The organism is Paraburkholderia sp. (assembly GCF_024281035.1).
Classification (GTDB): Bacteria; Pseudomonadota; Gammaproteobacteria; order Burkholderiales; family Burkholderiaceae; genus Paraburkholderia.
Window position 1 is genome coordinate 1 of the sequence record NZ_JAMXLH010000076.1, and the last position, 56,357, is coordinate 56,357.

At 65.6% G+C, this 56,357-nt stretch carries 53 protein-coding genes and 1 riboswitch (1 of these 54 running past the window's edge); of the genes, 19 read left to right on the forward strand and 34 right to left on the reverse strand.

Translation table 11 applies throughout. The features are described 5' to 3' along the window. The 3 genes from Q0L30_RS23905 to Q0L30_RS23915 all read left to right on the forward strand — a co-directional run. A partial coding sequence (locus Q0L30_RS23905; RefSeq protein ID WP_296662820.1) for a DUF3658 domain-containing protein occupies positions 1 to 386 on the forward strand: 386 nt, incomplete at its 5' end. A gap of 4 nt (positions 387 to 390) precedes the next feature. After that, positions 391 to 993 (forward strand): TetR/AcrR family transcriptional regulator, encoded by a 603-nt coding sequence (locus Q0L30_RS23910; protein WP_296662822.1) that lies wholly within the window; start codon positions 391 to 393, stop codon positions 991 to 993. Positions 994 to 1,248: 255 nt separating this feature from the next. Next, positions 1,249 to 1,914, forward strand: coding sequence for a GNAT family protein (locus Q0L30_RS23915; RefSeq protein ID WP_296662825.1), 666 nt, complete (start codon positions 1,249 to 1,251; stop codon positions 1,912 to 1,914). Between the two features lie 84 nt (positions 1,915 to 1,998). On the opposite strand, the gene Q0L30_RS23920 is transcribed toward Q0L30_RS23915, so the two are convergent. Further along, positions 1,999 to 2,511, reverse strand: a complete 513-nt coding sequence (locus Q0L30_RS23920) for an Lrp/AsnC family transcriptional regulator (RefSeq protein WP_296662829.1) — start codon at positions 2,509 to 2,511, stop codon at positions 1,999 to 2,001. A 248-nt stretch (positions 2,512 to 2,759) separates the two neighbouring features. Between Q0L30_RS23920 and hppD the strand changes: the two genes are divergently transcribed. Continuing rightward, positions 2,760 to 3,857: a 4-hydroxyphenylpyruvate dioxygenase gene (gene hppD / locus Q0L30_RS23925; RefSeq protein WP_296662832.1), complete on the forward strand. Its 1,098-nt coding sequence runs from the start codon at positions 2,760 to 2,762 to the stop codon at positions 3,855 to 3,857. Positions 3,858 to 4,046: 189 nt separating this feature from the next. Here hppD and Q0L30_RS23930 read toward each other — a convergent pair whose 3' ends face one another. Further along, a complete protein-coding gene (locus Q0L30_RS23930; RefSeq protein WP_296662835.1) occupies positions 4,047 to 4,235 on the reverse strand; it encodes a hypothetical protein in 189 nt (62 codons plus the stop codon). A gap of 405 nt (positions 4,236 to 4,640) precedes the next feature. Between Q0L30_RS23930 and Q0L30_RS23935 the strand changes: the two genes are divergently transcribed. Continuing rightward, on the forward strand, positions 4,641 to 8,237 hold the full coding sequence (locus tag Q0L30_RS23935) for an indolepyruvate ferredoxin oxidoreductase family protein (RefSeq protein ID WP_296662837.1): 3,597 nt from the start codon (positions 4,641 to 4,643) through the stop codon (positions 8,235 to 8,237). A gap of 131 nt (positions 8,238 to 8,368) precedes the next feature. Here the strand turns inward: Q0L30_RS23935 and Q0L30_RS23940 are convergent, their stop codons facing one another. Beyond that, positions 8,369 to 10,654 carry an NADP-dependent malic enzyme gene (locus tag Q0L30_RS23940; RefSeq protein WP_296662840.1) on the reverse strand — a complete coding sequence of 762 codons (2,286 nt, stop codon included), beginning with the start codon at positions 10,652 to 10,654 and terminating at the stop codon, positions 8,369 to 8,371. Between the two features lie 532 nt (positions 10,655 to 11,186). On the opposite strand from Q0L30_RS23940, the gene Q0L30_RS23945 reads away from it, so the two are divergent. The 3 genes from Q0L30_RS23945 to Q0L30_RS23955 all read left to right on the forward strand — a co-directional run bounded on the left by Q0L30_RS23945 (position 11,187) and on the right by Q0L30_RS23955 (position 14,849). Further along, positions 11,187 to 11,873: an orotate phosphoribosyltransferase gene (locus Q0L30_RS23945; RefSeq protein ID WP_296662843.1), complete on the forward strand. Its 687-nt coding sequence runs from the start codon at positions 11,187 to 11,189 to the stop codon at positions 11,871 to 11,873. 289 nt (positions 11,874 to 12,162) lie between these two features. Further along, a complete protein-coding gene (locus Q0L30_RS23950; RefSeq protein ID WP_296662845.1) occupies positions 12,163 to 12,753 on the forward strand; it encodes a YbhB/YbcL family Raf kinase inhibitor-like protein in 591 nt (196 codons plus the stop codon). Positions 12,754 to 13,124: 371 nt separating this feature from the next. Beyond that, entirely contained in the window at positions 13,125 to 14,849 is a 1,725-nt protein-coding gene (locus tag Q0L30_RS23955) for a methyl-accepting chemotaxis protein (RefSeq protein ID WP_296662848.1), read from the forward strand. On the opposite strand, the gene Q0L30_RS23960 is transcribed toward Q0L30_RS23955, so the two are convergent. Further along, on the reverse strand, positions 14,846 to 15,037 hold the full coding sequence (locus tag Q0L30_RS23960) for a hypothetical protein (protein WP_296662851.1): 192 nt from the start codon (positions 15,035 to 15,037) through the stop codon (positions 14,846 to 14,848). The genes Q0L30_RS23955 and Q0L30_RS23960 overlap by 4 nt on opposite strands. Before the next feature lie 83 nt (positions 15,038 to 15,120). Between Q0L30_RS23960 and argC the strand changes: the two genes are divergently transcribed. Then, a complete protein-coding gene (gene argC, locus Q0L30_RS23965; protein WP_296662852.1) occupies positions 15,121 to 16,068 on the forward strand; it encodes an N-acetyl-gamma-glutamyl-phosphate reductase in 948 nt (315 codons plus the stop codon). 1 nt (position 16,069) lies between these two features. On the opposite strand, the gene Q0L30_RS23970 is transcribed toward argC, so the two are convergent. The 3 genes from Q0L30_RS23970 to Q0L30_RS23980 form a co-directional block, all read right to left on the reverse strand. After that, positions 16,070 to 16,273, reverse strand: coding sequence for a hypothetical protein (locus Q0L30_RS23970; protein ID WP_296662855.1), 204 nt, complete (start codon positions 16,271 to 16,273; stop codon positions 16,070 to 16,072). Between the two features lie 92 nt (positions 16,274 to 16,365). After that, on the reverse strand, positions 16,366 to 16,731 hold the full coding sequence (locus tag Q0L30_RS23975; protein WP_296662857.1) for a response regulator: 366 nt from the start codon (positions 16,729 to 16,731) through the stop codon (positions 16,366 to 16,368). 287 nt (positions 16,732 to 17,018) lie between these two features. Then, positions 17,019 to 17,903: an NAD(P)-dependent oxidoreductase gene (locus Q0L30_RS23980; protein WP_296662860.1), complete on the reverse strand. Its 885-nt coding sequence runs from the start codon at positions 17,901 to 17,903 to the stop codon at positions 17,019 to 17,021. A gap of 101 nt (positions 17,904 to 18,004) precedes the next feature. Between Q0L30_RS23980 and Q0L30_RS23985 the strand changes: the two genes are divergently transcribed. From Q0L30_RS23985 to Q0L30_RS23995, 3 genes are all read left to right on the forward strand, one after another. Next, on the forward strand, positions 18,005 to 18,775 hold the full coding sequence (locus Q0L30_RS23985) for a Mut7-C RNAse domain-containing protein (RefSeq protein WP_296662863.1): 771 nt from the start codon (positions 18,005 to 18,007) through the stop codon (positions 18,773 to 18,775). 78 nt (positions 18,776 to 18,853) lie between these two features. Then, positions 18,854 to 19,135: a hypothetical protein gene (locus Q0L30_RS23990; RefSeq protein WP_296662866.1), complete on the forward strand. Its 282-nt coding sequence runs from the start codon at positions 18,854 to 18,856 to the stop codon at positions 19,133 to 19,135. A 289-nt stretch (positions 19,136 to 19,424) separates the two neighbouring features. Beyond that, on the forward strand, positions 19,425 to 20,372 hold the full coding sequence (locus Q0L30_RS23995) for a DMT family transporter (RefSeq protein WP_296662868.1): 948 nt from the start codon (positions 19,425 to 19,427) through the stop codon (positions 20,370 to 20,372). Positions 20,373 to 20,433: 61 nt separating this feature from the next. On the opposite strand, the gene Q0L30_RS24000 is transcribed toward Q0L30_RS23995, so the two are convergent. The 3 genes from Q0L30_RS24000 to norV form a co-directional block, all read right to left on the reverse strand. Continuing rightward, positions 20,434 to 21,147, reverse strand: coding sequence for a Sir2 family NAD-dependent protein deacetylase (locus tag Q0L30_RS24000; RefSeq protein WP_296662870.1), 714 nt, complete (start codon positions 21,145 to 21,147; stop codon positions 20,434 to 20,436). A 508-nt stretch (positions 21,148 to 21,655) separates the two neighbouring features. Continuing rightward, positions 21,656 to 22,798 (reverse strand): NADH:flavorubredoxin reductase NorW, encoded by a 1,143-nt coding sequence (gene norW / locus Q0L30_RS24005; RefSeq protein ID WP_296662873.1) that lies wholly within the window; start codon positions 22,796 to 22,798, stop codon positions 21,656 to 21,658. Continuing rightward, positions 22,795 to 24,321: an anaerobic nitric oxide reductase flavorubredoxin gene (norV, locus tag Q0L30_RS24010; protein ID WP_296662876.1), complete on the reverse strand. Its 1,527-nt coding sequence runs from the start codon at positions 24,319 to 24,321 to the stop codon at positions 22,795 to 22,797. Before norV ends, norW begins: the two co-directional genes overlap by 4 nt. 161 nt (positions 24,322 to 24,482) lie before the next feature. Between norV and norR the strand changes: the two genes are divergently transcribed. Further along, the gene (gene norR / locus Q0L30_RS24015; protein WP_296662879.1) at positions 24,483 to 26,009 is read left to right on the forward strand and encodes a nitric oxide reductase transcriptional regulator NorR; all 1,527 of its coding nucleotides are present in this window, start codon (positions 24,483 to 24,485) and stop codon (positions 26,007 to 26,009) included. Positions 26,010 to 26,042: 33 nt separating this feature from the next. Here norR and glmS read toward each other — a convergent pair whose 3' ends face one another. From glmS to Q0L30_RS24050, 7 genes are all read right to left on the reverse strand, one after another. Next, positions 26,043 to 27,860 (reverse strand): glutamine--fructose-6-phosphate transaminase (isomerizing), encoded by a 1,818-nt coding sequence (gene glmS / locus Q0L30_RS24020; protein WP_296662882.1) that lies wholly within the window; start codon positions 27,858 to 27,860, stop codon positions 26,043 to 26,045. A 39-nt stretch (positions 27,861 to 27,899) separates the two neighbouring features. Next, positions 27,900 to 29,273 (reverse strand): bifunctional UDP-N-acetylglucosamine diphosphorylase/glucosamine-1-phosphate N-acetyltransferase GlmU, encoded by a 1,374-nt coding sequence (gene glmU / locus Q0L30_RS24025; RefSeq protein ID WP_296662884.1) that lies wholly within the window; start codon positions 29,271 to 29,273, stop codon positions 27,900 to 27,902. Positions 29,274 to 29,412: 139 nt separating this feature from the next. Beyond that, positions 29,413 to 30,324 carry a tRNA 2-thiocytidine(32) synthetase TtcA gene (ttcA, locus tag Q0L30_RS24030; protein ID WP_296663082.1) on the reverse strand — a complete coding sequence of 304 codons (912 nt, stop codon included), beginning with the start codon at positions 30,322 to 30,324 and terminating at the stop codon, positions 29,413 to 29,415. A 117-nt stretch (positions 30,325 to 30,441) separates the two neighbouring features. Then, positions 30,442 to 30,837 carry a dihydroneopterin aldolase gene (locus Q0L30_RS24035; RefSeq protein ID WP_296662885.1) on the reverse strand — a complete coding sequence of 132 codons (396 nt, stop codon included), beginning with the start codon at positions 30,835 to 30,837 and terminating at the stop codon, positions 30,442 to 30,444. A 145-nt stretch (positions 30,838 to 30,982) separates the two neighbouring features. Next, positions 30,983 to 31,759, reverse strand: a complete 777-nt coding sequence (locus Q0L30_RS24040) for an SDR family oxidoreductase (protein WP_296662887.1) — start codon at positions 31,757 to 31,759, stop codon at positions 30,983 to 30,985. A 242-nt stretch (positions 31,760 to 32,001) separates the two neighbouring features. Further along, complete coding sequence (locus Q0L30_RS24045) at positions 32,002 to 32,322, reverse strand: type II toxin-antitoxin system RelE/ParE family toxin (protein WP_296662889.1); 321 nt, start codon at positions 32,320 to 32,322, stop codon at positions 32,002 to 32,004. Continuing rightward, positions 32,322 to 32,600 carry a type II toxin-antitoxin system ParD family antitoxin gene (locus Q0L30_RS24050; protein WP_296662892.1) on the reverse strand — a complete coding sequence of 93 codons (279 nt, stop codon included), beginning with the start codon at positions 32,598 to 32,600 and terminating at the stop codon, positions 32,322 to 32,324. The genes Q0L30_RS24045 and Q0L30_RS24050 overlap by 1 nt, the downstream gene beginning before the upstream one ends. A gap of 224 nt (positions 32,601 to 32,824) precedes the next feature. Between Q0L30_RS24050 and Q0L30_RS24055 the strand changes: the two genes are divergently transcribed. Continuing rightward, positions 32,825 to 34,054 carry an SAM-dependent methyltransferase gene (locus Q0L30_RS24055; RefSeq protein WP_296662896.1) on the forward strand — a complete coding sequence of 410 codons (1,230 nt, stop codon included), beginning with the start codon at positions 32,825 to 32,827 and terminating at the stop codon, positions 34,052 to 34,054. Positions 34,055 to 34,059: 5 nt separating this feature from the next. Beyond that, positions 34,060 to 34,254 carry a DUF2905 domain-containing protein gene (locus tag Q0L30_RS24060; protein ID WP_296662899.1) on the forward strand — a complete coding sequence of 65 codons (195 nt, stop codon included), beginning with the start codon at positions 34,060 to 34,062 and terminating at the stop codon, positions 34,252 to 34,254. Between the two features lie 47 nt (positions 34,255 to 34,301). Here Q0L30_RS24060 and Q0L30_RS24065 read toward each other — a convergent pair whose 3' ends face one another. From Q0L30_RS24065 to Q0L30_RS24080, 4 genes are all read right to left on the reverse strand, one after another. Then, positions 34,302 to 35,540, reverse strand: a complete 1,239-nt coding sequence (locus Q0L30_RS24065; protein WP_296662901.1) for a multifunctional CCA addition/repair protein — start codon at positions 35,538 to 35,540, stop codon at positions 34,302 to 34,304. Then, on the reverse strand, positions 35,537 to 36,184 hold the full coding sequence (locus Q0L30_RS24070; RefSeq protein ID WP_296662904.1) for a glutathione S-transferase family protein: 648 nt from the start codon (positions 36,182 to 36,184) through the stop codon (positions 35,537 to 35,539). Before Q0L30_RS24070 ends, Q0L30_RS24065 begins: the two co-directional genes overlap by 4 nt. Before the next feature lie 36 nt (positions 36,185 to 36,220). After that, positions 36,221 to 37,168 carry a complex I NDUFA9 subunit family protein gene (locus tag Q0L30_RS24075; RefSeq protein ID WP_296662907.1) on the reverse strand — a complete coding sequence of 316 codons (948 nt, stop codon included), beginning with the start codon at positions 37,166 to 37,168 and terminating at the stop codon, positions 36,221 to 36,223. Positions 37,169 to 37,298: 130 nt separating this feature from the next. After that, entirely contained in the window at positions 37,299 to 39,281 is a 1,983-nt protein-coding gene (locus tag Q0L30_RS24080) for a lytic transglycosylase domain-containing protein (RefSeq protein WP_296662909.1), read from the reverse strand. A 32-nt stretch (positions 39,282 to 39,313) separates the two neighbouring features. On the opposite strand from Q0L30_RS24080, the gene Q0L30_RS24085 reads away from it, so the two are divergent. From Q0L30_RS24085 to pxpA, 4 genes are all read left to right on the forward strand, one after another. Continuing rightward, entirely contained in the window at positions 39,314 to 39,940 is a 627-nt protein-coding gene (locus Q0L30_RS24085; protein ID WP_296663085.1) for a 5-formyltetrahydrofolate cyclo-ligase, read from the forward strand. A gap of 167 nt (positions 39,941 to 40,107) precedes the next feature. Further along, positions 40,108 to 40,767, forward strand: a complete 660-nt coding sequence (gene pxpB / locus Q0L30_RS24090) for a 5-oxoprolinase subunit PxpB (RefSeq protein ID WP_296662911.1) — start codon at positions 40,108 to 40,110, stop codon at positions 40,765 to 40,767. Beyond that, positions 40,764 to 41,891, forward strand: coding sequence for a biotin-dependent carboxyltransferase family protein (locus tag Q0L30_RS24095; RefSeq protein WP_296662914.1), 1,128 nt, complete (start codon positions 40,764 to 40,766; stop codon positions 41,889 to 41,891). The genes pxpB and Q0L30_RS24095 overlap by 4 nt, the downstream gene beginning before the upstream one ends. Before the next feature lie 85 nt (positions 41,892 to 41,976). Beyond that, positions 41,977 to 42,729, forward strand: coding sequence for a 5-oxoprolinase subunit PxpA (pxpA, locus tag Q0L30_RS24100; RefSeq protein ID WP_296663089.1), 753 nt, complete (start codon positions 41,977 to 41,979; stop codon positions 42,727 to 42,729). 157 nt (positions 42,730 to 42,886) lie between these two features. Here pxpA and Q0L30_RS24105 read toward each other — a convergent pair whose 3' ends face one another. The 13 genes from Q0L30_RS24105 to Q0L30_RS24165 all read right to left on the reverse strand — a co-directional run. After that, the gene (locus Q0L30_RS24105) at positions 42,887 to 44,107 is read right to left on the reverse strand and encodes a TraB/GumN family protein (RefSeq protein WP_296662915.1); all 1,221 of its coding nucleotides are present in this window, start codon (positions 44,105 to 44,107) and stop codon (positions 42,887 to 42,889) included. Further along, the gene (locus Q0L30_RS24110) at positions 44,100 to 45,113 is read right to left on the reverse strand and encodes a peptide ABC transporter ATP-binding protein (protein WP_296662918.1); all 1,014 of its coding nucleotides are present in this window, start codon (positions 45,111 to 45,113) and stop codon (positions 44,100 to 44,102) included. Before Q0L30_RS24110 ends, Q0L30_RS24105 begins: the two co-directional genes overlap by 8 nt. Next, positions 45,110 to 46,141: an ABC transporter ATP-binding protein gene (locus Q0L30_RS24115; protein WP_296662921.1), complete on the reverse strand. Its 1,032-nt coding sequence runs from the start codon at positions 46,139 to 46,141 to the stop codon at positions 45,110 to 45,112. The genes Q0L30_RS24110 and Q0L30_RS24115 overlap by 4 nt, the downstream gene beginning before the upstream one ends. Position 46,142: 1 nt before the next feature. Further along, complete coding sequence (locus tag Q0L30_RS24120) at positions 46,143 to 47,060, reverse strand: ABC transporter permease subunit (protein ID WP_296662923.1); 918 nt, start codon at positions 47,058 to 47,060, stop codon at positions 46,143 to 46,145. A 51-nt stretch (positions 47,061 to 47,111) separates the two neighbouring features. Further along, a complete protein-coding gene (locus tag Q0L30_RS24125; protein ID WP_296662926.1) occupies positions 47,112 to 48,125 on the reverse strand; it encodes an ABC transporter permease subunit in 1,014 nt (337 codons plus the stop codon). A 138-nt stretch (positions 48,126 to 48,263) separates the two neighbouring features. Next, positions 48,264 to 49,895, reverse strand: a complete 1,632-nt coding sequence (locus Q0L30_RS24130) for an ABC transporter substrate-binding protein (protein ID WP_296662928.1) — start codon at positions 49,893 to 49,895, stop codon at positions 48,264 to 48,266. A 513-nt stretch (positions 49,896 to 50,408) separates the two neighbouring features. Next, positions 50,409 to 51,239 (reverse strand): methylenetetrahydrofolate reductase [NAD(P)H], encoded by an 831-nt coding sequence (gene metF / locus Q0L30_RS24135; RefSeq protein ID WP_296662931.1) that lies wholly within the window; start codon positions 51,237 to 51,239, stop codon positions 50,409 to 50,411. A 21-nt stretch (positions 51,240 to 51,260) separates the two neighbouring features. Beyond that, positions 51,261 to 51,614, reverse strand: a complete 354-nt coding sequence (locus Q0L30_RS24140) for a phage holin family protein (protein WP_293034345.1) — start codon at positions 51,612 to 51,614, stop codon at positions 51,261 to 51,263. A gap of 126 nt (positions 51,615 to 51,740) precedes the next feature. After that, entirely contained in the window at positions 51,741 to 53,159 is a 1,419-nt protein-coding gene (gene ahcY, locus Q0L30_RS24145; RefSeq protein WP_296662935.1) for an adenosylhomocysteinase, read from the reverse strand. Between the two features lie 30 nt (positions 53,160 to 53,189). Then, positions 53,190 to 53,307: riboswitch (S-adenosyl-L-homocysteine riboswitch) on the reverse strand. Positions 53,308 to 53,575: 268 nt separating this feature from the next. Continuing rightward, on the reverse strand, positions 53,576 to 54,388 hold the full coding sequence (locus Q0L30_RS24150; RefSeq protein ID WP_296662938.1) for a glycosyltransferase family A protein: 813 nt from the start codon (positions 54,386 to 54,388) through the stop codon (positions 53,576 to 53,578). 243 nt (positions 54,389 to 54,631) lie between these two features. Then, positions 54,632 to 55,063 carry a DUF29 domain-containing protein gene (locus Q0L30_RS24155; RefSeq protein ID WP_296662940.1) on the reverse strand — a complete coding sequence of 144 codons (432 nt, stop codon included), beginning with the start codon at positions 55,061 to 55,063 and terminating at the stop codon, positions 54,632 to 54,634. 129 nt (positions 55,064 to 55,192) lie between these two features. Beyond that, positions 55,193 to 55,915 carry an LrgB family protein gene (locus Q0L30_RS24160; protein ID WP_296662943.1) on the reverse strand — a complete coding sequence of 241 codons (723 nt, stop codon included), beginning with the start codon at positions 55,913 to 55,915 and terminating at the stop codon, positions 55,193 to 55,195. Positions 55,916 to 55,968: 53 nt separating this feature from the next. Further along, on the reverse strand, positions 55,969 to 56,357 hold the 3' portion of the coding sequence (locus tag Q0L30_RS24165) for a CidA/LrgA family protein (protein ID WP_296662946.1). Its footprint extends 79 nt past the window's final position; only the last 389 of its 468 coding nucleotides appear in the window; its start codon lies beyond the right edge, outside the window; its stop codon occupies positions 55,969 to 55,971.

Sequence of the window (56,357 nt, forward strand, 5' to 3'; positions counted from 1 at the left end):
CCGACGCCGCGCCGATCTCGGTGCTGCGCATCACACGGCTCGCGCTGGAGTGGCAAGAGACGAAGTTCGCGAACGGCGAGACGCGTCACTGGCACGACAATACGTTCACGAGCGGCACCTGGGCCGACCTCGATCAGTCGATCGTCGCGATCCTGGGCGCGGCGCACGAGCCCTGGCTCGCGCCGACCGCCATCATGGCTGCCCTGCGTTCCTGCGATGCAGACGCACCGGTGAGCGAGCGGGTCGTGCTGTGGCGCCTCCACGAACTCGCGGCTGCCGGTGAACTGGGCCTGCGCGACGACATGTCCGCCGCGTGCGCACTGACCCAGCCACCGGCGTCGATGGCCGCCGCGCACGTGCCTGCGCCCCCCTCTCTTCCCCGCTGACACCATGGCCCGCACCCGAGCGCCCGACCACGAAGCGCAACGCGAGCAGATTCTCGACCTCGCCGCCGCGAAGTTCGCGCAGACGAGCTATCCGAGCACGTCCATGTCCGATCTCGCGGCCGCGAGCGGCACGTCGAAGGCCCGGCTCTACCACTATTACGAGAGCAAGGAAGCGATCCTCTTCGATCTGCTCGACCGCTATACGAAGCGGCTGATGCTGATCATCGCGGAGGTGGAAGGCGCGAGCCAGCGGCGGGGCCTCGACGAACGCGAGACGTTTGCCGAGCTGATTCGCGCGTTCCTTGCCGAATACGAGACGTCGCACAGCCGCCACGTCGCGCTGCTCAACGACGTGAAGTACCTCGTGGACGCACAGCGCGAGATCATCCTGAACCGCCAGCGCGACGTGGTCGCCGCGTTCGCGCGCCAGCTCGCGCGCGCCTACCCCGGGCGCGTCAGCACCGACAACCAGACGGCGCTGACCATGATGGTGTTCGGCATGATCAACTGGACGTTCACGTGGCTCAAACCGGGGGGCCGGATGGGCTACGGCGACTTCGCCGAACAGGTGATCGGCGTGATCGATCACGGGATGCAAACCGCATGAAACCGGTGCTGAGCACGGGCTTGAGCCAGTTTTTTGCTGCAATGCAGCATGACGTTTCAGTGACAGCGCGAGCATCCAGGATTTCCCTTCAAAAGAATTAAATCCGTGAAATCAATGGACTGCGACAATTCGTCTGTGAATTAGTATCAACATTCGGGTCGGAAATCGGGGTTTTCCCTAGATCGACCCCAGGGTTTCCGCTAGAATCTGTTTTTGCGGCGCATCATGCGCGCGCATACCAAGGAGAACCCGCCCATGAACACGATTTCGACGCACGCGAACGAGCCGATCCTGCCGTCCGGCCATACGCTGTCGTCCGGTCATTCGACTGTCATGGTGCGCGTCCTCACCTCGGCCGACCGCGAGCGCCTGCTCGGCCACTTCCTCGCACTCGCCACCGACGACCGCCTGCTGCGCTTCGGCCAGGCCGCACCGGACCACGTGATCGAGAAGTACGTCGGGTCGATGGACTTCACGCGCGACACCGTGTTCGGCGTGTTCAACGGTCAACTGGAACTGGTCGGCGTCGGCCACCTCGCCTATCTGCCGGCGGACGGCAATGGCCGCACCGCGGAGTTCGGCGTCTCCGTGCTCGAAAGCGTGCGCGGCGAGGGCATCGGTTCGAAGCTGTTCGAGCGCGCGGCGATCCGCAGCCGCAACACCCACGTAACGACGCTCTACATGCATTGCCTGTCGCGCAATTCGAAGATGATGCACATCGCCAGGAAGTCGGGCATGAAGATCGAATATGCCTACGGCGAAGCCGATGCGTATCTGTCGCTGGAACCGGCCGACCAGAGCAGCATCATTTCGGAAATGCTCCAGGAGCAAGCCGCGGCGTTCGACTACGCGATCAAGCGTCAGGCTCGCCAGGCTTCGAAGCTGATCGAAGCGATCCTGCCGCAAACCATCGCGGCCTAAGCGCCCCTCCATTAGCGAAAAAAGCGGCTTCGGCCGCTTTTTTTACGCCAGTCCGGTTTGTGGCAAACGCAGTGCCACCCGCGCTCAGAGGATCGGCAGAGCGGTCGTTTCCTTGATCGCCTCCAGCGAGAAACTCGTCTTCACGTCGATCACCGACGGATGGTGCAGCAACTGCTCCTGCACGAAGCGGGAGAAGTGCGCCATATCCTCCACCTGCACGCGCAGCAGGTAGTCCATGTCGCCCGTCATCGCGTGGCACGCCACGACTTCCGGCCACGCCTGCACCGCCGCGCGGAACAGCTCGGCGTGCGTCGCGCCGGTGCGGCCCACGAGTCCCTCACGCGTCACAGCCGGGCCGCCCCGCTTTTCAAGCCGCACGTTCACGTAGGCCAGCAAATCGAGCCCCAGCTTCTGCGGATCGAGCAGCGCCACGTAACCGCGAATCACGCCGCTTTCCTCCAGCCGGCGGATGCGGCGCAAGCACGGGCTCGGCGACAGGTTCACGCGCTCCGCGATGTCCTGATTCGAGAGCCGCCCATTCTCCTGAAGGATCGCGAGAATCCGGCGGTCGATTGCGTCCAGTTCGATGTTCGCCATGTTCTGTCTTCTATGGGTTATTTGATGGCAGTTTATAGCGCAATCTCTAACCCATCCGGTCAAGTTCGCAAGTTTTCACCCGAATCGCGCCGCTAGCATTGGACCAGAACAAGTGCTCAAGCGCTAACTCTGGCCGACCGCTGTGCTTGGGACCAGAGTAAGCACTGAAGCGCTAACTCTGGTCGGCGCTTTGCGTGAGACCGGAGTAAGTGCTGAAGCACTAACTCCGGTCGACACAGGAGACAAACATGCAGATTTCCACCTGGGACAACCCCGTCGGCACCGACGGATTCGAGTTCATCGAATACACCGCACCCGATCCGAAAGCGCTCGGCAAGCTGTTCGAGCAAATGGGCTTCACCGCCATCGCGCGTCATCGCCACAAGAACGTCACGCTGTATCGTCAGGGCGGCATCAACTTCATCGTCAACGCCGAACCCGATTCGTTCGCCCAGCGCTTCGCCCGCCTGCATGGTCCGTCGATCTGCGCCATCGCCTTTCGGGTGCGCGACGCCGCGAAGGCTTACGCGCACGCGCTCGAATGCGGCGCCTGGGGCTTCGACAACAAAACCGGCCCGATGGAGCTGAATATCCCCGCGATCAAGGGCGTGGGCGACTCGCTGATCTATTTCGTCGACCGCTGGCGCGGCAAGAACGGCGCCGCCCCGGGCAGCATCGGCGATATCGACATCTACGATGTCGACTTCGAACCGATCCCCCGCGCCAACCAGCATCCGGCCGGCCACGGCCTCACCTATATCGACCACCTGACGCACAACGTTCACCGCGGCCGCATGAACGAGTGGGCCGAGTTCTACGAACGCCTGTTCAACTTCCGCGAAGTCCGCTACTTCGACATCGAAGGCAAGGTGACGGGCGTGAAGTCGAAGGCCATGACCTCGCCGTGCGGCAAGATCCGCATTCCGATCAACGAAGAAGGGTCGGAAACGCCGGGCCAGATCCAGGAATACCTCGAGGCCTATCACGGCGAAGGCATCCAGCACATCGCGCTCGGCACCGGCGATATCTACCGGACCGTCGACGGCGTGCGCGCAGCGAATATCGCGCTGCTCGACACCATCGACACCTATTACGAACTCGTGGACCGCCGCATCCCGAACCACGGCGAGCCGCTCGCGGAACTGAAAAAGCGCAAGATCCTGATCGACGGCGCACCCGGCGATCTGCTGCTGCAGATCTTCACCGCCAACCAGATCGGCCCCATTTTCTTCGAGATCATTCAGCGCAAGGGCAATCAGGGCTTCGGCGAGGGCAATTTCAAGGCACTGTTCGAGTCGATCGAGCTCGACCAGATTCGTCGCGGCGTCGTGCACGACAAGACTTGACTGCGGACATAACGGCGGACTTAACTGCGGAATTAACTGCGGCCAACACACAAGCAAAAAGGGCGAAGATCTGCCGATCTTCGCCCTTTTTGTCTTTCTGGAACCAGCCGCCGCACACCCGGCGGCAGGCTCTCGTGGGTGGGACGCCGCGCGGATCAGCGCAGCGTCATGAATAAGTCGCGGAAAGCGTCAGGATTTCCGGCCGGCGATCATCGCGGTCATTGCCGTCGTGACCCTGACATCGGCCTGCGCACACTGTGCGGGACGGGTCGTTGCACCGGCGCCGCTTTGGCTGCGCGCGTTCGCCAGCAGCGGCGTGTTCATCGCGAAGAAAGCGGCCGAGACCGTCAGGAAGGTCTGGATGTGTCGGTTGTTCATGCTGTACTCCTTTTTGAGGCTGCCTGTGGCGTCTGTTGCGCCTGTTGCGGTCGTACCCCATTGACTGCCTGGGGCGCTGCGCGAAATGCACAGGTGATTCCGTTAGACAGAAATATCAAGACCAGTTCTGTCAGAGTGCAGGTTTTACACGCTGTTACGCGACGCGGCATTCCGATACAGCCATTGTTACAACACCTGGGCGGCGCCTCGAAGGCGCATGAATCACACGAAATCGCCGTGGCACAAGGGTTTCAGCCGATTTCCGGCGCCAGCGGCGGGTTTGCCCCAGTGCTACCATCGGCAAAAACACGCCAATATGGCGCGCCAGCGTCAAAACATTCACAAGATGTCGAGGCACTGAGTTCTGGCGATCCCAAAACGATGGTGGATGGAGGAGTACACATAATGAATGCCCCGCTCGACGCTGGTCAGCGCGCTTCGCTCGAAGCCGCGCTCGCTTCCGTCACGCTCGACGACAAATACACGCTCGATCGCGGCCGCGCGTACATGAGCGGCATCCAGGCGCTGGTCCGCCTGCCGATGCTGCAACAGGAACGCGACAAAGCAGCAGGTCTCAATACGGCGGGGTTCATCTCCGGCTATCGCGGCTCACCGCTCGGCGGTCTCGACCAGTCGCTCTGGAAAGCCAAACAGCACCTCGCCGGTCACGGAATCGTCTTCCAGCCCGGCGTCAACGAAGACCTCGCCGCCACCGCCGTCTGGGGGTCGCAGCAGGTCAATCTGTACCCGTCGGCGAAATACGACGGCGTATTTTCGATGTGGTACGGCAAGGGCCCCGGCGTCGACCGCTGCGGCGACGTGTTCAAGCACGGCAATTCGGCGGGTTCCTCGCGTCACGGCGGCGTCCTCGTGCTCGCGGGCGACGACCACGCCGCGAAGTCGTCGACGCTCGCGCACCAGTCCGAGCACATCTTCAAGGCCTGCGGCCTGCCGGTGCTGTTCCCGTCGAACGTCCAGGAATACCTCGACTTCGGCCTGCACGGCTGGGCCATGAGCCGCTATTCCGGCCTCTGGGTCGCCATGAAGTGCGTGACCGACGTGGTCGAATCGTCGGCTTCGGTCGAGATCGACCCGCATCGCACCAACATCATCCTGCCGGGCGACTTCGCCCTGCCCGAAGGCGGGCTCAACATCCGCTGGCCCGATCCGCCGCTCGTCCAGGAAGCGCGTCTGCTCGACTACAAGTGGTATGCGGCCCTCGCCTACGTCCGCGCGAACAAGCTCGACCGCGTCGAAATCGATTCGCCGCATGCGCGCTTCGGCATCATGACCGGCGGCAAAGCCTATCTCGACGTGCGCCAGGCGCTGACCGATCTCGGTCTCGACGACGAAACCTGCTCGCGCATCGGCGTGCGGCTCTACAAGGTCGGTTGCGTATGGCCGCTCGAAGCGCAAGGCGCCCAGGCGTTCGCGCGCGGCCTCGAAGAGATTCTCGTGGTCGAGGAAAAGCGTCAGATCCTCGAATACGCGATCAAGGAAGAGCTGTACAACTGGCCCGACGCCCAGCGTCCGCGCGTGTACGGCAAGTTCGACGAGAAGGACGGCGCCGGCGGCGAATGGTCGGTGCCGATGGGCAACTGGCTCCTGCCCGCGCACTACGAACTCTCGCCCGCGATCATCGCGAAGGCTATTGCCACGCGCCTCGACAAGTTCGATCTGCCCTCCGACGTGCGCGCGCGCATTGCCTCACGCATCGCCGTGATCGAGGCGAAAGAAAGGGCGCTCGCGAAGCCGCGCGTACAGGCCGAGCGCAAGCCGTGGTTCTGCTCGGGCTGCCCGCACAACACGTCGACGAACGTGCCGGAAGGCTCGCGCGCGATGGCCGGCATCGGCTGCCACTACATGACCACCTGGATGGACCGCAGCACCAGCACCTTCAGCCAGATGGGCGGCGAAGGCGTGGCATGGGTCGGCCAGGCGCCGTTCACGAACGACAAGCACGTGTTCGCGAACCTCGGCGACGGCACGTATTTCCACTCGGGTCTGCTCGCGATTCGCGCGGCCATCGCGTCGAAGGCGAACATCACCTACAAGATCCTCTACAACGACGCAGTCGCGATGACGGGCGGCCAGCCCGTGGACGGCGTGCTCACCGTGCCGCAGATCACGCACCAGCTCGCCTCGGAAGGCGCCGCGAAGATCGTGATCGTCACCGACGAGCCCGAGAAGTACGAAGGCGTGACCTCGCTCGCGCCGGGCGTCACGATCCATCACCGCGACCAGCTCGACACGATCCAGCGCGAACTGCGCGAGATTGCCGGCACGACGATTCTGATCTACGACCAGACCTGCGCCACTGAAAAGCGTCGCCGCCGCAAGCGCGGCACGTATCCGGATCCGGCGAAGCGCGTCGTGATCAACGAGGCTGTCTGCGAAGGCTGCGGCGACTGCTCGGTGCAGTCGAACTGCCTGTCGGTCGAGCCGGTCGATACCGAGTACGGCACGAAGCGTCAGATCAATCAGTCGAGCTGCAACAAGGACTATTCCTGCGTGAAGGGCTTCTGCCCGAGCTTCGTGACCGTCGTCGGCGGACAGCTTCGCAAGCCGGGCGCGAGCAGCGTCGCGAACGACGCGATGGCGGCCGTGCCGACGCCCGATATCCCCGCGCTCGCGCGGCCCTATGGCGTGCTCGTGACGGGCGTGGGCGGCACCGGCGTCGTCACGATCGGCGCGCTGCTCGGCATGGCCGCGCACCTGGAGAGCAAGGGCGTGACCGTGCTCGACGTGACCGGCCTCGCGCAAAAGGGCGGCGCGGTGATGAGCCACGTGCAGATCGCGAACCGGCCCGACGACATCCACGCGACCCGCATCGCCATGGGCGAGGCGAAGCTCGTGATCGGCTGCGACGCCATCGTGACCGCCAGCGACGACTGCGTCTCGCGCATGCAGGTCGGCCAGACCAGCGTCGTGCTCAACAGCGCGCCGACGCCGACCGCGGAGTTCATCAAGAACCCGAAGTGGCAGTTCCCGGGCACGAACACCGAAGCCGATGTGCGCGCCGCGGCAGGCACGGACAACGTCGTCGCCATCGACGCGAATCGCTACGCGGTCGCGCTGCTCGGCGACGCGATCTACACGAACCCGTTCGTGCTCGGCTACGCGTGGCAGCGCGGCTGGCTGCCGCTCGGGCATGCGTCGCTCACGCGCGCGATCGAGCTGAACGGCGTGCAGGTGGAGAAGAACCTCGCGGCGTTCGAGTGGGGCCGCCGCACGGCGCACGACCGCGCCGCCGTCGACGCGCTCGTGAAGCAACCCGCGGCGCAGCAGGCGATGGACGGCACGGGCGCGAAGATCGTCTCGCTGCACACGCCGAAGGCGCTCGACGCACTGATCGAGAAGCGCGCGCAGTATCTCGCCGCCTACCAGAACGACGCCTACGCAACGCGTTATCGCGCGCTGGTCGCGGACGTGCGCGCGGCGGAAGGCAAGCTCGACCGGGCAGATGGCCAGTTCGCGCTGACCGAAGCCGTCGCGAAGAACCTGCACAAGCTGATGGCGTACAAGGACGAGTACGAAGTCGCGCGCCTGTATACCGATCCCGCGTTCATCGAGAAGCTGAAGGCGAGCTTCGAAGGCGACTGGAAGCTCAACTTCCACCTCGCGCCGCCGTCCTTCGCGAAGCACGACGACAAGGGCCATCTGCTGAAGAAGCAGTACGGCCCGCGCATGCTCACCGCGATGCGCGTGCTCGCGAAGCTGAAGTTCCTGCGCGGCACGGCGCTCGATCCGTTCGGCCGCACCGAGGAACGGCGTCACGAACGCGCGCTGATCGGCGAGTACGAAGCGCTCGTACGCGAATTGATCAAGGGCGTCGACAGCGGCAATCTCGCGCTCGCGGAAGAACTGGCGAATCTTCCGGACGGCATTCGCGGCTACGGCCACGTGAAGGAGAACAACCTGAAAGCCGTGCGCGCGAAGTGGGCGGCGCTGCTCGACAAGTGGCGCTCGCCGCAGGGCGGCGCGGCGCGTCATGCTGCGTGATGGGTTGACGTCGGCTTAGAACGCTGACGTTGCCGTAAAAACAAAGGGCGCTCCGTGAAAACGGAGCGCCCTTTTCATTGAGCGCATCGAACGGCTGCGCTCAATCCACCATCAGTCCAGCTCGTTTGCGCTTAGCGTGCCGCTGCCTTGCGCACCGCCGCGTTCGCCGAAGCGACCGCCGTCATATTGATGATGCGTCGCACGGTCGCCGCCGGCGTCAGGATATGCACCGGCTTCGACGCGCCGAGCAGGAACGGTCCCACCGTCACGCCTTCGCCGCCGATCACCTTCAGCAGGTTATAGACGATGTTCGCGGCTTCCACGTTCGGCATGATGAGCAGGTTCGCTTCGCCCGCGAGCGTCGTGCCGGGGAACGCCTGCTTGCGGATCACCTCCGAAAGCGCTGCGTCGCCGTGCATTTCGCCGTCCACTTCGAGTTGCGGCGCACGCTGCGCCAGCAACTCGCGCGCCGCCTGCATGCGCTGCGACGTGGACGAGCGCACGCTGCCGAAGTTCGAGCTGGAGAGAAGCGCGACCTTCGGCGTGATGCCGAACTTCTCGATCTCGCGCGCCGCGAGAATCGTCATGTCGGCGAGTTGCTCGGCGCTCGGCACTTCGTTCACGTAGGTGTCGCTGATGAAGAGGTTGCGGCCCGGCAGCATCAGCAGATTCATCGCCGCGTAGTTCCCGGCGCCATCAGCCTTGCCGAGCACCTGCTCGACGAAATTCAGGTGGAAGTCGAAGCTGTTCACGAGGCCGCAGATCATGCCGTCCGCGTCGCCCAGATGCACGAGGATCGCGCCGATCAGCGTGTTGAACTTGCGCACCGCCGCCTTCGCGACTTCGGGCGTGACGCCCCGGCGCGCACCGATCTGGTGGTACGCCTGCCAGCTCTTCTGGAAGCGCGGATCGTCTTCCGGATCGACGATCTCGAAGTCGGTGCCCGCGCGCAGCTTCGAGCCCATCTTCTTCAGGCGCATTTCCACCACGGACGGGCGGCCCACGATGATCGGCTTCGCGATCTTTTCATTGAGCACGAACTGCGCGGCGCGCAGCACGCGCTCGTCTTCGCCCTCGGCGAACACGATACGCGCCTGGCTCGCCTTCGCAGCCGCGAACACCGGGCGCATCACCATGCCCGAGCGGTAGACCGTCGCGCCAAGCTGCTCGCGGTAGGCGTCCATGTCGGCGATCGGGCGCGTCGCGACGCCCGATTCCATTGCCGCCTGCGCAACCGCCGGGGCGATCTTGATGATGAGGCGCGGATCGAACGGCTTCGGAATCAGGTATTCCGGGCCGAATTCGAGCGTGTGGCCTTCATACGCCTTCGCCACTTCGTCGCCCTGATCGGTTTCTTCGGCGAGTTCGGCGATCGCGCGCACGCACGCGAGCTTCATCTCTTCCGTAATCGTCGTCGCGCCGACGTCGAGCGCGCCGCGGAAGATGAACGGGAAGCACAGCACGTTGTTGACCTGGTTCGGATAGTCCGAACGGCCCGTCGCGATGATCGCATCCGGGCGCACGGCTTTCGCCTCTTCCGGGCGGATTTCCGGGTCCGGGTTCGCCAGCGCGAGGATCAGCGGCTTGACGCCCATGTCCTTCACCATCTCGGGCTTGAGCACGCCCGCGCTCGAGCAGCCGAGGAACACGTCGGCTTGCTTGATCGCGTCGGCGAGCGTGCGCGCCTGCGTGTTGGCCGCGTAGCGCTGCTTCGACGGATCGAGATTGCCGCGGCCTTCGTAGATCACGCCCTTCGAGTCGGCGACGAGGATGTTCTCCTTCTTCAGGCCGAGCTTCACGAGCAGGTCGAGGCAGGCGATCGCTGCGGCGCCCGCGCCGGAACACACGAACTTCACGCTGCCGAGATCCTTGCCGACGACCTTCAGGCCGTTGAGGATCGCCGCGGAGGCGATGATCGCCGTGCCGTGCTGGTCGTCGTGGAAGACGGGGATCTTCATGCGCTCGCGCAGCTTCTGCTCGATGTAGAAGCACTCGGGCGCCTTGATGTCTTCGAGGTTGATGCCGCCGAGCGTCGGCTCGAGCATGGCGATCGCTTCGACGAGCTTGTCCGGATCCGATTCGCTGAGCTCGATGTCGAAGACGTCGATGCCCGCGAATTTCTTGAAGAGACAGCCCTTGCCTTCCATCACCGGCTTCGCGGCGAGCGGGCCGATGTTGCCGAGGCCGAGCACGGCGGTGCCGTTCGTCACGACGCCGACGAGGTTGCCGCGCGACGTGTACTTCTGCGCGTCGAGCGGTTCGTCGTAGATCGCCATGCACGCGGCGGCAACGCCGGGCGAATACGCGAGCGAGAGGTCGAGCTGGTTCGACAGCGGCTTGGTCGGGGTGACCGAAATCTTGCCGGGTTTCGGATTCTGGTGGTACGCGAGCGCGCTTTGCTTCAGTTGTTCATCCATTTTCAGGCCTGCCTGGACGTGAGCGACGTGAATCGTCTTGTGGTCGTGAATTCGTCGCTTCGCTCGACGCGCTCAAAGGGTCGACAGCGCAGCCCCGTGCGCAGGACATGCGGCGACGGGAAACCCCGGTGCGGAGAACGAAACGGCGAGTGCTAATTGGCGGGGGCGATTAGTGTACACCCGAGGCAACGCGCGTGAATCAGTGCGTGAGTCCGCGCATGAGTCCGCGTGTGTATCCGCGCGTGAATCCAGTTCATCGAGCGCTCCCCGCCGTACGCGCGGCTCGTCGCCGTATCTCAAGTCGGGTAAAATACGCGGCTACGCGCGCAAGAAAAGCCGTCCGGACCGTGCGGGCCGCACCAAAACGAACCCCCGAAGAACCTCGGGCAACGTCAGGCAGCCAACGCCATCCGGGCCGCGCATCGCGGGTTCCGGTGTGCAACGCATCCGGATTCGCCGTGCCAGCGCCACAGGGCCAGCCCCCCAGGGCCTCGCGCCCGCCCTCCCCGCTTTCATATCCAAGGATTCGCCCATGACAGGCTACGATCGCCAGACGATCTCGGACACGACCGCCAAAATGCTGCTCGAAGTGAAGGCCGTGCACTTCAACGCCGAAAAGCCCTTCATCTTCACTTCCGGCTGGGCGAGCCCGGTCTACATCGACTGCCGCAAGCTGATCTCGTACCCGCGCGTGCGCCGTGGCCTGATGGAAATGGCCGAAGCGACCATCCTGCGCGACGTCGGCTACGAGCAGATCGACGCCGTCGCGGGCGGCGAAACCGCGGGCATTCCGTTCGCCGCATGGCTCTCGGACCGTCTGATGGTGCCCATGCAGTACGTGCGCAAGAAGCCGAAGGGCTTTGGCCGCAACGCGCAGATCGAGGGGCTGCTCACCGAAGGCCAGCGCGTGCTGCTCGTCGAAGACCTGACCACCGACAGCCGCAGCAAGATCAACTTCATCAACGCGCTGCGCACGGCAGGCGCGACGGTGAACCACTGCTTCGTGCTGTTCCACTACAACATCTTCAAGGAAAGCGTGTCGGTGCTGAAAGACATCGACGTCGACCTGCACGCGCTTGCAACGTGGTGGGATGTGCTGCGCGTCGCGAAGGAATCGGGCTACTTCGAAACGAAGACGCTCGACGAAGTCGAGAAATTCCTGCATGCACCGGCCGAATGGTCGGCAGCGCACGGCGGCGCGACGGCGGCACCGCAGTAAGCAGCACAGCTGGCGCGGCGGCTTCACGTCGCACCGCGGCAAAACGAAAAACCCACTGTCTTGCAGGACAGTGGGTTTTTTTGTGCACTTCCTGTCGCGACCAGGCACTGCCAGGCGCCCCCGCGCGCACCCGCCGATAACGATTTCCGCCCACGCGCCATACTCTGCAAAGCGAGACGGCACTTCGGGAAAGCGCTCTACCGAAGCGGTCCCGATCTGGAACACAATTCGAAACGTCACCTCGGCGGATCGTGGGCGGCATTCGATGAACACACGGGAGAACGGGTCAATGGATCGCGCCCACGCCAGCACGCCACTTTCACGCTGCCTTCGGCTCGTACTCGGTTGCGCGCCGCTCGCACTCGTCGCTCATGTGGATAGTGCGGCTCAGGCAGGCGAGGCGTTCTCGGTTTCGAGCACGACGATGCATGATGGCGGGCGTGTCGCCACAGCGCAGGTCTTCAACAAGGGCGGCTGCGACGGCGGCAACCGCTCGCCGCAGCTGACGTGGCACAACGCCCCGGCCGGTACGCGCAGCTTCGCCATCACGATGTTCGATCCCGACGCGCCCGGCCCCGGCTGGTGGCACTGGGCCGTCGCGGACATACCGGCGCGCGTGACGGCGCTGCCGGAGAACGCGAGCGCGTCGGGCGAACTGAAGACGCTCGGCGCCGTCGAGGCGCGCAACGACTTCGATGCCGACGGTTACGGCGGCCCCTGTCCGCCGCCGGGCAAACCGCATCGCTACGTGATCACGGTGTACGCGCTCGGCATCGACCGGCTCGGCGTTCCGCAAGGCCGCCCCGCCGCCCTGTTCGATCACGAAATCTCGGGGTCCAGGCTCGGCAGCGCGCAGCTCACGGTTACGTACGGACGCTGAAGGACGCTTAAGGACGCTTAGGGCCACCGAATAGGGGACGTGCGCGACCCGCGTTCCTCCACGAACGAAACACCACTTCCAACGCCGGTCGATTCGGCTCAGACCCCTTCACCATCCACGCAACGTTGCGTCACACGGCCAGCGCTTTCTAATTCGGGGCCGCATAAAGATTTTCCCTGGCTAGCCGAAATGCATATGCCGTCTTGATCCAGATCAAGACGGCATATGCAGCGCTACCGCTCCCGTTACGTGGAACACCACCGGCATGCCGCGTCACTGCGGCAAGTCGGGGTTGGGCGATGCATTCCGGGGGAGCCGGTGCGCGCCGGCCTCTCACCGTCCCGCTAAACGACATATGCAAGAGGTTTTCGTTGGGTAAATTCTTTTCGACGGTCAGGGCCAGGATCATTCTCGTGCTCGCGACCAGCATGGCGATTACGCTGATCGTCGGCGGCTTCGGTCTGCGCGGCATCTCGGTCTTGCGCAGCGCGTTACACAACACCTACACCGCCATCGTCATCCCGACCGGCTATCTGAGCGCGACCCAGACCGATACGCTCAATTCGCGTCTTGCGCTCTGGCGCATGGTCGCGCAGAAGGACAAGTCTTCCATCGCGAAGGCTCGCGACTTTTCGGCGCAGACGGAAAAGGACTGGAAGGACTACTACCCGAATGGTGTGACGGGCCATGAAGAGCGCGTGCTGGCAGACAAGATCGACGGCCAGCTCACGCAGTACCGCGCAGCGGTCGACAAGGAACTGTCGCTCATCGAGCAGGGCGACTTCGACGGCGCGCTCGCGTGGCAGGTGAGCAACGTTCTGCCGATCGGCGACAGCGTGACGGCACTGCTCAAGCAGGACGTGCAGCTTGACGCCGATGTGGCGAAACAGACCGATAGCGACGGTACGGCCGAGGCCGCGCGGTTGAAGTGGATTTCCATCGCACTGCTGTTCGCCGGTATCGCGATGTCGATCGGTGCGGCGCTCTATCTGATCCGTGCCATCACGCGCCCGTTGAACAAGACGGTGAGTATCGCCAGCGAGATCGCGCAGGGCCGGCTCGACGCCGGGATCGTCGTGGACGCGACGGGCGAATTCGGGCAATTGCTCGACGCCATGAAGACGATGAGCCGGCAACTGGCCGCCACCATCCGGGGGATTCGCGACAGCAGCGAGTCGGTGACGGTTGCATCCGGGCAGATCGCGGCGGGCAACCAGGATCTCTCGGCGCGCACGGAAGAGCAGGCGGCATCGCTCGAACAGACGGCCGCGAGCATGACGCAACTCACCGAAACCGTGAAGCAGAACGCCGATAACGCACGCCAGGCCAACTCGCTCGCAGCCAACGCACGCGCGCTGACCGATGCGGGAAGCACGGCGGTGGGCACGATGGTGGCGACGATGCAGGCGATTCGCACGGACTCCGCCAGGATCGCCGAGATCACCGGGATGATCGAGGGCATCGCCTTCCAGACGAATATCCTCGCGCTGAATGCTGCCGTCGAAGCCGCGCGCGCCGGGGAACAGGGCCGCGGATTTGCCGTGGTGGCCGGTGAGGTGCGCACGCTGGCGCAACGCGCGTCGGCAGCGGCCAAGGAAATCAAGGTGCTGATCGAAGCGTCCTCGGGCAAGGTGCAGCAAGGCGCCGAGCAGGCGGGCGACGTCGGCGCGACGATGGACAAAGTGATCCAGGCGATTAGCCAGGTGTCCGATATCGTCGGCGAGATCTCGGCGGCCTCCGACGAGCAGAGCAAGGGCATCCTGCAGGTCCATCAGGCAATCAACCAGATCGACGAGGTGACCCAGCAGAACGCCGCGCTGGTGGAAGAGGCGGCGGCGGCGGCCCAGTCGCTGCAGGAGCAGGCCACGAAGATGAAATCCGACGTGACGTTCTTCCGGCTCGGAGACGAGTCGTCGCACCAGCGGCCCACACGGGCGCAACCGGCGCAGAAGCGGACGGCCGCGCAACCCAATCGACCGATGCGGCCGATGCGGCCGGCGACGGCAACGATGGCAACGGCGGCGGCGGCCGGTCTTCGTGCACCGGCTACAGGCGCCGTGGCGGACAGCCGCGCCGACGACTGGGAGACTTTCTAGGCGCCGTGATTCGTCGTCATCGCGAAGTCGGGCAGATGCGACGGGTATCCGTCCGCTTCCAGACCCGAGGCGAACAACGAACTCGGCGAGCCGCATGTTTCAAAGGGGTCGGTACGCACCGTACCTTCCCCGAAAATCCGTGGCGCACCATTTTTTTCCGGCACGGCCCGCACCTCGATACGCATCAAGTCTTAAAATACCGTTCCGGCGCCCGACGGGCCAGCACCCGTTGCGCGAGCGCCCCGAACCACCCGCGTTCAGAGAGACTGCAATGAGCACGAAAGTTTTTGTCGACGGACAGGAAGGCACGACCGGCCTGAAGATTTTCGAGTACCTGTCAGCGCGCGCCGACGTCGAGATCCTGCGTATCGACGAAGCGAAGCGCAAGGATGTCGAGGAACGTCGCCGTCTCATCAACGCTTCGGACGTGACGTTCCTCTGCCTGCCCGATGCCGCCTCGCGCGAATCGGCTTCGCTGGTCGAAAACGGCCGCACCGTGCTGATCGACGCGAGCACCGCATTTCGCACGAGCGCCGACTGGGCCTACGGCCTGCCCGAACTCACGCGCCAGCAGCGCGAGCGCGTGCGCAACGCGAAGCGCATCGCCGTGCCGGGCTGCCACGCTTCGGCGTTCGTGCTCGCCATGCGCCCGCTCGTCGAGGCCGGTCTTGTCGGCGCCGACTTCGCAGCCCACGCGTACTCGCTGACCGGGTACAGCGGCGGCGGCAAGAAAATGATCGCGGAGTACGAAGCAGGCGGCAACGCGAAGCTGATGAGCCCGCGTCCTTATGCGCTCGGCCTCACGCACAAGCACCTGCCGGAGATGGCCGCGCACGGCGGCCTGAAGCTCACGCCAGTGTTCACGCCCGTCGTCGGCCCGTTCTACAAAGGTCTTGCCGTCACGACCTTCTTCTCGCCGCAGCAGCTCACGCGCCGCGCGAAGCCGCAGGACATTCAGGCGCTGTTCGCCGAGTACTACGCGGGCGAGGCATTCGTGCGCGTGGCGCCGTACAACGCCGACGAGAACCTCGATAACGGCGCCTTCGATGTCCAGGCGAACAACGACACGAATCGCGTCGATCTGTTCGTGTTCGGCAACGACGAGCAGTTCGTGACCGTCGCGCGCCTCGACAATCTGGGCAAGGGTGCGTCGGGCGCGGCGATCCAGTGCATGAACCTCGCCATCGGCGCGGCGGAAAACACCGGACTCAAAGGCTGATTTAACGCACGCGTACCGGCATCGGCAGCACAACGCAAAACCGGCTCTGCAAAGAGCCGGTTTTTTTATGTGCGCTCAATTGCGCGGCGACGGTGGCGCGAATGCGGGACGAAAGCTGCACAAACGCCGCACGATGGCGGCAAAAAGCGCGCAGAAAAAAAAAGCCCGCCAAGTCGGCGGGCTTAATCCATATCAGAGGAGACATGGAGGAGACGAAATCAGTATAGCCATATTCGTGGTGCAACGCAACATGTAAAGTAGCACGGACCCCAATGTTGTAATTTAACAACATCGAGCCTACTGGCCGATCATCGAGAGAATAAACATCAGTTGATCGAGCCCCACCGGGCGCACCAGATGAACATCGAAGCCCGCCGCCAGCGCTTCGTCGCGGTGGCGCGAGTCGCCCCAGCCGGTCAGCGCAATGAGCAGCCGCATGCGCGTGCCGCTCGCCTGCCGCAATCGGTGGACGATGGTTGCCGGATCCTCCGCCTGCAACGACAACCCGATGATCGCGACATCCGGCGCAAAGCGCGCAGCCGCTTCGACCGCATCGTCGAGCGTGCGCGCCACGGCAATCGCATAACCGAGGTCCGTGAGCAACGTGCCGAGCCCCGTTAGCGACTTCTCGTCGGTATCGGCGATCAGAATGCGCGTTTCCACCCGCCGTCTCCTGCCATTGTGGTTGTCATTCGGCCACTGCCCAGCACGATTCCTTCCGGCACGCCGCAAGGCCCGCTCCAGCGCACCTCGCAATGTGGTCCGACGCGACGGCTGCCATTGTCCTCGTCTGCTTTAACCCGCATTGTGCGACACCGAGCGCTCGTATGAAGATTGCGCCGCGTCTGCTCCGTTGGCAACCCGTGCCCGGGCGGGCGGGCGAATCGAATCGAATCGACCAGACGAGTCGGCCAAATGAAGCGATCCCATCCAGGAGACACACCGCACCATCAAGCTTCACGCGGCGTCTGCCCGGCGCGCCGCGCAGCAACCTCGCCGAGCACCGCGAAATCGCGCTCGCCGTCGCCGTGCGCGATGGCGTCGAGCAGGCTGTCGCGCACGACGCTCGCCACCGGCATCGGCGCCGACACTTCATCTGCCGCCGCCAGCGCAAGCCGCACGTCCTTGAGACCGAGCCGCGCCTTGAAGAGCGCGGGTTCGTAACGCCGTTCCGCGATCATCGCACCGTAGCCCGCGTACACGGGGCCGGGAAACGGCCCGCCTGCCACCACGTCGAGAAAGTCGCGCATCGCAACGCCGTGCCCGGACAGCAGCGCCGACGCCTCGCCGAGCGTCTCCACCGCCGACGCCAGCATGAAATTCGCCGCCAGCTTCATCACGTTCGCCTGCTGCGGCCGCGCGCCGATACGCCAGGTTTTCTGCCCGATCACGTCGAATAGCGGCTGCACGCGGTCGATCGCTTCGGCGGCGCCCGCCGCGACGATCGTCAGTTTCGCGGCCCGCGCGGCGTCCGGGCGGCCCAGCACGGGCGCGGCCACATATTGCAGGCCGCGCTCGGCATGCGCGCGCGCAAGCTCTCCGGCGAGCGCAACCGAAATCGTCGCCATGTTCACATGGACGAAGCCGCGCGGCGCCTGGTCGAGCAACGCGGCGTCGACCACGTCGCGCAGCGCCGCGTCGTCGGCGAGCATCGAAATGACGGCATCACCCGCGAAGGCGGCAGCGGGCGTGGCGACCACCTGCGCTCCGGCTGCGGCGAGCGGCTGCGTGCGCTCCGGCGTCCGGTTCCACACGCGCACCCGATGCCCCGCCTTCAGCAGATTGGCGGCAATCGCGCCCCCCATTTCGCCGAGGCCGATAAAACCGATGTCCATCTCAAGCTCCTTCATGGTGAGAACCGGCAGTAGAGCACAGCCACGCGCGCACTGCAGTCAAACGCGCGCCGGCGGCCCCCGTCCGGTGCCATACTGGCCGCATGGTTACCGCCACTTTCCGCTTCTACGAGGAGCTGAACGACTTCCTCGCGCGGCCGCTGCGCCGCCGTGCATTCAGTTGCGCGTGCGCGCGCAATGCCACCGCGAAGCACATGATCGAAGCGCTCGGCGTGCCGCACACCGAAGTCGAACTGATCCTCGTGAACGGCGAATCGGTCGGGTTCGAGCATCCGCTCGCGGACGGCGACCGCGTCGCCGTCTATCCGAAGTTCGAAGCGCTCGACATCCGCCCGCTGCTGCGCGTGCGCGCCGCGCCGCTGCGCGAGTTGCGCTTCGTCGCCGATGCGCATCTCGGCGGCCTCGCGCAACTGCTGCGGCTCGCAGGCTTCGATACGCTCTACGACAACAATTTCCCCGACCCGGAAATCGAAGCGCTCGCCGCCGCCGAGCACCGCGTGGTGCTCACGCGCGATCGCGAACTGCTCAAGCGCCGCACCATTACGCACGGCTGCTACGTGCGCGCGCTGAAGCCGAGCGCGCAACTCTACGAGATCTTCGAGCGGCTCGACCTGGCCGCCAGCGCACGGCCCTTCCGGCTCTGCCTGACGTGCAACGCGCCGCTGCGTCCGATCGAACGCGGCGAAGCGCGTGCACGCGTGCCGGAGGGCGTTTTCGAGCGTCAGACGCGCTTTGTCACCTGCGATGTCTGCCAGCGCGTGTTCTGGGAAGGCTCACACTGGCAGCGCATGCGCGCGCTGATGGACCACGTCACACGCACTGCGCCGCATATTCGAACGCAGACGCAGACATGAAGCGAAACATCTCGGCGATGGACGCCCCCGGTCGAATGCGTACAATGCGCGCCACTGCCCAACATCGGAGCCAACAGCATGGCCATGAAGAAAACCGACCTTGAGAAGAACAAGGCACTCAAACTGATGCAAGCGACGAACCAGGCCGGGCCCGAGCGCTTCGGCAAGGGGTCGACCGCGACGCTGGATCGCCGCGAGCGCCGCAAGCTCGACCAGGCGCAGGGGCTCGTGCCGTTCGCCTGCAAGCTCAACGCCGACCTGGTCGCGCAGTTGAAGTCGCGTGCCGAGCAGCATCCCGGCGGTCTGAACGGTCTACTGACCGAATTGCTCGAGCAGGGCCTCGCGCACGACGCGTCGTAACACGCGCGGCCAGCGCGCCGCGCACACGAAAAAGCCAGAGCACGCTCTGGCTTTTTTTTCGCTTCCGCCTTTTCGGCTCCGGCACGCGAAACGCTGCAAAAGACGCATCTGGCAGCGGATGGCGCGGGTCGTCCGCAAATGGTGCGGATCTTGTATCGATACTCCTGACAGACAACCGCCTTTCAATTCGGATACGATCGAGGTCTGCGCGCACCACGCAGGCGTTCCATACGAACGCCACCACCTTGAAAACGGTGCCGCGACAGTCCTCGAACAAAGAGAAATCCGCTTGAAATCCGCCTCCCGCCAACACCTGCGCGCCAATCTGATGATGCTCGCGGCCGCCATGATCTGGGGCTCGGCCTTCGTCGCCCAGCGATTGAGCCTCGACGCCATCGGTCCGTTCCTCTTCACGGGTTTGCGTTTCCTGCTTGGCGCCGCCGTCGTCTCGACGTTCGTGTTCGTCCTGCGCCGGCCCGCGCGCCGCGCCGCGGACGTCGCGCCGCCGCGCCTCTTCGACGCCGCCCTGCTGCGCGCGGGCGTCCTGCTCGGCCTGTTGCTCGCCGTTGCGATTTCGCTGCAGCAGATCGGCCTTCGCTACACGTTGATCGCCAATGCGGGCTTCATCAGCTCGCTCTACGTGGTCATCGTGCCCCTGATCGGCGTATTGCTGCGTCATCGCACGGGTCCAGGCACGTGGCTCGGCGCCGTGCTGGCCGCAGTCGGGCTCTATCTGCTGAGCATCAACGAGCATTTTTCGATCATGTACGGCGACTGGTACCAGCTCGCCTGTGCGATCGTGATCTCGATCCAGGTGATGCTCGTGGGCCGCTACGCGCCGCGCCACGATCCGCTTGCCCTGTCCATCGTGCAGTTCGTCACGTGCGGGGTGACCTGTCTCGCGATCGGCCTCGCGCGCGAGCCGCTGCAGCTCGCGAGCCTCGTGCGCGCCGCGCCCACGATCCTGTACGGCGGCGGGCTGTCGGTGGGCGTCGCCTACACGATTCAGGTGGTCGCCCAACGCCACGCGGCGCCCGCGCACGCCGCCGTGATCTTCAGCATGGAAGGCGTGTTCGCCGCGCTGGCCGGTTGGGCCGTGCTCGGCGAAACGATGACGGCGCGCGCGCTCACGGGCTGCGCGTTGATGCTCGCAGGCCTGCTCGCGTGCCAGTTGCTTCCCGCAGGACGCATGCTCACCGAACCGGAGTCGCAGCGGCAACCGGCCGAACCGGCCTGATTTCGCGAAGTTTCTCTAAACGAGCGCGCATTCGCGTGCTTGCGCCGGTGACCCCACGGCGTTAGCCGCCGGTCATCATCCGGGTGACTGTATCGGCGAGGTTATGCAGGCCGACCGTCGCCGCTTTGGCCTCCACGACACCGAAGCATTCGGTGCGCTTCGGCGCCGGATCGACGACGAAATTGCGGCTGTGCTTCCCAAGGCGTTCCGGCGGCAGCAGCCGCTCGGGCGGAATCACCTCGAACGCCGTGCCGATGGCGATGAACAGATCGTCCGCCGTCATCGACTGCTGAACGCGCCAGAGCGTCTCGTATTCGGGCGCTGCCTCGTTGAAGAACACCACGCCGGGCTTCACGCTGTCCGCCTGGCCGCACGACGGACACGCCGCCTGCGGATCGAGCGCCTCGCCGGTCATCGGAAAGCGGTAGTCGCAGTCGGTGCACAGGAGCGAAACCATGTCGCCGTGCAGGTGCGTGACCTGACGCGCGCCGGCCTGCTCCAGCAGATCGTCGATGTTCTGCGTGATCAGATGCACGCGCTGCGTGCCCCACGTCTCCTGCCATTGCGCCAGCAGCCGGTGGGCGTCGTTGGGGCGCGCGTCCGCGCATTCGGCGAGGCGCCGGTTGTAGAAGCGGAACACGGCCGGCCGGTTGCGACGCCAGGTCAGGTAGTTGCACACCTCGTCCATATTCTCGTGCGTCCAGATGCCATCGCCCGTGCGAAACGTCGAGATGCCGCTTTCCGCCGAGAGGCCCGCCCCCGAAAACACGTACATGTGGGGCTTTCGCCGTTGTTGCAGTTCGACCAATTTCGTCTCCTGGTGGGATCGGCGCCATTATGACGCCGCGCCGCGCGTCGGACAGCACGGCACGCAGCGCTTTTGACTGCGCGTGCCAATGCACTTTGCGGGGACGGTTCGAAGGAGATCGGCTAAAGCTCGCACAGGGCCACGCCTGGCACGCTTTAACGCAAGAAAAGCGGGGAAGAAAAGCGGGACAGAAAATCGGGAAAGACAGCCGATCGGACGATCAGCAAAAAGCAGGGGAAAAAAGGATCGGGCGCAACGCAATGTCACCGCTCCGGGGAAAAAGCAGCAACAGCTCGTATTAACGCGAGCCAGATTTGTCCGATACGCGCTGTCGCGGCCCAGGGGAAAACAGCGACAGCGCGTATCGACGCAAACCGGACTCGGGCGCCCGATCAAAGTGGAGAACCGGAAGCAGCCCGGCGCGGATATCGTCAGCTCCACGCCCGGCTGCCTTGCTTACCGGCGTCTTTCCCGCTCACATGGTGGGTCGGGGAAGTTCGCGAAACACAGCAAAAGCCTGGCTGATGCGGTCGCCGCCCGCGACGAAGCCGCACAGCTTGCCGGCCGCATCGAACGCTCGGGCGAGCATGCCGCTCGCATTCCATTCGGACTGCCACGACAGACCTTCGCCGTTCGTGCGGCCAGCCAGTTGCAGCGGATAGACCGGGGTCTTCACGCGCACCATCATGTGCGGCAGCACGAGCGGCGTCGGCTTGCCGAGCAGCGTAGCCGCGAGTGCGGTCGCGCCGAGCAAGGCGGGCTGCAGGAAAGGCATGAGCTTGCCCTGCTTTTCCGCGCCGTCGCCGAGCGCGTAGATATCGGGCACGCTGGTGCGCAGGTGGTCGTCGACGACAATACCGCGCCCGATTTCGATCCCCGCCGCGCGGGCGAGCGACACTTCCGGCGCGAGTCCGACCGCGGCGAGGACGAGGTCATGCCGGCTCGTCGTGCCGTCGGTCAGGCTGACGTCGAAACCGTCGTCGGCCGCCGCGATGGCCTGCACGCCGCGACCCAGTTGCAGCCGCACACCCGCGGTCTTCAGCGCTTCGATCAGCGGCTGGCTCAAGGCAGCGGGCAGCAGCGCGGAGAGCGGGCTCGCCGCGTTGTCGACGAGCGTCACCTCACGGCCGGTCGTGGCGATGTCCATGGCGAGTTCCGTGCCGATCAGGCCCGCGCCCAGCACGAACACGCTGCGCGCCGTCGCCAGTTGCGGCTCCAGCTTCGCGAATTCGTCGAGGCTGTTGAGCGTGTACATCAGATCCGATCCGGCAAATCCTGGCCGCACCGCGCGCGCGCCGGTGGCGAGCACGAGCTGCTCGTAGGCGCTCTCGCCCTCCGACGTCACCAGGACCTGGCGCGCCGTGTCGATGGACTCGACCCGGCACCGCGCCTGCAGCGTGACGTTCAGTTCGGCGGCGAACGCCTCGCCCGAGCGCGACGGCAAGCCGGTAGCCGTGGTGGCGCGGCTCGCCACGTGGCTCAGGTCCGGCTTGTTGTATTCGTGGCCGTGGTCGGCGGTGATGATGCGTACCGGCACCTCGGCGTCGTGCTTGCGAATGTTGCGAACGAGTTGCTGGGCAGCAAAGCCGCTGCCGACGATCGTAATTGCGCGTTTCATGCTGCAGCCTTCTCCAGAACGGGTTCAAACACGGCTTTACCGATACCGCAGCCGGGGCAGAGGAACGTATCGGGCACATCCTCCCAGGGCGTGCCGGGCGCGACCAGTTGATCGGGCTCGCCCAGCGCGGGGTCGTAGATCCACTGGCACACGGTGCACACCATGCAGCCGCCGCAGGACGAAGCAGCAGCGCCGGTGGTGGCGGGGGCCGCGGGGGCCGCAGGGGCAGCGGCGGCGGCGGCTGCAACTGCGGCGGCTTCGACCTTGCTGCCGTTGGCGTCGTTTGCCGCAACGGCCGTTTCCCGGCGACGGGCCGGCTCGATCGGATGCAGCGCCCACTGGCGGGCGATCTGGCGGCCATGCTCACGGCACAGTTCGATCGTCGCGGCATCCGGGCGCCACTTGGCCTTCAGCGAAAGCGCGATGTCGAAACCGGCGTCCATGAGACGGGTCTGGATGCGATCGACCGCGCCGCCCGACCACCCGAAGCTGCCGAACGCGGAAGCCTTCTTGCCGCGAAAACGCAGCCCGGTGATCTCCTCGAGCATGCCGGCGACCTTGGGCATCATGACGTTGTTCATCGTCGAGGAACCGACCAGCACGCCCTTCGAACGGAACACGTTCGAGAGGATTTCGTTCTTGTCGTGGCGGGCGACGTTGAAAATCTTCACGGCGACCGTGGGGTCGGTTTCGTGGATGCCCTGGGCAATGGCGTCGGCCATCATCCGCGTGTTGTTCGACATCGAGTCGTAGAACAGCGTGATGCGGTCTTCCTGGTAGTTGTTCGCCCATTCGAGGTACTTCAGGATGATCTGCGTGGGGTTGTCGCGCCAGACCACGCCGTGCGAGGTGGCCACCATGTCGACCGGCAGGCCGAACCCGAGCACTTCATTGATCTTGGCGGTTACGAGCGCGCTGAACGGCGTGAGGATGTTCGCGTAGTAGCGCAGGCACTGCTCCATCAGTTCGCCCTGGTCGACCTCGTCGTTGAACAGGTGCTCGTCGCAGTAGTGCTGGCCGAAGGCGTCGTTGCTGAACAGCACGGCGTCGCCGGTGAGGTAGGTCATCATGCTGTCGGGCCAGTGCAGCATCGGCGTTTCGATGAAGACGAGCTGCTTGCCGTTGCCGATGTCGAGCTTGTCGCCCGTGCGCACGGTGTGGAAATTCCACTCCGGGTGGTGATGGTGGCCGACGATCGAATCGAGCGCGTTGTTCGTGCAGTAGATCGGCGTGCCCGGAATCAGCGCCATCAGGTCGGCCAGCGCGCCCGCGTGGTCTTCCTCGGCGTGGTTGATGATCACGTAGTCGATCGTGCCGAGGTCGACCTCGGCTGCCAGATCGCGGATGTATTCGCGGCTGAACCGGTGATCCACCGTGTCGATGAGAACCGTCTTTTCCTCACGAATCAGATAGCTGTTGTAGCTGCTGCCCCGCAGCGTCCCATATTCGGTGCCGTGGAAGCTGCGGACTTCCCAATCGCGCTGGCCGACCCAATGGACGTTGTTTTTGAGCAGAATGGACATGGAATTTCCTTAAGTGGGTGAACGGTTGCGGGGAACATCTACTGCAAACTGCGTGCCAGCCCGTCACCCACTGATAAACATACAACTTTTATCCATCAATTGTTCAAAAGACAATTCTCCGGTATTGTTTCGCCGACAAATCCATCGTCAATTCGACAATCATGCTCAGCGCCGACACTCTCACCCGCATCGCACTCGATCTTCAGCGGGGCAATTCGCACCGCGAGCGCTTCGAGCAGCTGATCCAGAGCGTGCGGCAGCTCTTTCGTTCCGACGCCTCCGCGCTGCTTCGCTACAACCGCGGCACTTTCATTCCGCTTGCCATCGACGGCCTGTCGCCCGACGTCATGGGGCGGCGCTTTCTCGTGAGCGAGCACCCGCGCCTGGAAGCGATTGCGCGCGCGGGCGACGTCGTGCGCTTTCCGCCGGACAGCGACCTGCCCGACCCGTACGACAGCCTGATTGCCCGGCTGGACCATCTGCATGTGCATGCCTGCATGGGCATTCCGCTGCTCAGCGAAGAGGTGCTGATCGGCGCGCTGACCATCGACGGCCTGAATCCCTCGCAGTTCGACGGCTTCGACGATCAGGATCTCGGCGTGATCGGGGCGCTCGCCTCGGCGGCGCTCGCCAACGCGCTGCTGCTCGAACAGATGGCGAGCGATCCGCACGGCACCGCCAATCCCCCGGTGCGCCAGATTGCCGCAGCGACGGGCGAAGGCGAGATGATCGGCACCTCCGCCGCCATGCAGCAGTTGCGCAGCGAGATCGGCGTGGTGGCAGGAACGGATCTGAACGTGCTGATCCTCGGTGAGACCGGCACGGGAAAGGAATTGATTGCGCGGGCCGTTCACGCCGGTTCGGCGCGGCGCGCGAGCCCGCTCGTTTATCTGAATTGCGCGGCGCTGCCCGAGAGCGTCGCCGAGAGCGAGCTGTTCGGTCACGTGAAGGGCGCCTTCACCGGCGCCATCCACAATCGCACCGGCAAGTTCGAGCTGGCTCACCAGGGCACGCTGTTTCTCGACGAGATCGGCGAACTGCCGCTGTCGTTGCAGGCCAAGCTGCTGCGGGTGCTGCAATACGGCGACCTGCAGCGTATCGGCGACGACAGCCAGCGCAAGGTCGACGTCCGCGTGATCGCCGCGACCAACAAGGACCTCAAGGCCGAAACCGTCACCGGGCAGTTCCGCCCCGATCTTTATCACCGCCTGAGCGTCTTTCCGCTACACGCGCCGTCGCTGCGCGAGCATTGCGAGGACATTCCGCTCCTGACCGGTTTCTTCCTCGAACGCTGGCGCGGCACGATGGGTCTGAATACGCTGTCCATCGACCAGGACACGCTGGATGCGCTGGCGGCGCGTCCGTGGCACGGCAACGTGCGCGAACTCGAACACGTGCTGCGCCGTGCGGCGGTGCTTGCGCGTGCCGAGCAGGGGGAAAAGGCCGTGATCCACGAGCATCACATCTGCCCGGGCGATCGCCAGCCTGTCGCGGGGCACACGCCGTTGGCGGCGCAGCCCGAGAACCTGCGCGAGATGAGTCTGAAGGACGCCACCGACGCGTTTCAGCGCTCGATGATCAGCAAGGCAGTCGACGACTGTGACGGCAACTGGGCCGGGGCCGCGCGAAGGCTCGCGCTCAACCCGGGCAACCTGCATCGACTGGCGCTGCGGCTCGGGTTGAAGTAGTGCGGCCGGGCAAACCGCCCCGCCGCCCCACCCTCACTCCACCGTGACCGATTTCGCGAGATTACGCGGCTTATCGACATCCGTACCACGCACACAGGCCGTGTGATACGCGAGCAGTTGCAGCGGCACGACGTGCAGGATCGGCGAAAGCAGCCCGTAGTGCTCCGGCATGCGAATGACGTGAATGCCGTCGCCGCTCGTGATGTGCGTATCGGCATCGGCGAACACATAAAGCCGGCCGCCGCGCGCGCGCACTTCCTGCATGTTCGACTTGAGCTTTTCGAGCAGCGCGTCGTTCGGCGCGACCGTCACGACCGGCATCGCCTCGGTCACGAGCGCCAGCGGGCCGTGCTTCAGTTCACCGGCCGGATAGGCTTCCGCGTGGATGTACGAGATTTCCTTGAGCTTGAGCGCGCCTTCGAGCGCGATCGGATAGTGCAGCCCGCGGCCGAGGAAAAGCGCATTCTCCTTGCGCGCGAACTCCTCCGACCACGCGATGATCTGCGGCTCCAGCGCCAGCACGCCGTTGAGCGCGGCAGGCAGGTGGCGCAGCAGCTTCACGTATTGCGCTTCCTGCTCGGCGCTCACGTGGCCGCGCAGCTTGCCCAGCGTCGCCGCAAGAATGAAGAGGCCGACCAGCTGCGTCGTGAACGCCTTCGTCGACGCCACACCGATCTCGCGGCCCGCGTGCGTGAGGAACTTCAGTTCGGTGAGCTGGACCATCGCACTCGTCGCGACGTTGCACACCGCGAGCGTGTGCGTCATGCCGAGCGACTGCGCATGCTTGAGCGCCGCGAGCGTATCCGCCGTTTCGCCCGACTGCGAAATCGTGACGACGAGCGCGCGCGGATTCGGCACCGACTCGCGATAGCGGTATTCGCTCGCGATCTCGACGTCGGTGCGGATCTTCGCCACCGATTCGAGCCAGTACTTCGCCGTGAGGCCCGCGTAGTAGCTCGTGCCGCACGCGAGAATCAGGATGCTGTCGATGTCCCCGAACACTGCGCGCGCGTTGTCGCCGAAGAGACCCGGCTCGAGCGCGTCCCCGGAGGGAATCGTGTCGCTGATCGCGCGCGGCTGCTCGAAGATTTCCTTCTGCATGTAGTGACGATACGGGCCGAGATCGACGGTGCCGCCGTAGGCCTGCACTTCGCGCGCTTCGCGCTGGACTTCGTGGCCGCTGTGATCGGCGATGCGCACACGTTCGAGCGTCAATTCGCAGACGTCGCCTTCTTCCAGGAAGATCATGTGGCTCGCGCTGCCCGCGACGGCGAGCGCATCCGAGGCGAGGAAGTTCTCGCCGTTGCCGAGGCCAACCACGAGCGGCGAGCCCGCGCGCGCGCCCACGACCGTGTGCGGCTGATCCTTGTGAACGACGGCGATCGCATACGCGCCGCTCAGTTGCTGGACGGCTTCGCGCACGGCGGCGAACAGGTCGCCGCGATAGAGGCTGTGCACGAGGTGCGCGATGACTTCCGTATCGGTCTGCGAAACGAATTCGTAGCCCTTCGCGCGCAGGGCCTCGCGCAGCGATTCGTAGTTTTCGATAATGCCGTTGTGAACGATGGCAAGCGCATCGTGCGAGAAGAGCGGATGCGCGTTGCTCACGGTCGGCGCGCCGTGCGTCGCCCAGCGCGTGTGCGAGATGCCGGTCACGCCTTCGAAGTGCGCCTCGCGCACCTGCTCGTCGAGTTCGGCCACGCGCGAGACGCTGCGCACGCGCTCGGCGCCCGCGCTCGTGACGACGGCGACGCCGCACGAATCGTAACCGCGATATTCGAGTCGCCGCAGTCCTTCGATCAGGACGGGCACGATATTACGAAGCGCCACCGCGCCAACAATGCCGCACATAGCTTTCGATCCTTTGCAATAAAAAGTCCGGGGGCTGCGTTATTTCTTTTTCTTGACCGGTCGCACGTAGCCGGACTTCGAGACCTGCGATTTTTCGTTGAGCACGAGCATGTCGTCGGCGACGTCCTTCCACACCGTCGTGCCCGCCGCGATCGTGACGCCGCGGCCCACGCGCACCGGCGCGACCAGTTGCGTATCCGAGCCGACGAACACGTTGTCCCCGATCACCGTGCGGTGCTTGTTGGCGCCGTCGTAGTTGCAGGTGATGGTGCCCGCGCCGATGTTTACGCCCGCGCCGACATCGGCGTCGCCGACGTAGCTCAGGTGATTCGCCTTCGAACCGTGACCGATGTTCGCGTTCTTGATCTCGACGAAATTGCCGACGTGGACCTCGTCAGCAAGCTGCGTTCCCGGGCGCAGACGCGCGTACGGTCCGAGCACGGCCTGCGCGCCGACGCGCGCGTTCTCGATGTGCGTGTAGGCGTCGACGCGCGTGCCCGCGCCGATCTCGGCCTGGCGGATCACGCAGTTCGGGCCGATGGCGACGTTGTCCGCCAGCGTCACGTCGCCCTCGAACACGCAGTTCACGTCGATAAATACGTCGCGCCCGCAGGTGAGCGTGCCGCGCACGTCGATGCGCGCGGGGTCCGCGAGCGTCACGCCCGCGACGAGCAGCGACTCCGCGACGTTACGCTGATAGACGCGCTCGAGTTCGGCGAGCTGCTGCTTGCTGTTGACGCCGAGCGTTTCCGCTTCGTCGTCGGGCTGCGCCGTGACGACCGGATGGCCCGCGGCGATGGCGTGCTCGACCACGTCGGTGAGATAGAACTCGCCCTGCGCGTTGTCGTTCTTCAGCGCGGCGAGCCAGCCCGCGAGCGGCGCGCTCGGCGTGACGACGATGCCCGTGTTGATCTCGTCGATCCGGCGCTCCGCCTCGCTCGCGTCTTTCTGCTCGACGATGCGCACCACCTTGCCCGCCGCGTCGCGCACGATGCGCCCGTATCCGGTCGGGTCGTCGAGCGTGACGGTCAGGATGCCGTAACCGCCCTTCTCCCCCGCCACGCGCGCGGCGTCGGTGAGACGCTTGAGCGTCGAGGCGCGCGTGAGCGGTACGTCGCCGTAAAGCACGAGCGTCGGCACGCTCGTATCGAGCAACGGCAGCGCCTGCGCGAGTGCGTGGCCCGTGCCGCGCTGCTCGTGCTGCACGGCGAACTGGACGTCGGGCGCGGCGACCGCTTCGCGCACCGCATCGGCGCCGTGGCCGATCACGACGACGAGCCGGGTCGGTTCGAGCGTGCGGGCGGTATCGAGAACGTGCGAGAGAAGCGGCCGGCCGGCCAGCGGATGCAGCACTTTGGGCAGCGCCGAATGCATGCGCTTGCCCATGCCTGCCGCGAGAATCACGATGTTCATTGCATCGGTGAAGGGGAATTTGAAGCCGCCGATTCTAGCATGCAGGCCTACCCGCAAGAGGCGCGCTCACAGGGCCGGATGAGCGTATCCGGCCCCGCGGGCATCAAACGTGGAATCAAACGCAAAATCAAACGCAGAATCAGAGATCGTCGAGCTTCGCGAACGAAATCGGCGTGCCAACTGCTGCCAGCGACGGCGTGTCGGCCGAGCACGGATCGTCGTCGAAGGCGATGTCGCCGAGCGGGTCGACCACGCCCGTCGTGCGCAGGTCCTTGAAGCTGAACAGCGACGCATCCATCAGGTGCGACGGCACGACATTGCCGAGCGCGTTGAACATGTTTTCGACGCGGCCCGGGAAGCGCTTGTCCCACTCGCGGATCAGCGCCTTCATTTCGGCGCGCTTGAGGTTGGGCTGGCTGCCGCAGAGGTTGCACGGAATCAGCGGGAATTCGCGCAGTTCCGCGAATTTCTCCAGATCCGTTTCCTTCACGTACGCGAGCGGCCGGATCACGATGTTCTTGCCGTCGTCGGACTGCAGCTTGGGCGGCATGCCCTTCAGCTTGCCGCCGTAGAACAGGTTCAGCAGCAGCGTCTGGAGAATGTCGTCGCGATGGTGGCCGAGTGCGATCTTGGTCGCGCCCAGTTCGCCCGCCACGCGGTACAGAATGCCGCGGCGCAGCCGCGAGCACAGCGAGCACGTCGTCTTGCCCTCGGGCACGAGGCGCTTGACGATGCCGTAGGTGTCCTGGTTCTCGATGTGGAACGGCACGCCGACTTTGGTCAGGTACTCGGGCAGCACATGCTCGGGAAAGCCGGGCTGCTTCTGGTCGAGGTTCACGGCCACGATCTCGAAGTCGATCGGCGCGCGCTCGCGCAGGCGCATGAGAATGTCGAGCAGCGCGTAGCTGTCCTTGCCGCCCGAGAGGCACACCATCACCTTGTCGCCGTTCTCGATCATGTTGTAGTCGCCGATTGCCTGGCCGACCTGACGCATGAGCCGCTTGAAGAGCTTGTTGTTCTCGTAGGCGTCCTTCTGCTCGCGGCGCGTCATCGCGGGGCGGCCGCTGCCTTGCGCACCTTGCCCATCAGGTGCGGTCACGGGTGCGGCGGCGCTGCCGTCCTGCGTGGCGTGCGCATCGACGGGAAGGGTTTGGGGGGCGTTCATGAATCAGTCCTCTTTGATGCGAAAGACTTCGACGCCCACCGCGTCGCAGTCCGGATAAACGTCGGGCTTCTCGGTCGAGAGGCGCACGGCGCGCACGAGCGGGTGCGCGAGCAGCGCGGTCGCAAGATCGTCGCAGAGCGTTTCCTGCAGATGGATATGGCCCTGGCTCACGCGCGCGGCCACGGTCGCGCGCATGTAGTCATAGTCGACCACTTCGCGCAACTTGTCCTCGTGCGGCGTGGTCTGCGCGAGCGGCACGAAGAGATCGACGTTGATCACGACGCGCTGTTCGCCGCGTTTTTCGAAGTCGTGCACGCCGATGTTGATGTTGACTTCGTAGTTGCGCAAAAAGAGCCGGCGGCAATCGGCGAGCCGGGGGTGCAGCAAGACGGCGGACATAGTCGTTCCAGTCGATAAAAAAGCGTGCCTTCGCGGCACGCGCGCGGACGCAGGGCGCCCGGCGGTTCATACGGTATTCCTTCGTGCGCACGCGCAATGTTTCGCGCTGCGTCATGTTCCGGCGGATCGTTTTACGTGCCGCCGCTCACGCTCCCGTCAAATACATCACGTCGCGCGGCAGCGGCACGAGGTGCTGTCCGCCGTCGACCACGAGCGTTGTTCCGGTTACGCCCGATGCGCCCGCGAGATACAGCGCGGCCTCGACCAGATCGGCCGGCCGCGACGCGCGGCCGAGCGGCGTCAGCTTGTGCGCGGCCACGAAGCCTTCCGGCGTCTGGTCGGCCGACTGCAGCGTGAGACCCGGCGCAAGCCCGACCACGCGCACCTTCGGCGCGAGCGCCTGGGCGAGCGCGACGGTGGCGTTCGCGAGCGCGGCCTTCGTCAGCGTGTACGAGAGGTAATCCGGGTTCATGTTGTACAGCTTCTGGTCCAGCACGTTGATCACGCAGGTGCGCTGCGACTCGTCGGCCACGGCGGCATCGGGTGTCGCCTCGTACAGCGTGCGCGCCAGCACGAGCGGCGCGCCCACGTTGATCGCCATGAGGTTGAGCAGCTTCTCGTAGCCGATGTCGCGCGCCGTGTCTTCATCGAAGGACGACGCGTTGTTCAGCACGCACGCGGGCCGCCCGAGCGCCGCCGTGCAGGCGGGCACGAGCCGCGCGACGTCGGCCTCGCTCGCGAGGTCGGCGTGCAGCGCCACCGCGCGCCGCCCGAGCGCCTCGATCTGCGCGACGAGTTCGTCAGCCGCGTCCCCTGAGCCGCCGAAATGCACCGCCACGTCCCAGCCGCGCGCCGCAAAGCCCAGCGACAGCTCGCGCCCGATCCGGCGCGCGCCGCCCGTGACCAGCACCACGCGCGACAAAGCGCCCGCGGACGAACCGGGGCCAAAATCGGGGCCGGGTGTACCTGACGGGCCGGAGGGTCGGGATAAGCCGGAGGCCTCGGCGGAACCGCTAGACGGGCGGGAACCGGTAGGTGCGCTCATTTACAGTGAAGCCTGCAGAGACAGACAAATTTATAACAATCAAAAGGTTGCATTCCCACTGTCCCCTGGCGGGACGCCTCACGCTCGCGCGGCCGTCCGGAACGCCGCAACACAAGGTGCTATCTGCGGTCGGCGAACACGGACAGCACAGCATTGTAGTCCTGGCCACCGCAGAACACGCCGAGGATATAGACGGTTGCATCGATCACAGCGAACGCAATAATCGCGCTCCCGCGATAATGGGTGATCCGCAAGCCCGGTCGGACGTCGTCGCGCGGCACGCCCCGCTGCGGAAACGATCTCAGGCTCTCGCAATACTCTACGATCGAGTCGATATAGGTAGCAGCAACTTGCGGGGAGCCCTGGCCGGCAATGTAGTCCTCAAGCGCTTCAAGCTGCTGCACGGCCTCGGGAGCAAATTCGACATTGAACGCCGTCATCAAGCCTTCGGCGTGCGCGTCTGACGTTTGGCGGCAAGACGCTCGCGAACTTGCCCGGTAGTCAGCGCCCGCGACGGATCAGCCTTCAATGCTTCGTATGCCGGTGCGACTGTGTTCAGGAGCCACGATTCGACGGCCCGGTCGCGAGCGGCAAGCGTTCGCAATCCATCCCTGATTACTTCGCTGTCGGATGCGTATTCACCGCTCTCGACCTTGGCGCGCACCAGCGCCGCCAACTCGGCGGGCAGCGTAATGCTGAACTGTTGGGTCGTTCGCATGTGAGGCCTCTCTAGATTTCGATAGGATTTAATCCTGCATGATACGCGCAACGCGGTGGGCAGACGCACGATGAGGCGGGCCGCAGAAAGCCAGAAGCGGAGGCGAAATCAAGGCGGCAACGGCCAAATGACTTTGAAAATCCGGTGACTTTGAAAATCCGGTCGAAAGTCGGCAACCCTCCTCTATCCCCGAAAATCACGAAAGAGCCATTTACAATGGCGGGATGAATCCGAAAGCTCACGAACCCGATAGTTTACCTGTTCCCGAACCGGCCGCGCTCGCGCAGTCCGAGGCACTTGCCGCAAGCTTGCGCGCCGAGATCGCCGCGGCGGGCGGCTGGCTGCCATTCGAGCGCTATATGGAGCGCGCGCTCTACGCGCCGGGACTGGGCTACTACAGCGGCGGCGCACGCAAGTTCGGCCTGTTCGCCGCCGACGGCAGCGACTTCGTGACCGCGCCCGAACTCTCGCCCCTCTTCGCTTCGACACTCGCGCGCGCGCTCGCCGAAGCGCTCGCGGCGAGCGGCACGCGCGCGCTGATGGAGTTCGGCGCGGGCACGGGCAAGCTCGCGGCGGGCATCCTGCTCGCGCTCGACGCACTCGGCGTCGCGTTCGATTCATATGCCATCGTCGATCTTTCGGGCGAATTGCGCGCGCGCCAGCGCGAAACCCTCGAAGCGAGTGCGCCGCATCTCGTGGCCCGCGTGACGTGGCTCGACGCCCTGCCCGCGCAGTTCGAGGGCGTGGTGATCGGCAATGAAGTGCTCGACGCGATGCCGGTGCGGCTTTTTGCCCGCAAGGACGCCGTGTGGCACGAGCGCGGCGTGGCAGTGAACGCGCAGGGCGCGTTCGTGTTCTCGGATCGGCCGGCGGTAAGCGGCGGCAGCGAAGGCTGCGGATGCAGTGAACCCGGCGCACACTGGCCCGAAGGCGTGCTCGCCGGCATCGAGGGCCGCGACGACTACGTGGCCGAAACGCACGACGCGGCGCTCGCGTTCACGCGCACCGTCTGTACGATGCTCGTGCGCGGCGCCGCGTTCTTCATCGACTACGGGTTCCCGAACCGCGAGTTCTATCATCCGCAGCGCGTCCAGGGCACGCTGATGTGCCACTACCGTCATCGCGCGCATGACGATCCGTTTCTCTATCCGGGCTTGCAGGACATCACGGCGCACGTCGAATTCACGGGCATCGCGCAAGCCGGCATCGACGCGGGCGCGGATCTGCTCGGCTACACCTCGCAGGCGCGCTTTCTGATGAACGCGGGCATTACGGACGTGCTTTCGGAAATCGATCCGGGCGATGTCGCGCGCTTCCTGCCCGCCGCGAATGCGGTGCAAAAACTCGTCTCCGAATCGGAGATGGGCGAGCTCTTCAAGGTGATCGCGTTCTCGCGCGGCATCGACGGAACACTCGCCGCATTCGCACGCGGCGATCGCAGCCACACACTCTAGACGCCATGATCCGCTGGTTCCTCACCACGTTCATCGCCGTGGCGATCCTCTCGGGTGCGCAGCCGTGGCTGCGCAAGCTCGGCATCGGCAGACTGCCCGGCGACGTCACGCTGCGCCTCTTCGGCCGCGAATACCCGCTGCCGTTCATGTCGACGCTCGTGCTTTCGCTGTTGCTTTCGCTGCTCGTGCGCGCGCTCTGAGCGACGTGCGCTGCGGGCGCAAGCCACCCGCAGCGCCCAGACCGCGCTCACACCTTTACCAGCGCGTCCTCCACGGCCTTCACGCGCGCGCCGTGCACCGCTTCCTTGATCTTCTCCGCACCGCCATCGCAATCGCGCGCGATCGCGCCTGCGTCGACGCCACGCGCCGCCGCCAGCGCCGCACGCAGCCGTTCGACCTGCGGATAGGGCGCCTGCTCCCAGCCGAGCCGCCCGTGCAGATCCGCTTCGCAGGCCTGTAGCGCCTCGGCGAAGCGCGCGGGCTTGCGCAGCGCGTCGCTGCGTTCGAGCAGGCGCACGAGCGCGGCTCCGCCCATCTCCGTCACGCGATGCACGTTGCTGTGCTCGCGTGCGACCAGCACGGCCAGATCGCGGCATTCGTTGGGTACGCGCAAACGCTCGCACAACGGCTTCAATAGATCCACGCTGCGGCCTTCGTGGCCGATGTGGCGCGGCAGCAGGTCCGCGGGCGTGGTCGCCTTGCCGAGATCGTGCGTGAGCGCGGCGAAGCGCACCGGCAGCGTGTAGCCCTGTGCAGCCGCGTGGTCGATCACCATCATCACGTGCACGCCGGTATCGATTTCGGGGTGATAGTCCGCGCGCTGCGGCACGCCAAAGAGGCTTTCGACTTCCGGCAGCACGCGCGCGAGCGCACCGCATTCGCGCAGCACCGCGAACATGCGCGACGGCTTGTTCTCCATGAGTCCGCGCGCCACTTCCTGCCATACGCGCTCGGGCACGAGCGCATCGACTTCGCCCGCTTCGACCATGCGCCGCATCAGCGTCATCGTTGCGGGGGCAACGGTAAAGTCGGCAAAGCGCGCCGCGAAGCGTGCGATGCGCAAAATGCGCACGGGGTCTTCGAGAAACGCGTCGCTCACATGCCGGAACACGCGCGCCTTGAGATCGCCCGCACCATCGAACGGATCGACCACCTCGGCGCCCATGACATCGCCCGGGAGCACTTCGCGCGCCATCGCGTTGATCGTGAGGTCGCGCCGCGCGAGATCTTCTTCGAGCGTCACGTCGGGCGCGTAGAAGAACTGGAAGCCGTGGTAGCCCGCGGCGGTCTTGCGCTCGGTGCGCGCAAGCGCGTATTCCTCGTGCGTGTGCGGATGCAGAAACACCGGAAAGTCCTTGCCCACCGGACGATATCCCTGCGCCGCCATCTGCTCGGGCGTGGCGCCCACCACCACATAGTCGCGGTCGCGCACGGGCAGCCCGAGCATTTCGTCGCGGATCGCACCGCCTACAACGTAGATTTTCATGCGTCGAGTTCGTCGTCGGCCACAATGTGCGTTTCGTTGCGCGCTGCCGCAATCCACGCGGCAACGGCGGGCAGCGCCGTGACGCGCCGCGCGTACGCGCCCGCTTCCGGCGAGAGCTTCGGCTGAAAGCTGTTGAAGCGCATCACGACCGGCGCGTACATCGCGTCGGCAATGCTGAATTCGCCGAACAGGAACGGCCCGCCGCTGGCGGCGAGGCACTCGCGCCAGATCGCGTCGATGCGCGCGATATCGCTGAGCACGTCCGGCGCCGTGCCCACGCCGGGGCGCGTCAGGCGGATATTCATCGGCATGGCGTTGCGCAGCGCGAAGAAACCCGAATGCATTTCGGCGCTCACGCTGCGCGCGCGGGCGCGCGCGTTCGCGTCGCGCGGCCACAGCGCATGCTTCGGGAAACGCTCGGCGAGCGTCTCCGCAATCGCGAGCGAATCCCACACGGGGAAGCCGTCGTCGGGCATGAGGCACGGCACCTTGCCCGAGGCCGAGTACTGCAGGATCGCAGCCTTCGTGCCCGGCTCGTCGAGTTCGATCAGCACTTCGTCAAACGGAATGCCGAAATGCGTGAGCAGCAACCACGGACGCATCGACCACGACGAATAGTTCTTGTCTCCAATAGCGAGTTTCATCACGACCATCAGGTTAAGAGTGGAAGGAAGCGCAGGCTAGCTCGTGTGGAACACCTTGGGCCGCGAGCGCTGCGCCGCGTCGCCCAGATACAGCGGCGCCATCGTTTCGAGGCTCGCGGGCTCGATGCCGAGTTCCGGTGCAAGCGGCCCGGAGAGCACGCTGTCGACTTTCATCGAATCGAGATTGTCGCGCGTGAGCACCGGCACGCCGGGCGCCATTTCGAACGAGAACGCCTGCAACCGCGCAAGCGTGTTGGGCAGCCGCACGATGCGCGCATGCCGTCCAACTATTTCACCGCAATACGCGAGCAACTGTTCGAGCGTATAGACGCTCGGCCCGCCGAGTTCGTAAGTGTGCCCGCTTGCGGCGTCGAGATCGAGCACATTGACGATCGCCGCCGATACGTCGGCGAGATAGACCGGCTGGAATTTCGCGTCGGGCATCGCGAGCGGAATCACCGGAAAGAGCTTTTGCAGGAACACGAAGCGGTTGAGGAACGTGTCGCCGGGGCCGAACACCACCGACGGCCGGAAGATCGTCGTGGCGAGCGACGCCGATGCGTGCACGGCCTTTTCGCCATCGCCCTTCGAGCGCAGGTACATGCTCGGCCCGCGTGGATCGGCGCCAATCGCGCTCACATGAATGAGCCGGTGGACGCCCTTGCCTTCGCACGCGGCGACGATCTTCGTCGGCAGGTCGACGTGCAGCCGGGCGAAACCCGGGCCGTAAGGATCGCCGCGCCCGCCGTCGAGCGTGCCGACGAGATTGATGACGGCATCGGCGTTTTCGACGAAGCTCGCGAGCGCAACGGGATCGAACACATCGGTTTCGATCACATCGATGGGAAGCAGGGTGAGATGGCGGGCGTTGGTGCGTCGTCGGGTCGCGATGCGCACGTCCTTGCCCGCCTCGACGAGCGCGTTGACGAGATGGCTGCCGATGAACCCCGAACCGCCGATAACCGCGATGGCTTGATGTCGCATCTCCGACCTCCCTTGTGCAAGCGGCACGAGAAATCGAGAACCGGATTCGCCCGGCCGGCGCGCGCAAAGCGGGGGGCGGCGCGCGCCGTCGTGAGCCGCCGGCGCCCTGGCAGGCGCGGCGGCGCTGCGCTTAAGGTGCGATATAGCCGAGACGCGCCTTCAGCGATTGCGGGCGGCCCTCGAACAGCGCCGCGTAGTAGACCGTGTTCGACAACACATTTTTCACGTAGTCGCGGGTTTCCGGGAACGGAATGGTTTCCGCGAAGATAGCGCCCTCGACAGGCTGCTGCAACGACTGCCGCCACGCGCGGGGGCGGCCCGGTCCGGCGTTGTAGCCCGCGGTGGCGAGCACGGCGGAACCGTCGAACTGATTGTAGATCATCGACAAATAGTTGGTGCCGAGCAGAATATTCGTGTCGATGTTGTCGAGTTGCGCGCGCGAAAGCGGACCGAGGCCGATCTTTCTCGCAACCATCTGCGCCGTGGCCGGCATGATCTGCATGAGACCGCTCGCCCCGACGCCCGAGCGCGCGTTCAGGATGAAGCGCGACTCCTGGCGGATGAGCCCGTAGGCCCATTCGACATCGAGACCGTTCGACTGCGCGTCGCGCTCGACGATGTCGCGAAACGGCGAGAGAAAGCGCAGCGAGAAGTCATGTTCGGATTTCGTGCGGTCCGCCGTGTTGACGGTGCGGTCGAGCAGATCGATACGACGCGCGTATTCGGCGACCGCGAGCAGTTGGCGATCCGTCATGCCGCGCAGCGGCCAGTTCCATTCGCGATTGCCTTCGAAGCGCAGATTCATCGCATAGAAACGCTGCGCGAGCGCGAAGCCCGGCGTCCGCCCGGCCCGGGCGATTTCGTCGTCGGTGACGGTGACTTTCGGCGGAATCGTGATCTTCTGGCCGAGTTCTTCGAGCGCGAGCTGGCCGTAGAAGTTATAGCCCTGCGAAATCTGCATGAACTCCTGGTTGGCCTGCGCCACGTCGGCATTCTGGCCGCTCTGCTTGAGCGCGCGCGCGTGCCAGTAGACCCACGCGGGCTGCGCGCGCAGCGCGGCGGGCATCTGCTCGATCGACCAGCGCACCATGGTCCAGTCGCCGCCGAGCAGCGCCGCGCGCGTGCGCCATTCGTAGGCGGCATTCGAAAGCGGCGCGTTCGCCGAGAGGCGATACCAGTCGAGCGCGCCCGGCAGGCGCTTGAGCGTGGCCTGATAGCCGATCGTGCCCCAACCGATGGCGCGCTCGGGCGACGACATCGAAGGCGCGACGGCGGCCCAGGTCGCGGCGGCCATGGCCGGATCGTTGCGCGCCATCACGGTGACGGCGAGGAGCGCCAACTGGTGCGACTGCGGATCGGCGCTCACGCCGCGTGCGAGCGTGAGCGGCGGCGCGCTCGTCGCCTGCGCGGCGGCGGCCGGGTCGGGCTGCTGCGCGAGGCCGCCGAACAGCCGGTCGCCCGTGGTGGTCTGGTTCTGTTCGTAGGCGAGGCGGATCTGCTGCCACACGTCGTCGCTCGTGAACTGGCCTTTGATGGCCAGCGCCGTTACGAGGTCGACGCAACCGTCGCCGTAATAACGCGGCTCGGTGAGCAGTGCGCGCGCATCGTTCGCGACGTTCTCGCCGTGCGCCGCGCGCGATTCGAGCGCGTAGCACTTCACCTGCGTGTCGTCGTTGAGGACGAAGCGCGGATACTGCTGATCGAAGTTCGCCCAGTCGTGGCGCGCGCCGAGCACGAGCAGATAGTCGTTGCGCAGACGGTCGGCAATCGCCTCGCCATCGTGGCGCTGCAGGAACGAGAGCACGGGCGCGTCCGGCGCGTCGATGCGCGCGTGGCCCTGCGAGTCGAACAACTGCGGCTTGATCTGGAAGTACTCCACATACGACTGTGCCGGATAGTCCGGAATCATTGCCGCCAGTTGCGCGGCGCGCGCGGGATCGTTGTTGCGCGCCGCTTCGCGAAGCTGAATGAACGTCTGGTCGTCGGGAGAAAGTTGAGCGCCCTGGGAAACGGCGACGGGCCGCACGGCGGACGCCGTGCTGCAGGCGACGAGTGCCGCAGCGGCCAGCGCGAAACCGGCCGCGCGATATACTCGGATAATGCGTTTGGACATCATTGTTTCTGGAGCACGAGGTGGACCCAAGGATAGCATGCAACCCTCGCCCGGAATCCAAAAAGACCTACCGTACGCGACTCCTCGCAACACGTCTGGAAGCCGCATCTGACGGGGCTCTGAACGCCGCACTCGAAACCCGGCTCGCGGCACTCGTCGAACACCTCGCGCCACGATCGATCGGCTTTTACTGGCCGTTGCGCGGCGAGTTCGATGCGCGCGCCTGGATCGCGTCCTGGCTCGCAGCCGATCCATCGCGGCGCGCCTCGCTGCCCGCGATTCGCGAACGTCATGCGCCGCTCGCCTTTCACCTCTGGACACCCGATGCGCCGATGCGCGAAGGCCATCACGGCATTCCCGAACCGGCCTCGCAGGTGAGCGCAACGCCCGATCTGCTGCTCGTGCCCTGCGTGGGCTTCGATGCCGACGGTTATCGACTCGGTTATGGCGGCGGCTATTACGACCGCACGCTGGCCGAGTGGCCCGGCGATGGGCTGCCCGTCACGGTCGGGATTGCGTACGAAGCATGCCGCATCGAGACCGGCCTGCTCGAACGCGAAGCGCACGACCTGCCGCTCGACGCCGTCGTCACCGATGTCCACACGCACCTCACCGCCCGCATCAAAGCCCGCATCAAGTCCCGCATCAAGTCCTGTTGATGACCGGTTGATGGCCGGTTTATGGCCCGGTGACTGCGCATTGACTGCGGGCCGACGTCGCACGCGGGCGCACTCGTTGCGCCAGACACGAGCCACGCTCACACCAAGCCGACACTTTGCGTGCGCGAAGGGCACAATCCGGGTACGACCCGTCCCTTTGCAACGCCATGTCGAATCTTGCTCCACGCATCTTTGCGCTCGGCGACGAAGCACTCGTCTGCGAAGTGCCGCCGCCCGCCACGCTCGAAGTCCAGCGCCGGGTCTGGGCCGTCGCCGCGCTGGCACGCGCCTGGGCGCCCGTGCGCGAAGTCGTGCCCGGCATGAACAACCTGACGATCACGTTCGATCCGCTCGCCGCGGACACCGCCGCGCTCGCACGCGCGCTCGAAACGGCCTGGTGCGACGCCGATATCGCGCCGCGCGCGGGCCGCGATATCGAAATCCCGGTCGCATACGGCGGCGACAACGGCCCCGACCTCAAAACCGTTGCGCATTACACGGGCCTCAATGCCGCCGAGGTCGCCGCGCGCCACGCCGCCGGCATCTACACCGTGTTCTTTCTCGGCTTCCAGCCGGGCTTCGCCTATCTCGGCGGACTCGACGCCGCGCTCCACACGCCCCGCCGCCGCGAGCCGCGCCTCGCCGTACCGGCCGGATCGGTCGGCATCGGCGGCGAGCAGACGGGCATCTATCCCGCGAAATCGCCGGGCGGCTGGCAACTGATCGGCCGCACCGCGCTGACGCTCTTCGACCCCGCGCGCAACCCGCCCACGCTGCTGCTGCCCGGCGACCGCGTGCACTTCACCGTCGCGGAGCTGTGCACATGATCGAAGTCCTGCGCGCGGGCGCGCTCACCACGGTCCAGGATCCCGGCCGGCACGGCTACCGGCACCTCGGCGTCGCGACGGCCGGCGCGCTCGATGCGCTCGCGCTCGAAGTCGGCAACCGCCTCGTCGGCAACCGTCCCGATGCGGCGGGCATCGAAGTGACGCTCGGCCCCGTCGTGCTGCGCTTCGCGCGCGCAACGCGCATCGCCGTTACGGGCGCCGATTACGGCGCAACGCTCGGTACGAACGCAGGTACAAGCGCGGGCACAAACGTGGACACGAGCGCGGTGTGGCCCTGGTGGAGCCTGCCCGTCGCGGCGGGCGAAGAACTCGTGCTGAACAACGCGCAACGCGGCATGCGCGCGTATGTATGCGTTGCGGGCGGCATCGACGTCCTGCCGATCCTCGGCTCGCGCAGCACCGATCTCACGGCGGGCTTCGGCGGGCTCGCGGGCCGCGCGCTCAAGGACGGCGACCGCCTCGCCACGGGCGCAAGCGCCGCGCCCGGGCCCGAGCGCGTGTCGCTATCGCCGGATGCACCGCCATTCGGCGTGAAATCCCCCTCGTTGTGCGACTTCGGCTACGTGCACGAGCCGCACCGCCAGCGTGGCCGCCGCACGAACGCAAACGCAGACGCATGGACCGTGGTGCGGGTGCGCGTGCTGCGCGGCCCGGAATACGACAGCTTCACGCCCGAAGCGCAGGACGCATTCTGGTCCGAGGAATGGCGCGTCACGCCGAACAGCAACCGCATGGGCTACCGGCTGTCGGGCACGGCGCTCGCGCGCGAAAGCGGCGCGGACCTGCTCTCGCACGCGGTGCTGCCGGGCACGGTCCAGGTGCCGCCCAACGGTCAGCCGATCGTCCTGATGAGCGACGCGCAGACCACGGGCGGCTATCCGAAGATCGGCTCGGTGATCCGCGCCGATTTGTGGAAGCTCGCGCAGGTGCGTCTGATGGGCGGCGTGTGCTTCGTGCCGACCACGCCCGCACTCGCGCGCAAGGCGCTCGAAGACGAGCTGGCGTATTTGCGGCAGATCGACGCCGCAATCGCCATGCACGACGAGCATTACGCGCGGCGCTGCGGGATGGCACAACCGGCACAACGCGCGCAACGGGCGTAGCGCGCGTGATAATCAGCAGCGAATCAACTGCAAATCAGCAGCGAAAAGGAAAAAAGCGGCAGGCAGTACGGAGAAACACACCATGATCACCATCGACCTGAACGCCGATCTTGGCGAAGGCTGCGGCTCGGACGAGGCGCTGCTCGACCTCGTCAGCTCCGCGAACATCGCGTGCGGCTGGCACGCGGGCAGCGCCCACGCGATGCGCGAATGCGTGCGCTGGGCCGTCGAAAAAGGCGTGTCGATCGGCGCCCATCCGGGTTTCAACGACCCGGAGAACTTCGGCCGCAAGGAGATGGATCTCCCGGTCACCGAGCTTTATGCGGGCGTGCTCTACCAGTTGGGCGCGCTATCCGCGATTGCGCAGGCCGAGGGCGGGCGCATCGCACACGTGAAGCCGCACGGCGCGCTCTACAACCAGGCGGCGCACGATGCGCGGATCGCGGACACGATCGTTTCCGCCGTGCACGACTTCGATCCTACGGTCGCCGTGTTCGCGCTCGCGGGCAGCGCGCTTGCGGCAGCGGCGCGCGCGGCCGGGCTCGTCGCCGTGGAAGAAGTGTTCGCCGACCGCGGCTATCGCGCGGACGGCTCGCTCGTGCCGCGCGGCGAGCCGGGCGCCCTCCTCGACGACGAAGACGCCGTGCTGGCGCGCACGCTCGCGATGATCCTCGAACAGCGCGTGCAGGCAGTCGACGGAACGTGGGTGCCGCTCAATGCGCAAACCGTCTGCCTGCACGGCGACGGGCCGCATGCGCTGGCGTTCGCGCGGCGCATCCGCGCGGCGCTGGCCGACGCGGGCATCGGCGTGCGCGCCGCGGGACCGGCCAGGGACTGAGCAGGCGCGGCGGCGGATTGAAGCGCGTGAAAGCACATGAAGGCGGCGAAACGCGCCGCTCAACCTGATTCAAACTGACTCAAGTTGATTCAGTCCGACTCAGCCCGATTAGCCCGATTAGCCCGATTCAGCCCAACTCAGCCCAACTCAGCCCAACTCAGCCCGGCTCGACCGTGAAGCCGCGCTGGCGCAGCAACGCCAGTACGCCCTTGCGTCCGCCGAGGTGCAGCGCGCCGATTGCGACGAACACCGGCTTGTTGGGCGCCGCGATCTGCAGCATGCGCGAGACGAAGCGCCGGTTGCGCTCGTAGACGATGCGGTTGTCGACCGAATCCGAAATGCGCTTGTCGTGCGCGAGCTTCTCCGAACGCGCGATCTCCCACGCGGCAATCGCATCCGCATCGCCGAGGCGCCACAGGTGCAGCAGCGTGTTCACGTCGGCGACGTTCTGCGCCGGGGTCTGCGCGAGATCCTGCGCCAGCATCTCACGCTGCTGCGCGAGTGAGAGGTTCGTGAACGAGCGCATCTGCTCCTGAAGCGTCTCGAGCCCGACGACGCGCCGCCCCTTCAGCTTCAGGAACACGTTCTGCAACTGCGCCTCGGTGCCGTACTCGGTTTGCAGGCCCGCGCTCAGCGAATCGTAGGTTTCCACGAGGAGCGAGGCGAGCCACGGCCGCATCCGGCGGATGCCGGCGAGCGCCTCGGGATTGCCGCGCAGGCGCCCTTCAAGCTTCTGCCACAGCGGCTCGGGAAGGAGCCCCGGCAGGCAGGGCCGTGCGCACACGCCGTACTTCGAGACGTCGTCCTGCGAGACGAGCAGATCGTCGGGCGAGAGTTCGAGCGCGAGCGTCGGCGACGCGTTGAGCGCCGCGAGGATCGGCTGACGAAAGGGCTGGTTCGGGGGATAGTCGACGGGGTCGCCCACGTGCAGCGTCCCGAGCAGGTAGAGGGTGACCGTGCCGCGCGTGGCGACGTAGAACGGCATGCGCGCGGGCCGCCCGCGCACGGGGCCGCCGGCGGTCGTGCCCGAGGCGTAGCTCGGCACGGCGGGCGGCGAGTGAAAGCCCGGCAGGCCCGACCCGCCCGGCATCGAGACGGACGGACGGGCACCAGGCGTATTGGCTGCGGATTCCGCCGCGAGCGCGGCGGGGATGAAGCCGCGCGATTGCGACGCGGCATGCACCCCGCCCACCTGAAACGCATCGCCTGCAGCAAACGCGAGCCGCAGCGGCCGGTCGAGCGACGGCCCGAAGGCGATGGCCAGTGCGAGCAATGCGCCAGTGGCGGCACGCATGGCATCACGCAATGTGAAAACGGCGCGACGGCCGCTTTCACCCCAGCGGCGCGTAAAACGACGCGCCGCCGTCGCTTCAGGCATCCTTTTCCCCTACCTCCTCTGCACGATGGCAGGATACCTGACGCCCATCAACTTCGCGAAGTACCGGAACCTCTTTACGACACCGCTCGATCGCATACGGGCAGCGCTGGTGGAACGTGCAGCCCGACGGCGGGTTCAGCGGCGACGGCAGTTCGCCTTCGAGCTTGATCTTCACGCGGCGGTCCGCCTCGAAGATCGCGGGCGTCGCCGACAGCAGCGAGCGCGTGTACGGATGGCGCGGCCGCTCGATCACGGTCTTCTTGTCGCCCAGTTCGGCCACCCCGCCGAGATACATGACCATCACGTCGTCGGCAACGTGCTCCACCACCGAGAGGTTATGCGAGATAAAGATGTAGCTCGTGCGGAACTGATCCTGCAGGTCCATGAAGAGGTTCAGGATCTGCGCCTGGATCGACACGTCGAGCGCCGAGACCGGTTCGTCGGCCACGACGATCTGCGGATCGAGGATCATCGCGCGGGCGATCGCCACACGCTGGCGCTGCCCGCCCGAGAACATGTGCGGATAGCGCTTCGCGTGCTCGGGCCGCAGGCCGACGATGCGCATCATGTGCGCGATGCGGTCCGCGCGCTCGGCGGCCGTGAGCTGCGTGTTGATCGCGAGCGGCTCGCCCAGCGTCTGCTCGACCGTCTTGCGCGGATTGAGCGAGGCGAACGGGTTCTGGAACACCATCTGCACGCGGCGGCGCAGCTCGGCGATCTTCTCCCGGTTCGCATGCGCGACGTCCTCGCCGTCGATGACGAGACGGCCCGCCGTGGGCGGCTCGATCATCGTGAGCTGACGCGCGAGCGTGGACTTGCCGCAGCCCGATTCGCCGACCACCGCCAGCGTGCGGCCGCGCACGAGCGAGAACGACACGCCGTTGAGCGCCTTCACGGTTGCCGTGCCGAACATGCCGCGCTTGACGGTGTAGTGCTTCTTCAGATCCTCGGCGACGAGGACGCGGTCTTCATCGCCGTGCGGCGCGTGTTGCGGGACTGCGTTCATTGCGCGCCTCCGTGAGTCGGGTTCGCCGTTTGATTGCGCATATCGCGCAGATTGAGCGGCTTGATGCAGCGGACCTGCGTAATACCGCCGGCACCGAGCCCCGGCACCGGTTCGAGCGCGGGTCGCGCCTTCTTGCAGTCGTCCACCACGTACTTGCAGCGCGGCGCGAAGAGGCAGCCGCCCGGACGGTCGTCGCGTCCCGGCACCATGCCCGGCAGCGCGGCGAGGCGCACGGCGCCTTTGTTGTGCTCCGGAATCGCGGCGAGCAGCGCCTCGGTGTACGGATGATGCGGCTTCGCGAAGATCTCGGGAACGGCGTTCGTCTCGATGATCTCGCCCGCGTACATCACGGCCACGCGCTGCGCGACTTCGGACACCACGGCCAGATCGTGCGAGATCAGCACGAGCGCCATGCCGCGCTCCTTTTGCAGGCGCACGAGCAGTTCCATGATCTGCGCCTGGATCGTGACGTCGAGCGCCGTGGTGGGCTCGTCGGCGATCAGGAGCTTCGGGTTGCACGCGACGGCCATCGCGATCATCACGCGCTGGTTCATGCCGCCCGACATCTGGTGCGGGAAGTTGTCGATGCGGTTCTTCGCGTCGGGAATGCCCACCTGGTCGAGCAGTTCGAGCGCGCGCGCGTTGAGCGCCGCGCCGCGCAGGCCCTCGTGCAGCTTGAGCACTTCCTTGATCTGGTAGCCGACGGTGTAGCTCGGGTTCAGGCTCGTGAGCGCGTCCTGGAACACCATCGCGATGTCCTTGCCGACGATGCGGCGGCGCTCCTTGCCCGTCGCATTGAGCAGGTCGCGGCCGTCGAACGTGATCGAATCGGCGCTCACCTTGCCGGGCGCGTCGATGAGGCCCATCAGCGCCATCATCGTCACGCTCTTGCCGGAGCCGGATTCGCCCACGATGCCGAGCACCTCGCCCGGCGCGACCGAGAGATTCACGCGGTCCACGGCGGGCAGGCCGTTGAAGTTCACCGCCAGGTTGCGGATGGTCAGCAGGTCTTTCTTTTGCGTGTTCATGTCAGGCCATCCGTTTCAGCTTGGGATCGAGCGCGTCGCGCAGCCCGTCGCCGAGCAGGTTGATCGCGAGCACCGAAATCAGGATGGAAAGGCCCGGCATCGTGACGATCCACCAGGCGCTGTCGATATAGTCGCGCGCCGAGGCGAGCATCGCGCCCCACTCGGCGGCGGGCGGCTGCACACCGAGGCCGAGGAAGCCGAGCGCGGCGGCGTCGAGAATCGCCGACGAAAAGCCGAGCGTGGCCTGCACGATGAGCGGCGCCGTGCAGTTGGGCAGCACCTGCGAGAACATCAGGCGCGCCGTGCCGGCACCGGCCACGCGCGACGCCGTCACGTACTCCTTGTGCAGTTCGCCGAGCGCCGAGCCGCGCGTGAGACGCACGTAACCCGGCAGCGCGACGATCGCGATGGCGAACATCGTGTTCGTGAGACCCGGGCCGATGATCGCGACCACGGCCACGGCGAGCAGCAGCGAGGGCAGCGCGAGCAGCACGTCCATCAGACGCATGATCGGCGTATCGGCCCACTTCTCGAAGAACGCGGCGACGAGGCCGAGCACGATGCCCGGAATCAGCGCGAGCACCACCGAGACGCAGCCGATCCACAGCGACAGCCGTGCGCCGTACATCAGGCGCGAGAGGATGTCACGGCCCGCTTCGTCGGTGCCGAGCACGAACTTCCAGTTGCCGCCGTCGAGCCAGGCGGGCGGAATCTTCACGTAGTCGCGGTACTGCTCGATCGGGCTGTGCGGCGCGATCAGCGGCGCGAAGATCGCGACGAAGATCAGCACGAGCACGATGACCCCGGCGGAGACGGCGCCCTTGTTGTGCGAGAAATTCGCCCAGAATTCGCGCAGCATGAGCGTGCGGCCCGAGGGCGGCGTGACCGCTTGCGGGGCGGCGTTCTGAATGTCAGCCATCACGCCTCCAGATTGCGTTGAGTGTATTGCGGGAAACGGTTCATGGCGGGCTTACCTCGTGTGACGGATGCGCGGATTCAGTACGCCGTACAGCAGGTCGACGACCAGATTCACGACGATCACGAGTGTCGCGATCATGAGGATGCCGCCCTGCACCACCGGATAGTCGCGGCGGCTGATCGCATCGATCAGCCACTTGCCGACGCCGGGCCAGGAAAACAGCGTTTCGGTCAGCACCGCGCCCGCGAGCAGCGTGCCGACCTGCAGGCCGATCACGGTGACGACGGGAATCAGCGCGTTGCGCAGCGCATGCACGACGATCACGCGCAGGGGCGAAAGGCCCTTCGCGCGCGCGGTGCGGATATAGTCCTCGCGCAGCACTTCGAGCATCGACGAGCGCGTCATGCGCGCGACCACGGCGAGCGGAATCGTGCCGAGCACGATGGCGGGCAGGATCAGGTGGCTCACGGCGGAGCGGAACGAGCCTTCGTCGGTGCCCGGCAGCAGCGAGTCGATCAGCATGAAGCCGGTCACGTGCGGGATGTCGAATTCGACGGCGATGCGGCCCGACACGGGCGTCCAGCCGAGATACGACGAGAACACCATGATGAGGATGAGCCCCCACCAGAAGATCGGCATCGAATAGCCGGTCAGTGCGGTGCCCATCACGCCGTGGTCGACGAGACGTCCGCGCTTGAGCGCCGCGATCACGCCCGCGGGCAGGCCGATGGCGAGCGCGAAGACCAGTGCGCACAACGAGAGTTCGACGGTGGCCGGAAAGCGCGCAAGAAACTCGCCCATCACGCTCGTGTTGGTGATGATCGAGGTGCCGAGATTGCCCTTCAGCGCGTGACCGACGTAGTGGAGATACTGCGTCGGCAGCGGTTCGTCGAGGCCGAGGCGATGCATCGCGTCGGCGTGCATCTGCGGATCGACGCCGCGCTCGCCCATCATCACTTCGATGGGGTCGCCCGGAATCAGGTGGATAAGCGCAAACGCGAGGATGGTGATGCCGATGAATGTGGGTATCACCATGCCGATACGGCGCAGTACGAAGCGGAACATGGTTTGTTCCCCCGAAAGCTTGAAAATGAAATGCAACCGGCGACGGAGGCTTGTGACCCCGGTCGCCGGACCCGATTCGGCCAGTTTTCCAAATCCGGTCCTGACCGGACAAAAGCCCGGTCAGGACGCGGCGCAACATTACTGCATGCTGACGCCGTCGAAGCGCGCATAGCCGAGCGGCTCGATGCGCATGTCGATCACCTTCTTGCTGACCGGCTGATAGACGGTCGAGTGGGCGATCGGCGAGAACGGCAGTTGCTTTGCGAAGATCTGCTGCGCCTGCTCGTAAAGCTTGGTGCGCGCCGCCTGATCGGACGTCGTGCGGCCCTTCTGGATCAGCTCGTCGAACGGCTTGTAGCACCACTTGCCGAAGTTGTTGCCGTTCACGGCCTCGCAGCCGAGCAGCGTGCCGAGCCAGTTGTCGGGGTCGCCGTTGTCGCCCGTCCAGCCGATCAGCATCGTGTCGTCTTCGCCCGCGTGTGCGCGCTTGATGTACTCGCCCCACTCATACGTGACGATCTTCGCCTTCACGCCGATCTTCGCCCAGTCGGCCTGGATCATCTCGGCCATCAGACGCGCGTTCGGGTTGTACGCGCGCTGCACCGGCATGGCCCAGAGCGTGATCTCGAGACCGTTGGCCACACCCGCCTTCGTGAGCAGCGCCTTGGCCTTGGCCGGATCGTATGCGTTCGCCGGCAGGTTCTTGTAGTAGGACCATTGCGTCGGCGGCATCGGGTTCGTCGCGAGCTGGCCCGCGCCCTGGTACACCGAGTCGATGATGGCTTTCTTGTTGATCGCCATGTCGAGCGCGTGACGCACGTCGGCGTTGTCGAGCGGCTTGTGCTCGACGTTGTACGACAGGTAGCCGAGGTTGAAGCCCGGCTGCGACGGCATCGCGATGTTCGGCTCGGCCTTCAGCGGGGCGATGTCGGCGGGACGCGGATAGCTCATCACCTGGCACTCGTCGCGCTTGAGCTTTTGCACGCGCACGCTCGCATCCGGCGTGATCGAGAAGATCAGCTTCGAGAGCTTCACTGCGCCCGGCTTCCAGTAGTCAGGATTGCCGTCGAAGCGGATCGTCGCATCCTTCGTGTAGCTCTTGAAGATGAACGGGCCCGTGCCGACCGGATACTGGTTCAGGTCGGCGGCCTTGCCGGCCTTCATCAGCTTGTCGGCGTATTCAGCCGAAAGAATCGACGCGAATTCCATCGCCATGTTCTGGATGAACGGCGCGTTCGGCTCGTTCAGCGTGAACTTGACGGTGTACGGATCGACCTTCTCGACCTTGGCGATCAGCTTGTCGAGGCCCATGTCCGTGAAGTACGGGAACGACACCGGATACGCCTTGCGGAACGGCTGGTTCGGATCGAGCATGCGATCGAACGTGAAGACGACGTCGTCGGCGTTGAATTCGCGCGACGGCTTGAAGAACGCCGTGGTCTGGAACTTCACGCCATGACGCAGATGGAACGTGTAGGTCTTGCCGTCGGCGGAAACATCCCACGATTGCGCGAGGCCCGGTTCGACCTTCGTGCTGCCGCGCTCGAATTCGACGAGGCGGTTGTAGACGGTGAAGGTGTCCGCGGTGAAGTCGGTGCCGGTCGTATATTGCGCCGGATCGAAGCCTGCGGGGCTGCCTTCCGAACAGTAAACCAGCGTCTTGTTCGGGATGCCCGCGGCGTGCGCTACGGTGGCGCCCGCAATCGATGCCGCTGCGAGCGCGGCGAGCGACGTGAGCCGCGCAGCTCGCAACAGGTTGTTTCCTTTCATATTTCCTCCAGTTCGGTGCCGGACTCTGCCGGCGTAGCGCGATCTTACAAGACCTGTAGCACCCGTCACAACAGATAACGGGGTCCGGTGGACCATGGAAAACGCCGGGTTGACAGACCGGTTGCACCTCGAACGTGACGCCGGGTTACCCGGCTGGCGCGGGTTGCGCCTGTTGCGCGAAGCGAACTTCACTGTTTCGATATATTGAACCGTCACGCGCGCCACCGCCCTGGCTCGCCAATATTTCTCGTGTAATTTCGCGTGCGCTCATCCGCTGTCATGAATGACGGCTGCGGGGGTGGCTGCGGGGGTGGCTGCGGGGGTGGCTACGGGGGCGGCTGTGGCTCAATGCCACGCCGTGGCGCGACTCGCGGCCCGTGCGCACGGGCGGAGAAATGAGAACGGCCCGCTTCGCCGCCCGCGAATCAAACATGAAACGCGGGGACGAGCGGGCCGTGCAGGCCATGCAGGCCATGCAGGTTGGATACTCGCGGCTGGAGCCTTACAGAAACCTCAGAGCCCGAGCCGCTCGCAGATCGACTTCGTCGCTGCAGCGCCGTTGAGCGTGTAGAAGTGCAGTCCGGGCGCGCCGGCATCGGTGAGACGGCGGCACAGATCCGTCACGACGTCGAGGCCGAACGCGCGGATCGCCTCGCGGTCGTCGCCGAAGCTCTCAAGGCGTTTCGCGACCCAGCGCGGCACTTCGGCCCCGCACATTTCGGAAAAGCGCATGAGCTGCGAGTAGTTCGTGATCGGCATGATGCCGGGCACGATCGGCACGTCCACGCCCAGCTTGCGGACATCGTCGACGAAGCGGAAGTACGCGTCCGCATTGAAGAAGTACTGAGTGATCGCCGAGTTCGCACCCGCCTTCACCTTGCGCGCGAACGCTTCGATGTCGTGACGCGGCGAGCGCGCCTGCGGGTGATATTCGGGATACGCGGCCACTTCGATGTGGAACGTGTCGCCGGTTTCCTGGCGGATGAACGCAACGAGTTCCGACGCATAGCGCAGCTCGCCCACTTCGCCCATGCCCGAGGGCAGGTCGCCGCGCAGCGCGACGATGTGGCGGATGCCGTGCGAGCGGTACTGCTCGAGGATTTCACGCAGCTTCTCTTTGGACGAGCCGATGCACGAGAGGTGCGGCGCGGCTTCGATGCCGTCCTTCGCAATCTCGATGACGGTGTCGAGCGTGCCTTGTTGAGTCGAGCCGCCCGCGCCGAACGTCACCGAGACGAATTTCGGCTTGAGCGTCGCAAGCTGCGCGCGGGTGGCGTGCAACTTTTCGACGCCGTCCTGCGTCTTCGGCGGGAAAAATTCGAATGAAAGTTCGATCGGTTTCATGATGGGATGGCCGCGGCCCGGTTAGCCGAGCGAGCGGTTGCCGAAAATCAGGGCAGACAGCAACCATGACACGATGCTGTACAGGATCGAGCCAAAGAACGCCGACCAGAAGCCCGACACCTCGAAGCCCTTCAGCAGCGTCGCCGCGAGCCAGAAGCACAGCGCGTTCACGACGAGGATGAAGAGCCCGAGCGTGAGAATCGTCACGGGCAGCGTGAGCAGGATCAGCACCGGCCGCAGGATGGTGTTGATGAGCCCGAGCACGACGGCGACGATCAGCGCGGTGCCGAAACTGCGGATGTGAATCGACGGAACGAGCCAGGTGATGATCAGGAGTGCAAGCGCGTTGATCAGCCAGGTCAGCAGCACGGTCATGAGAGCTCCTTGTTCTTGATGTGTCGGCCGGAGTTGGCGCTTTAGCGCTTACTCCGGCCCCACGCACAGCGAGTCGGCCCGGAGTCGGCGCTTCAGCGCTTACTCCGGCCGATAACTAACAACTACTTAGTAACGGTAGTGGTTCGGCTTGAACGGACCGCTCTTGTCGACGCCGATGTACGATGCCTGCGCGTCGGACAGCACGGTCAGGTTCGCACCGATGCGCGCGAGGTGCAGACGCGCAACCTTCTCGTCCAGATGCTTCGGCAGCACGTACACCTTGTTCTCGTACTTCGCGCCCTGCGTGAACAGTTCGATCTGTGCGAGCGTCTGGTTCGTGAACGAGTTCGACATCACGAACGACGGGTGGCCCGTCGCGCAGCCGAGGTTCACGAGGCGGCCTTCGGCCAGCAGGATCACGCGCTTGCCGTCCGGGAAGATGATGTGGTCGACCTGCGGCTTGATGTTGTCCCACTGATACTGGCGCGTCGACGCCACGTCGATTTCCGAGTCGAAGTGGCCGATGTTGCAGACGATCGCATTGTGGCGCATCGCCTTCATGTGGTCGTGGCCGATCACGTGGTAGTTGCCGGTGGCCGTCACGAAGATGTCGGCCTTGTCGGCGGCGTATTCCATCGTCACGACGCGGTAGCCTTCCATCGCCGCCTGCAGCGCGCAGATCGGATCGATTTCGGTGACCCACACCGTCGCGCCGAGGCCGCGCAGCGACTGCGCGCAGCCCTTGCCCACGTCGCCGTAGCCCGCGACCACGGCGATCTTGCCCGCGATCATCACGTCGGTGGCGCGCTTGATGCCGTCCACGAGCGACTCGCGGCAGCCATACAGGTTGTCGAACTTCGACTTCGTGACCGAGTCGTTCACGTTGATCGCCGGGAACGGCAGACGGCCATCCTTCTCCATCTGGTACAGGCGGTGCACGCCGGTCGTCGTTTCCTCAGTCACGCCCTGGATGTGCGCGAGGCGCTTCGAGTACCACGAAGGATCGCTGTCGAGGTGCTGCGCGATCGACTTGTAGAGCGCGACTTCTTCTTCGTTCGTCGGCTTGGCGATGACCGAGCGGTCCTTTTCGGCCTTCGAGCCGAGGATCAGCAGCAGCGTTGCGTCGCCGCCGTCGTCGAGGATCATGTTGGCGAACTCGCCGTTCGGCCATTCGAAAATGCGGTGCGAGAACTCCCAGTATTCGTCGAGCGATTCGCCCTTGAACGCGAACACCGGAGTGCCGCCCTGCGCGATGGCGGCGGCGGCGTGGTCCTGCGTCGAGAAGATGTTGCACGAGGCCCAGCGGACGTCGGCGCCGAGCGCCTTGAGCGTTTCGATCAGCACGCCCGTCTGGATCGTCATGTGGAGCGAGCCCGCAACGCGTGCGCCCTTGAGCGGCTGCTGCGCCTTGTACTCGTCGCGGATCTGGACGAGGCCGGGCATTTCGGTCTCGGCGATGTCGAGTTCCTTGCGGCCCCAGCCGGCAAGCGACATATCGGCGACGACGAAATCTTTGGCTTGAGCTTGCGGAATTGCGGCGTTCATCACGCCCTCCTTTCTAAAAGTGACTAGAAATAGACGTGAGCGCCGTTTCGATGCGGTTGCTTGACGATGAAACAACCGGATTGAGCGCCTCCGAGCCTGGCGGGCCGCATTCGTAATGCACAGCCGCGTCGCAACGCTCCTCGGAGACGAGGCGTGATTGTAGCAAATCGGCATGGCGCCGTCGGAACTACCGCGTCGGGCGAACGCGCGCAGCGACAGCACTGGCAGAAATGGCGGATCTGGCGGCGGATGTGGCGGATGTAGCGGACCTGGCAGATGCGCCGAGAACGGCGCCGCGGGCGACGTGGGTGATGTGGCGGACCCGGCAGATGCGCCGAGAACGGCGCCGCGGGCGACGTGGGTGATGTGGGTGATGTGGGCGCCGCGCGCATCGCTGCGCGCGGGCACGGGAGAGTTCAGGTGTAGCTGGCGATCTCGCCGGCCACCGCGGCGGCGCGCGGATTCACGGCTTCGCTCACGTTGAGCGCGCGCAATTGCTTCACGGCAGCGAGCGCATTGTCGAGGAACTGGCGCGAGCACTGGACGACCGCCGCGCTATCACCCGGATCGGGCGTCTGCAGGCCGGCCTGGATGCGGAAGAAACGCTCGGCGTGGATGTTGTAGTGATAGTGCATGCGCACGCGCTTCGCATCTTCGAGCCGGCGCTGGCCAAAAGTCTCGCGCAGCGCCCACGAGAGCGCGCCGTCCTCGCCGCCGTACTGGCGGAAGAAGTCGTCGATCGGAAAACCGCCCAGCGCGAGAAATGCGCTGCGGCGGATCACGAGACTGCTCGGCACCGTGTTGCTGAGCGTCGCGGCATGCATGGGGAAGTCGGGATGCGCGAGCACCGATTCGGGAAAGCCGGCGAACTCGACGTCGAGCCGGATCGCGGCTTCCTGCGGATGCTGGTCGAGCCATGCGCCCGCATCGGCGAGCGCGCCGGGCATGTATTCGTCGTCGGCGTCGAGAAAGGCGAGCACCGCCGCAGTCGCGTGCAGCGCACCCCAATTACGCGCGCGAGCCGCGCCGCTGTTCATCGGCATCTGCAACAGATGCACGCGCGTGTCGTGGCGGGCATAGCCGAACACGATTTCCGCCGATGCGTCGGTCGAGCCGTCGTCGACGACGAGGATCTGCACGGCTTCGCGTTGCGCGATGCAGCTGTCGAGGGCGCGCGCGAGCGTTGGCGCGCTGTTGTAGCACGGAACGATGATTGAGATGGGCAGCATGGGTAACGTCGCTGTCAAGCCGCAACGAGCGCGGCAACGCTGTCCATAATAGACCGGCTGCGATCCGGGAAATCTGGAAATGGTGCGGCGCGCAGCCGCTAAAAGCGCAACCGCGCCGAAGAGTCGCATGGTTGCGCTGCGGTCGACCTGGGGTTGCACCGCGATTGCACCACATTCGCACCGGCGATAAAAAAGCCAGCCCCAAGGCTGGCTTCCAGACTTCCGACGATCCAGGAACGACCATCAGTCCGGCATGAATTCCTCATCGAGGACCTGCTCCATCGACCACGGACAGATTTCGGGGAACACATCCAGACCGGTTTCGCTGACCGCCTGCGCCAGCGCCCTGGCCCACACGACACGCATCCAGTCCGCATCAGCCAGCCTGGGCTTGAGGCTGGGCGCCTCATCCAGCAGGTAGGCCACGTCCAGCCGTTGCGCCTTGATGGTCCTTTGCCAGCTCGCGCCTCGCCGCTCGGACTGGAACTGCCACTTGAGCAGATGTGCCAGCAGTACGGCCATGCGGCTGGTCAGTTCCCGCTGTTCGCTCTTGCCCACGTCCTCGATCTCCTCTGCCAGATGCTCAATGTCCAGCGCCGAGAACTTGCCCTCACGCAACAACGCCGCCTGTTCGTTGGCCCAGGCCACCACGTCCTTCTCGTAGCTCGTTCCCATTTTCCGGCCCTCCAGACCGATCACATCTGCCGCCATTGTACCGGCCTATGGAACGGGTACTTCTCCTGCCTTCGTGCCGTCACCGCCAGCTTTTCAGCGCCGTTCAGCACCGGACGGCGTGTGTGGGATTCAGACCGGCAAAAAGCCGAGCACCGGCGCGAGCAGCACCATCACGACACCCGCGATCATCATCGTGAGGCTTGCCACCACGCCTTCCTCGCTGCCGAGTTCGCGCGCCTTCGCGGTGCCCACGCCGTGGGCCGCCGCGCCGAACAGCGCGCCGCGCGCAAGACGCGTGCGCAGCGGCACGAGCGCGAGCACCAGCTCGCCGAACAGCATCCCGCACACGCCGGTCGCGATCACGAACAGCGCCGTGAGATCGCGCGGCGCGTGGATCTTGTCGGAAACGGCCAGGGCGAACGGCGTCGAAACCGAGCGCGTCATCAGGCTGCGCTGCAGTTCGGGCGACAGGTGCAGGAGCTTCGCGAGCGCGAGCGATCCGCCCACGGCGACGACGATGCCCACGCCGACGCCCGCCGCGAGCGAGATCCAGTGGCGCTTGAGCAGTTCGCGATACTCGTAGATCGGCACCGCGAACGCGACGGTCGCCGGACCGAGCAGCCACATGAGCCAGCGCGTGTCTTCGAAATAGACCGGATACGGAATATGCAGCGCGAGCACGATCGCGCCGAGCACGACCGGCACGGCGACGAGCGGCGTGAGCCACGGCGAGCGCACACGCGCGTAAAGCGCCTTCGACGCGAAATAGAGCACGACAGTCAGGATCAGGCAGCCCGCGGCAATCAGCCGGGAGGCATCGTCGGCGAACAAGGAGGCAATAAACGTGTTCATGACGCGATCATCCTGTAAAGCAATCAATCAGAGCAGCTTGGCGAACCGCCGGTTCAGGCGTGGTGCGCGTGACGCGTGAGGTGGCGCGTCTGCAGCACACGGCGCAGCGCGAGCCGGCGCTCGAAACGCGCAGCCTGTTCGACGGCGAACGCCACGGAAACCATCACCATCAGCGTTCCGCCGACCACGACAAGCGCAAGACGCCAGCCGTCCGCGCGGAACAGCCCGCCGTACTGCACCGCCGCCACGGCGGCCGGAATGAAGAACAGCAGCATGTCGGAGAGCAGCCAGTCGGCGCCCGCCTTGACCCAGCGCGGCGCAACGCCGCCGCAGAACAGCAGCGCGAGGAGCGCGACGAGGCCGACCACGCCGCCCGGCACGGGCAGGTGCGTCGCCCGCGCGAAGTCGTCCGCGGCGAACCAGACTCCGGCGATCAGGGCCG

Bases quoted from the DNA above. Each gene is read 5' to 3' on its own strand.
- Q0L30_RS23910 (WP_296662822.1), top strand. From the start codon at position 391: ATGGCCCGCACCCGAGCGCCCGACCACGAAGCGCAACGCGAGCAGATT.
- Q0L30_RS23915 (WP_296662825.1), top strand. From the start codon at position 1,249: ATGAACACGATTTCGACGCACGCGAACGAGCCGATCCTGCCGTCCGGC.
- Q0L30_RS23920 (WP_296662829.1), bottom strand. From the start codon at position 2,511: ATGGCGAACATCGAACTGGACGCAATCGACCGCCGGATTCTCGCGATC.
- hppD (WP_296662832.1), top strand. From the start codon at position 2,760: ATGCAGATTTCCACCTGGGACAACCCCGTCGGCACCGACGGATTCGAG.
- Q0L30_RS23930 (WP_296662835.1), bottom strand. From the start codon at position 4,235: ATGAACAACCGACACATCCAGACCTTCCTGACGGTCTCGGCCGCTTTC.
- Q0L30_RS23935 (WP_296662837.1), top strand. From the start codon at position 4,641: ATGAATGCCCCGCTCGACGCTGGTCAGCGCGCTTCGCTCGAAGCCGCG.
- Q0L30_RS23940 (WP_296662840.1), bottom strand. From the start codon at position 10,654: ATGGATGAACAACTGAAGCAAAGCGCGCTCGCGTACCACCAGAATCCG.
- Q0L30_RS23945 (WP_296662843.1), top strand. From the start codon at position 11,187: ATGACAGGCTACGATCGCCAGACGATCTCGGACACGACCGCCAAAATG.
- Q0L30_RS23950 (WP_296662845.1), top strand. From the start codon at position 12,163: ATGGATCGCGCCCACGCCAGCACGCCACTTTCACGCTGCCTTCGGCTC.
- argC (WP_296662852.1), top strand. From the start codon at position 15,121: ATGAGCACGAAAGTTTTTGTCGACGGACAGGAAGGCACGACCGGCCTG.
- Q0L30_RS23970 (WP_296662855.1), bottom strand. From the start codon at position 16,273: ATGTCTCCTCTGATATGGATTAAGCCCGCCGACTTGGCGGGCTTTTTT.
- Q0L30_RS23980 (WP_296662860.1), bottom strand. From the start codon at position 17,903: ATGGACATCGGTTTTATCGGCCTCGGCGAAATGGGGGGCGCGATTGCC.
- Q0L30_RS23985 (WP_296662863.1), top strand. From the start codon at position 18,005: ATGGTTACCGCCACTTTCCGCTTCTACGAGGAGCTGAACGACTTCCTC.
- Q0L30_RS23990 (WP_296662866.1), top strand. From the start codon at position 18,854: ATGGCCATGAAGAAAACCGACCTTGAGAAGAACAAGGCACTCAAACTG.
- Q0L30_RS24000 (WP_296662870.1), bottom strand. From the start codon at position 21,147: ATGTACGTGTTTTCGGGGGCGGGCCTCTCGGCGGAAAGCGGCATCTCG.
- norW (WP_296662873.1), bottom strand. From the start codon at position 22,798: ATGAAACGCGCAATTACGATCGTCGGCAGCGGCTTTGCTGCCCAGCAA.
- norV (WP_296662876.1), bottom strand. From the start codon at position 24,321: ATGTCCATTCTGCTCAAAAACAACGTCCATTGGGTCGGCCAGCGCGAT.
- norR (WP_296662879.1), top strand. From the start codon at position 24,483: ATGCTCAGCGCCGACACTCTCACCCGCATCGCACTCGATCTTCAGCGG.
- glmS (WP_296662882.1), bottom strand. From the start codon at position 27,860: ATGTGCGGCATTGTTGGCGCGGTGGCGCTTCGTAATATCGTGCCCGTC.
- glmU (WP_296662884.1), bottom strand. From the start codon at position 29,273: ATGAACATCGTGATTCTCGCGGCAGGCATGGGCAAGCGCATGCATTCG.
- ttcA (WP_296663082.1), bottom strand. From the start codon at position 30,324: ATGACGCGCCGCGAGCAGAAGGACGCCTACGAGAACAACAAGCTCTTC.
- Q0L30_RS24035 (WP_296662885.1), bottom strand. From the start codon at position 30,837: ATGTCCGCCGTCTTGCTGCACCCCCGGCTCGCCGATTGCCGCCGGCTC.
- Q0L30_RS24045 (WP_296662889.1), bottom strand. From the start codon at position 32,322: ATGACGGCGTTCAATGTCGAATTTGCTCCCGAGGCCGTGCAGCAGCTT.
- Q0L30_RS24050 (WP_296662892.1), bottom strand. From the start codon at position 32,600: ATGCGAACGACCCAACAGTTCAGCATTACGCTGCCCGCCGAGTTGGCG.
- Q0L30_RS24055 (WP_296662896.1), top strand. From the start codon at position 32,825: ATGAATCCGAAAGCTCACGAACCCGATAGTTTACCTGTTCCCGAACCG.
- Q0L30_RS24060 (WP_296662899.1), top strand. From the start codon at position 34,060: ATGATCCGCTGGTTCCTCACCACGTTCATCGCCGTGGCGATCCTCTCG.
- Q0L30_RS24065 (WP_296662901.1), bottom strand. From the start codon at position 35,540: ATGAAAATCTACGTTGTAGGCGGTGCGATCCGCGACGAAATGCTCGGG.
- Q0L30_RS24070 (WP_296662904.1), bottom strand. From the start codon at position 36,184: ATGAAACTCGCTATTGGAGACAAGAACTATTCGTCGTGGTCGATGCGT.
- Q0L30_RS24075 (WP_296662907.1), bottom strand. From the start codon at position 37,168: ATGCGACATCAAGCCATCGCGGTTATCGGCGGTTCGGGGTTCATCGGC.
- Q0L30_RS24080 (WP_296662909.1), bottom strand. From the start codon at position 39,281: ATGTCCAAACGCATTATCCGAGTATATCGCGCGGCCGGTTTCGCGCTG.
- pxpB (WP_296662911.1), top strand. From the start codon at position 40,108: ATGTCGAATCTTGCTCCACGCATCTTTGCGCTCGGCGACGAAGCACTC.
- Q0L30_RS24095 (WP_296662914.1), top strand. From the start codon at position 40,764: ATGATCGAAGTCCTGCGCGCGGGCGCGCTCACCACGGTCCAGGATCCC.
- Q0L30_RS24105 (WP_296662915.1), bottom strand. From the start codon at position 44,107: ATGCCTGAAGCGACGGCGGCGCGTCGTTTTACGCGCCGCTGGGGTGAA.
- Q0L30_RS24110 (WP_296662918.1), bottom strand. From the start codon at position 45,113: ATGAACGCAGTCCCGCAACACGCGCCGCACGGCGATGAAGACCGCGTC.
- Q0L30_RS24115 (WP_296662921.1), bottom strand. From the start codon at position 46,141: ATGAACACGCAAAAGAAAGACCTGCTGACCATCCGCAACCTGGCGGTG.
- Q0L30_RS24120 (WP_296662923.1), bottom strand. From the start codon at position 47,060: ATGGCTGACATTCAGAACGCCGCCCCGCAAGCGGTCACGCCGCCCTCG.
- Q0L30_RS24125 (WP_296662926.1), bottom strand. From the start codon at position 48,125: ATGTTCCGCTTCGTACTGCGCCGTATCGGCATGGTGATACCCACATTC.
- Q0L30_RS24130 (WP_296662928.1), bottom strand. From the start codon at position 49,895: ATGAAAGGAAACAACCTGTTGCGAGCTGCGCGGCTCACGTCGCTCGCC.
- metF (WP_296662931.1), bottom strand. From the start codon at position 51,239: ATGAAACCGATCGAACTTTCATTCGAATTTTTCCCGCCGAAGACGCAG.
- Q0L30_RS24140 (WP_293034345.1), bottom strand. From the start codon at position 51,614: ATGACCGTGCTGCTGACCTGGCTGATCAACGCGCTTGCACTCCTGATC.
- ahcY (WP_296662935.1), bottom strand. From the start codon at position 53,159: ATGAACGCCGCAATTCCGCAAGCTCAAGCCAAAGATTTCGTCGTCGCC.
- Q0L30_RS24150 (WP_296662938.1), bottom strand. From the start codon at position 54,388: ATGCTGCCCATCTCAATCATCGTTCCGTGCTACAACAGCGCGCCAACG.
- Q0L30_RS24155 (WP_296662940.1), bottom strand. From the start codon at position 55,063: ATGGGAACGAGCTACGAGAAGGACGTGGTGGCCTGGGCCAACGAACAG.
- Q0L30_RS24160 (WP_296662943.1), bottom strand. From the start codon at position 55,915: ATGAACACGTTTATTGCCTCCTTGTTCGCCGACGATGCCTCCCGGCTG.